Here is a 57,671-nt window from a genome sequence, read left to right as displayed (position 1 = left end):
TCGCCAGGAGCAGGACGATCTTCTGGACGATGTCGCCGGGCAGCGCGGTGGTCGCCAACGCGACGGCGGCGTCGGCGGGCACGGATCGCGGCAGCGTGCTGCCGAGCCCGAGGGCGTCCGGCACGAAGTACTGCCTGGGCGCGAACACCATGTCGTAGCCGAGGGTGAACCCGCGGCGCAGCAAGGGCGCGCAGACGGCGAACGCGAGCACGGCGGACCACGCGGGGAGCGCGAACCGCTTGCCCGGTGCGTCCACGGCCCTTCCTTTCCGGTGCGCGCGAGGTTATGGTCCCTGCTCATTACTCGCCGGTAATGGGAGCCCGCCGTTGAGCGTAGCCACCGAAGACCCGGCCCGGACCGGCAACCGGGTCGCGGCGATCCTCGTCTCGCTCGCGCTCGCGGGCAACAACGCGGCGAGTTACGTGCTGAGCCTGGCGGCCGCGCGGATCCTCGCGCCCGGCGCGTTCGGCGAGCTGAGCTCCCTGCTGGCGGTGCTGGTGATCGGCGTCGTCCCGGCGATGGGACTGCAGACGGTCGTCGCCTTGCGGGTGGCGCGTTCGTCGTCGCCGGCGCGGGGTCCGTTGTTCGCGCTCGGGCTGATGACGAGCGGGATCGTCGCGACGGCGGCGTTGACGCTCAGCCCGTTGCTGGTGCTCCTGCTGCACCTGGGCTCGCTGACGCCGGCGCTGCTGGTGACGGCCGCGCTCGGGCCGTTGACGCTGCTGGGGTTGTTCCACGGTCTGCTCCAGGGCGCGCACCGGTTCGCGAGGCTGGCCGGGCTGATCGCGCTGGAGGGGTGCGGCAAGGTCGGCGGTTCCCTGCTCGGCCTGCTCCTGACGGGTTCGACGACCGGCGCGCTGGCGGGAACCGCGTTCGGGTCGGTCGTGGTCGTGGTGGTGGCTTGGCAGCTCTGCGGCCGTCCCCGGCCCCGCTGGGCCGATCGCCACGGTGGCGAAGTACTCCATACGGCGCAAGCGATGCTGGCGCTGGTGCTCCTGGTGAACCTGGACCTGGTGCTGGCGCGGCACACGCTGCCGGCGGGTTCGGCGGGCGAGTACGCGCTGGGGGCGATCGTCACGAAGATCGCGTACTGGCTGCCACAGGCGGTGGGCGTGCTGGTGCTGCCGCGGTTCGCGCTGTCCGCGGGACGGCGGCGCGTGCTGCCGGTGGCGCTGGCGGTGTGCGCCTGCCTGGACGCCGTGGTGCTGCTGGTTTCGGTGGCGGTTGGGCCGTCGTTGCTGGGGCTGATCGGCGGTTCCCGTTACGCCGGCAGCGTGATGCCGGTGTGGCCGTTCGCGCTGGCGGGGTCGATGCTGGCGCTGGTGCAGATCCTGCTGTACGCCCGGCTGGCGGACGGCGACCGGCGGGTGACGGTGCTGATGTGGACGGCGGTGGCCGCGGAGGCGGCGTTGATCTTGTTGTGGTTGCACGGCTCGGCGACGCAGGTGGTCACGGCGGCGGCGTGTTGCGCGGGTGGCCTGGCGGTGGCGGGGGCGATGCTGGAGTTGCGGGCACGCCGAACGCCGTGAATGACTCATTCCTGTCGTCCGACGACAGGAATGAGTCATTCACTACATCCCGGAGCCGGCGGGCCGCGTGAACCAGTCCACGCACGTCGACACCATCGCCGCCGCGGCCAGCAACAGGGCGGCCTGCGTCACCGGGCCGTACGCCCACTCCTGGCCGTGGCCGAGGACCCGGCCCACCACCGACACCGCCGCCGCCACGGCCATGCCGCCGAACGCCAGGTACCGCGGTGCCCGCTCCGAGAACTGGCGGGCCAGCAGGCACGCGATCAGCAGCACCACCGGCAGCATCCCGCCCAGCGCCACCAGCAGCCCGATCAGCACCACCGGTACCGCGGCACCGCCCGCGACGACCGGGAACGGCCGCCGCCGGGCCGGCCACGCCACCGCGATCAGCGTCAGCAGCACCGCCGCCGCGCCGGTCAGCAATCCCGCGCGGTACGCGGAATCCGGCGTGAACGACAGCGAAACCACCCCGCCCGCGCCGGCCGGGACGAGCCACGCCTGCTGCCAGCCGTCGACGCGGGTGCGGGCCAGCTCGCGACCATCCACTGTGGCCACCCAGCCCGCGTTCGCGTTCTCCGGGATCGCCAGCACCGCCTCCTCGCCCGGCCCGACCGTCACCGTGCGGGCCGTCGCGTCCCACGTCCCCACCTGCACCGTCCGGTGCCCCGGCGGCGTGGCCGGCGCCTTCACCGGACGCAGCCACAGGTCCTGGACCACAAAGGACTCCGACCGGTCCGTCCGCAGTTCGTGCCCGCCCGCCGGCAACGCGACGCCGCCCTCGGAATCGCGGCACATCCGCAGCTCCAGTGCGCGGTGGGCGATGATGTCCGCCAGCGTCCCCTGCACCGACGTCCGGTAGTCGAGGCCGTCCAGGTGGATGTTCGGCCCCGACCCGCACGGCACCGTGAACGCCGGGTCCGGGCCGGGCAGCAGCCCGGCCGTCCCCGACAGCTCCAGGCTGCCGATCCCGGCCACCGCGCGGGCCGTGGGATCGTCGTCGTCGCCCGGCAGCACGATCTGCAGCTGGTCGGTGTCCAGCGGTTCGAACGACGCCGACCCGCTCGCGTCCAGCTCGACCGTCCGCGTGCCCGACCGGCCGACCAGCTCCACCTGCCGCGGCACCCGGGCCCCGCTCGACGGCGAAACCCCGATGTGCAGCCCGGAAATCCGCTTCGGCGAGGTCCAGCCCAGGGTCAGCGCCGGCCGCAGGTCCGTGACGTCGGGGCGCCACGTCGTGCCCGCGTCGCCGTCCACCGCCGCGAACCCCGCCGCGGCCGGGTCGCCGGCGAGCTGGGACGTCGAGGCGACCGTCACCCCCGGCAGCTGCACCGGGTTGCGGCCGCCGCCCGACGGCAGCACCGAGCCGCCGACCAGGTACGTCTCTTCGGCCGGGGTGCTGAACAGGCGCCGGATCCCGTCGGGTTCCTCGCCGTCGCGCGCGGCCGAAGCGTCGCACCGGACGGCGTCGCCGACCGGCAGGCACGCGTACCGCGGCGCCGCGCCGCGTGTGAACGAGAAGCCGGGCGCCGGGCCGACCGGCAGGTCCGCGGGCACCTCCAGCGTGCGCTGCGGCTCGGTGCCGGGGATCTTCAGCTCCGCGATCCCGACGTTGCCGTCCTGCCGCCCGACCACCAGCGACAGCAACGTGATCCGCACCTTGCGTGTGACCCCGCCCGCGACGCTGTAGCTGTGCGCGCCCGCACCGCGGATCACCTGCTGGTCGACCGAACCGTTGTCGGTGGTGATCCGGATCCGGGTCGGCGGCCAGCCGACGCGGATGTCGTCCACCAGCTGCAGGTCGATCGCGTTCACCAGCCGCGGGGTGTCCAGCTCCACCTCGAGCCACTGGCCGATCGGCCCGGTGAACGACGACGAGTGCCACGCCGTGCGGGGATCGCCGTCGATCGCGGCGAACGGCTGGTGGCCCGGGTCGGACCCGCCGAACGCGTCCGCGAAGGATGCCGCCGTGGACGCCGTCACCGCGCGGATCCCCCGGTAGGCGGCCACGGTCTGGTGCTCCGGCCCGGGGAACGGCAGCACGTCGCCCGCCGCGCGCTGCTGGCGGTAGGCCTCACCCGCGGTCAGCGTCTGGCTGAGGTTGTCCCGGACGCCGCCGACGTTCCGCTCGGCGCGCCGCAGGCCGTCGGTCACCAGCCGCGGCCCGCCGGGTGAGCCCCCGTCCCCGGTGAGCACGGTCGGTGTCGACGGGTCGAGCTGGCCGGAATCGAGCAGCGGCAGCAGGTTTTCCGGCCCGCCGCTCACCGTCGGTACGTCCTTTGTGGACGTCGCGGTGGCGAGCGGCACCGGCCGCCGCACCTCGTAGACCTCCAGCGGGCCGAACGCCGCCGCCTTGGCGATGCCCGGCGAGCCGGCCAGCCCGGCGCGCAGGGTCGCAATGGGCGGCGCGTTGGTCCGCTCGCGTTCGATGTCGTTGCGCAGCAACAGGAACCGGTAGCCGGACCGCGCGAGCAGCGCGGCGAGCCCGGGATCGCCGCGGCCGTCGGCGAGCGCCGCGTCCACGGAGTCCATCAGCCGGGTGTTCCCTTCGGACCCCAGCGGGACCTGGTTGCGCACCGCCCACGGGCTCTTCGCGATCGCCTGCGCGGGCTCGTCGACCGTGCGGCCCCACTCGTACTCGCCGAACCCGGTGGCCGGCAGCAGCAGCGTCCGGGCGTTCGGGTCGGCCTTCGCGACGTAACCCATGGCGTCGTACCAGTAGCCGGGAACCTCGTCCCAGCCCGGCCCGGACCGCAGGTTCAGCAGCCACGCGGGCGCGGCCATCACCAGCACCAGCAGCAGTCCCAGCGCGGGCCGCAGGAACCGGCGCGCGGACTTCACCCGGGCCGGGCTCGAGATGCCGTGCACGAACGCGAGCACCAGCGGCAACCGCAGCACCGGTTCGAACTTGTGGACGTTGCGCAGCGGCGCGAGCGGCCCGTCGAGCAGGTGCCGGACCTGCTCGGCGACCGGGCTGTCGAGCGTGCCGACGTAGCCGATGGTCAGCAGGGTCAACCCGGTGAGCACGCCGAAGACGAGGAACCGCCGCTCCGGAAGGCCGCGCCGGGTCAGCCCGAACAGGCCGACGCCGGCGACGAGCCCGGTGGCCAGCATCAGCACCGGGTTGTCGATCAGCGACCAGCCGCCCGGCCACCACGGCGTGCCCTGCACGACGTAGGCGACCCACTGGTTGGTCCCGCGCAGCACCTCGAACAGCGACATCGGCGCGGTCGTGTTCGTCGCGGACTCGATGTAGTCCAGGAACGGCAGGCTGTATTCGCCGAGCAGCAGCAGCGGCAGGATCCACCACAGCGTCACGCCGGCGACGAAGGCGAACCACCACAGGACCAGCCTGACGTGCTCGCGCGTCCACTTGCGCGTCAGCAGCCAGAGTCCGGGCAGGACGAGCGCCATCACGACCATCGCGCCGTTGACGCCGCCCATGCACAGCACGGCCAGCGCGGACAGCCCGGCCGCGCGCCGCGGCGAGCCGATCTTCCCGGCCCGCACCAGCGGCACCAGCACCCACGGCAGGAGCACCGCGGGCAGCATTTCCGCGGAGAGACCACCGATTTCGGTCAGCATGCGCGGCGCGAGCGCGTAGCCGAGCGCGCCGATCAGCCGCGTGCGCTCGGTGCCGATCTTCATCGCGCGCGCCAGCAGCAGCGCCCCGCCGAACGCGGCCGACAGCAGGATCGCGCCCCACAGCCGTTGCGCGATCCACGCGGGCACGCCCACCGCCTGGCACAGCGCGAAGAACGGGCCCATCGGGAAGAGGTAGCCGTACGCCTGGTTCTGCAGCTCCCCCGCCGTGGCCTGGGGGTTCCACAGGTGCAGGGCGCGGCCGAGGAAGGCGAGCGGGTCGACGGCGAGGTCGAGCTTGGTGTCGAACGTCGTCTTCCCCGGCATCTGCAGGAACGACAACGTGGTCAGCGCCAGCACGATCCAGGTGCTCGGCCGCCGGAAGAACGCGCCCTTCCGGACGCGCCCGGAAGGCGGGGCGTCGTCCCGGGTTCGTTCGCGGGTGCCGGTTACCATCCGGTAGATACTAGGCGGAAACCTGGCTACCATGTGCCGACGATCCTCCCGAATTCAGGCAGGTGCGCCATCTCGTTCGAAGATGCCTGGGCCTTGGCCGAGCCGGTCAAGGGCTGGATGACGCGCGCGCAGGGCCGAGCGCTGTGGGACGCCGCGTGCCGGCTGGAAAAGGGCGATGTCATCCTGGAAATCGGCAGTCACCAGGGCCGATCCACGATCGTCCTCGGCGCGGCGGCCCGCACGGCCGGGGCCACGGTGATCGCGGTCGACCCCTTCGTGGACGGCCGGCTCTTCGGCGGATCCCCGACGCGGCAACTGTTCGAGCGCAACATCCGCCGTGCCGGCCTGGACGACGTCGTCGAGCTCGTCGCCGGTTACAGCACGGAACTGCGTCCTCACTGGGACCGGCCCCTACAGCTGCTTTACATCGACGGCAAGCACGACTACTGGACCTACACCGACGACCTGCGCTGGTCGGCGCACCTGCCGCAAGGAGCCGAGATCCTGGTCCACGACTGCTTTTCCTCGATCGGCGTCACCCTCGGCACGATCGCGAAGGTCCTCTTCGGACGCCGGTACACCTATGTGGACCGGGCGACGTCGCTGGCGCGGTTCCGGCTGGCCCCACCGTCCGCTTCGGACCGCGTCCGTGTGCTGGCGCAGCTGCCGTGGTTCCTGCGCAACGTGGTCGTCAAGGTGCTGCTGCGCCTGCGCCTCCGCCCGCTCGCACGCCTGCTCGGCCACGACAGCCCGTACGACCCCTACTGACCTCGTGAGTGTTTAGTCGGGTTAGAACCCGACTAAACACTCACGAGGTGACTGGCGTGCCCACCTCGGCTTTCGCGACGCACACCGGCGCGCCCGGGCTCGACAGGCGGACGGCGACGCTGTCGAAGAGGCCGTCCACCGGCAGGTAGAGCGAGTGCAGCCCGGCCTGGAACCAGACCGGCGTGCGGTCCACCAGGCCTTCGCCACCGTCCGAAGTGTAGTAATCGAGCTTGAGCAGATGCCGTCCCAGCACCGGTTTGTCCAGCGCGACGCGCACCGGGGTCTCGCCGATCGCGTAGCCGCAGTTCGGGACCGGGCCGGGGACACCGCGGGAAATCGGGTCCACGCCGGTGATCTTGTGCGGCGTGCCGGTGGCGTCGAGCAGGTGCATCCGGCTCGTCGGCTGGTCGAAGCGCGTGCCGGGCAGCAGGCCGACCACCCGGGACGCGCGCGAGTCCGCGCCGAACCATTCGTGCACCACGTCCGACGGCACGAAGGTGTCGTAGAAGACCAGCTCCGAATCCTCGCCGACGGCGGCGCGCACGTTCGCGACGTACTGCCCCGAATGCTCGAACCGCAACGCCGGGGAAAGCCGGGAAAACCCGACGGCGGAACTGGCGAGCAAAAGCACGCACAGCGCTACCGCGATCGGCCGCTCACGCTTTCCACCGGACGGCGCAACTTCGCCGGGCGGCAGGAAAGCGAACGCTCCACAAAGGGCGGCCACCAGCGCCAGATCGGCGACATACCGGGGATCGTCACCGGCCGACGGGCCCACTTCGCGCAGCCGGGTCAGCGCGAGCAGCGCGACGTCCACGGCGAACACCGCCGCGAGCAGCGCCCAGGCACCCCACGCCCGCCGTCCGCCGCGCCTGCCACCGGCGAGCACCACCGCCAACGCGGCCAGTACCAGCACGACGACCACGACGAACGGCGTCGGCGCCCAGGTCGCACCCGGCCCCGGCCCGGACCACGGTCCACCGGCCAGGCCCGGCAGCAACGTGTCGCCGAGCATCCGGGCGGTCAGGTCGGCGACCGTGCCTGCCGACAGCGGCGACGCGCCCGTGCCGACCTGGCTCGACGTCAGCGCGAAGAAGACCACCACGAACGCCACCAGCAGCGCGGCCTGGCCGAGCCAGTAGCGGGCGTGCTCGCGGAAGGACCGTCCGAGCAGGACGGTCACCGCGGCCAGCAGCACCGGGATCACCACGGCCTTTTCGTAGAACGCGAGACCGAACAACGTCCAGGCGAAGGTCCCCAGCCACCACCGGCCACCGCCGTCCAGGTACCGGACGTGCGCGTGCAACGCCCCGGCGGTGGCCAGCACGACCGGCAGCACCTGGACGCCGAACGACCACCACAGCGTCGGGACCAGCAGCAGCGTCGACGCCGTGAAGACCGTGAACGGCACCAGGATCGCCCACCGGCGGCCGAAACACCGCACGAGCAGGCACCAGAAGTACACCGTCGCGAGCGCTTTCACGAGCAGCAGCGGCAATGCGAACACCGGGAAGTTCAGCGGCGCCCACCAGGTGAGCACGGCGGCGAGGAAGAACCCGCCGGGCTGCAGGTGACCGTGGTAGTCCTGGAAGAGGAAGCCGGGGTCGAACGGCCCGGCCGCGGCCGCCTGCCAGGTGACCACGAAGTCGTCTTGCGCGAAACTCCCGTGCAGCACCGCCCAGGCGTGCAGCGCCAACGGCACCAGTCCCGCGACGAACGCGGCGACGACCACAGTGGACGGTCTTCGGATCGCCCGTGCCGCGGGCTTTTCGGTCAGCTCGACCACGGGTTCCTCACTTCTTGCACGCGGGCGGCTGGCACATGAGCTTGCTCAGCGCTTGGTAGAAGACGTCGGAGATCTTGCGCGGGTCCGGCGTGGTGAAGGACTCGCCGCCGGTCGCGGCGGAGACCTGCCGCAGCTCGCTCGCGTCGATGTCCGGGCCGATGCCGATCCCGATGACGGGCAGCGGTTTCCGCGGGTCCTGCAGCCGGTTCAGCTCGGCCAGCAGGCCGGGCAGCCCGATCGAGTCGCTGTCCTCGTTGCGGCCGTCGGTGAGCACGACGACGACGTTGATCCGGCCGAGCTGCCAGTTCTGGCGGGCGTTCTGGTACGCGGCGAGGATCGAGTCGTACAGGCCGGTCGCGCCGCCGGGCTTCGGCTTGACCGCCTGCAGCGTCGCCACCCCGCCCGCGCCGAGCTGCTGCGAGATCGACCGCATCGGCAGCAGTTCCTTGAAGTCCTTGTCGCCGTCGAGCTTGGTGGAGAACAACCACAGGCCGATTTCGGTGGTCGGCTTGAACAAGCCGAGGCCCTGCGTCGCGGCTTCGAGGGTGAGGGCCATCCGGCTCCGGCCGGTGCCGGGAACGGTGGCGGCCATCGAGCCGGACACGTCGAGCAGCACCTGGACGCGGGCGCTGAGGTTCGCCCCCGCCCACGCTTGGAGCACGGCGTACACCGCCTCCGGCGGCGGTGGGCCGCCCGGGCGCGGCGCGGCGTTCGTCCGCGTGTCACGCGGCCGGTCGCCGAGCAGCTGGCCCGACGGCGTCCGGAACCCACTGTCCGCGAACGCCTTGGTGGCGGTCTGGTCGAGCAGCAGCCGCAGGAAGCGTTCGGCCGCCGACCGCGAGGCCTCCGACGCGCGCGGCAGCACGACGTACGGGTAGTCGAAACCCGGCACGCCGGCGGCCGGGTACGCGGCGACGAGCCGGCGGGCCAGCACCGACTGCTCCGACGCCGGAGACGCGGGGTACGGCTCCTTCACGGCCGACAGCTCGCGGATCTTCTCGGTGAACGCCGCGGCCGGATCGGGCGCGTCCTTGGTGAGCTGCTGCAACCCGATCAACGCGGCGATCGCCGCGGGATCGCGGCCGGGATCGGGGAGCCCGACGGGGTTCGCGGCGAGGACGTCCGACCAGGACGGCGACTTCCCCGGCCAGCCCGCCTGCTTCGCGACTTCGTCGGTGAGCGCCAGCACCACAGGCGAGCTCGCCACCGACTGGCCGGTCTCGGGCAGGTTCCACGCGCCGCCGTCGCGGGCCTGCAGTAGCCACGTGCTCGACTCCGGCACCCAGACGTCCGGGCCGGTCGCGCCGTTGGCTTCGAGGGCGGCGGCGGTGGCCGGCGACGCGCTCGACGTGACTTCGACGCGGTAGCAGTCGCGCTGCGGCACGGTCCCGGCGAGCGCGGTGAGCACCGTCGCGATGTCCGGCGCCGCCGTGACACGCACCGGCGTCGTCGAGTCGCAGCCGCCGCCGGCCAGCCGGTCCTTGAGGTAGTCGACACCGGCCCAGGCGAGCAGGGCGACCACGAGCAGCGCGCTCAGGACGACGACCCGCGCGTCGATCCGCCGGGCCCGCGCCGGGTGTGCCGCCATGCACGTCCTTCCGTGGTGAAGTGCTGGCAGCTTGCCAGCCGGGTGAGCGGGAAGCCAGTACCGGCAGCGGACCGTGACCATCGCCGCGTGAAACCGTGGTGAAGGAATTGCGCCGTGCGGCCGTTTTGGTGATTGACAAGGACTGCGTAACGTTTCCCGCTTGACGCCCGTCCCACTTGGGTAACATCACCATGGCGAATCGCGGAGACGATTTCGCCGTCCCCGAAACGGCGATGAGGCACCGAACGGAGACGCAACCCGTGCGCACGATGTACGACGCGGTGACGGCCGCGAACATCCCCGGCGACGCCAGGATGGTCGCGGGGTACATCGACAAGATCAAAATCGAACCCTGGTCGGCTGCCGACTGGGCGCGCTTTCCCCAGGCCGTGAAGGTCACGATCGTCAAGAAAGCGTCCACCAACGACGGCCACGTCCTGGACGTCGAACCCGGCGACGCCACCCCCGGCGAAGCACCGGGCTGGGTCCGGATGCGCCGCGCGGCGGGCGCGGACCCGACCATCTACTGCAGCCTGTCGACCTGGCCGTCGGTGCGCTCGGCGTTTTCCTCCGCCGGCGTCGCCGAGCCGTACTACTGGATCGCGCACTACAACGGCGATCCCACCATCCCCGCCGGCGCGGTCGCCAAGCAGTACGCCGGCAACGTCGCCCCGGGCTACGACATTTCGTCGGTCGTCGACTTCTGGCCCGGAGTGGACGGAACCGCACCCGCCTCGACTGGAGTGGAGATCATGGAGCGCATCACCGTCACCCCGCCGAACGGCGAGCAGCACGCCGTCCGCGTCTTCCTGTCCGGCAGCCCCGGCTCGGCGGTCGTGATCCGCCCCCGCCTCGGCGGCGACGGTTTCTCGAAGCCGATGTGGATCGGCGACATCTTCGCGTGGGGCAACGACCACCAGGGCGTCGGCCACAACCCGACGCAGACACCGGGCTACAACAACAAGCTGACGTCCCACCGCCGCTACGACCTGCCGGGCGCGGTGTGGGCGGACATCAACTACAGCTCGGCGGACCCCTTCGAGATCGACATCGTCGGGTAGCGCGCCGCGAGCTCCGGCTTGGGTTGCCGTTGCCCATGCCCGGCGGCGGCGAGGTCGCGAATGACTCATTCGGGACGCCAGAGGTCCCCAATGACTCATTCGCGACGTCCCCCGCCGCGGGAATCGGGACCGGGCGCGGCCGGACTGTCAGGCGGGCAGCGCACGGCGCGGGCCAGGGCTCGGATGCGCGTGAAGGAGTCGGCGGGCGTAGCGGCGCGCGACCGGGCACCGGCTGACGCTGCCCGGCGGCGAGGTCGCGAATGACTCATTCGGGACGCCAGAGGTCCCCAATGACTCATTCGCGACGTCCCAGCCGCGCCGGGGTAGCGCTCAGGTGGGTGGCAGCGCTCGGCACAACGCGTCGAGCGCTGCCGCGTAAGCGTGCTCCGGCGGCGTCGCGTACCCCACCACCAAGCCGTCCATTGTGGACATCCTCGCCGCCGGGTGGCGGAACGTGGACAGCCCGTCCAGCGCGAGTCCCTGCCACACCGCGGCTTTCACCGCCGACGCCTCCGTCCCCGGCGGCAACCGCAGCACCGCGTGCAAGCCCGCCGCGATGCCGGTCGGCACTACATGCGGAGCCCGCTCGGCCAACGTCGCCACCAGCAGGTCGCGACGGCGGCGGTAGCGCTGCCTCATGCGGCGGATGTGCCGGTCGTACGAACCCGAAGCCAGGAACTCCGCCAGCGTCAACTGGTCCAGCACGCCCGCCCACGCCTCGCGCTCGCCCTTCGCCGCGAGCACCGGGTCGACGAGGTGCGCGGGCAGCACCAGCCAGCCCAGTCGCAGCGCCGGGGACAGGCTCTTGCTGACCGAACCGACGTACACCACGTGGTCCGGGTCCAGGCCCTGGACCGCGCCGACCGGTTTGCGGTCGTAGCGGAACTCGCCGTCGTAGTCGTCCTCGATCAGCACGCCGCCGGTCGTGCGGATGTGGCCGAGGACCGTGGTGCGGCGGTCGTGGTGCAGGGGGCCGCCGGTCGGGAACTGGTGGGCCGGGGTCAGCAGCACCGTCGGGACGTCGAGGTCGTCGACACGCGCGCCGTGCTCGTCCAGGTCCAGGGGGACGGTCGGCACCGAAGCCGCGGTGAAGATCGTGCGGTGGAACGCGAGGCCGTAGGACTCGACGGCGAGCGGGCCGGGCAGCACCGCGGGGAACAGCAGGCGCAGGGCGTGCGCGAAACCCGAGCACACCACGATCCGCTCCGGCGACGTCCGCACGCCGCGGGCCCGGGCCAGGTACTGGGCGAGCGCTTCCCGCAGTTCACGGCGGCCGCGCGGGTCGCCGGGGCCGAAAGCGTCGTGCGGGGCCACGTTCAGCGCGCGGCGCGCCGCGGCGAGCCATTCGGTGCGGGGGAACGACGTCGCGTCCGGCTGGCCCTGGCGCAGGTTGTACCGCGGGGCCGGCGCGGACGGCGCTTTCCGCGGCACCCGCACCGGTTCGAGCGGCTCGGCCCGCTCGGCGACGCGGGTGCCGGAGCCCTGGACGGCGGTGAGCCAGCCCTCGGCGACCAGCTCGGCGTAGGCGTCGGCGACGGTGTTGCGCGCCAGGCCGAGGTCCGCGGCCAGTGACCGGTACGGCGGCAGCCGGGTGCCCGGGGCGAGCCGTCCGGCGCGGACGGCGTCCCGCAGCGCGGTGATCAGCGCGGTCCGCTTGCCGCCGGTGCCCGGCAGCTCCAAGTGCAGGTCGGCGCCCAGCCGCTCCCCCGAATTGACCCACGAATCCACCACGGAAATGCACCCTACACACAGGTCAAACAAGCCATAGATTTCTGGTCATGACGAACCGAGTGAACTTCGCGAAGACCGCCCCGAAGGCCTTCAAGGCCCTGATCGGCTTCGACGCCGCCGCCCGCGCCGGGCTCGACCCCGCGCTGGTGGAGCTGGTCCAGATCCGCGCGTCGCAGCTCAACCGCTGCGCCTACTGCCTGCACATGCACACCTCCGACGCCCGCAAGGCCGGCGAGAGCGAGGAGCGCCTACACCTGGTGCAGGTGTGGCCCGAGGCCACGAACTTCTTCAGCGAGAAGGAACAAGCCGCGCTGGCGCTGACCGAAGCCGTCACGCTCGTCCAGGGCGGCGTCCCCGACGACGTCTACGCCCGCGCCGCCGGCCAGTTCGGCGAAGAAGAACTGGCCCAGCTGCTCGCGCTGATCTTCACCATCAACACGTGGAACCGCATCGCCATCTCCACGGCGAAGGTGCCCGGCACGGACGAACGCGTGGCCCGCTGAGGCGTCAGCGCAGCGTCTCGTTGAGCACTTCGCGGTGCGTCCGCTTCGCCGCGAGGTAGCGCTCGCGGCCGGCGTCGGTGATCGTCACGAAGATGCCGCGCCGGTCCACTTCGCACAGTGCGCGCTCGACCAGGCCTTCCTTCTCCAGCCGGGCGACCAGGCGGGACGTGGCGCTCTGGCTCAAGTGGATGGCGCCGGTGAGGTCGGCCGAGCGGCACTTGAAGTCGCAGGTCGCGAGGCGCTCGAGGGCCTCGAACTCGTTCGCGCCGATCCCGTGGCGCTCCTGCAGGCGGCACTCGAGCGTGCTGAACACGGCCGAATAGCGCGCCAGCAGCTCGTGCCACTCCTGCACCAGGCCTTGCTCAGCGACGTCGCTCACGGCGACCAACTTAGCATGCACGCACATCAGATGCAAACTCATTAAATGCTTAGACATTAGATGCGTGTGCATGTACTGTCGCCGCCATGAGCTCTTCCGTGTCTTTGTCCACCACCTCCACGCGGTGGGACGCACGTCTCTGGGGTGTCCTGCTCACCGTTTCGATCGTCATCGGCCTCGACGCGCTCGACGTGTCGATGGTCGGTGTCGCGCTGCCGGCCATCCAGGCCGACCTCGGCCTGTCCACGAACGCGCTGCAATGGGTCGTCAGCGGGTACGTGCTCGGCTACGGCGGGCTGCTGCTGCTCGGCGGCCGCACCGCCGACCTGCTCGGCCGCCGCCGGGTGTTCCTCGTCGCCGTCGCCGTGTTCGCGCTGGCCTCGCTGCTCGGCGGGCTCGTCGACGACGGCGCGCTGCTCATCGCCAGCCGGTTCATCAAGGGCCTGGCCGCCGCGTTCACGGCGCCGGCCGCGCTGTCCATCATCACCACGACGTTCCAGGAGGGCCCGGCCCGCAACAAGGCGATCAGCATCTTCGCCGTGTTCGGCGCGAGCGGGTACTCCGCCGGGCTGGTGTTCTCCGGACTGCTGACCGAGGTCGGCTGGCGCTGGACGTTCCTGCTCCCGGCGCCGATCGCGCTGGTCGCGTTCGTCGCCGCGTGGAAGCTGATCCCGACTTACCAGCGTGAAGAAGGCCGCGGCTACGACTTCCCGGGCGCCATCACCGGCGCCGCCGGCTCGCTGCTGCTGGTGTTCGGCGTCGTCGAGGCGCCGGAGATCGGCTGGGCCGCGCCGCGCACGCTCATCACGTTCGTGGTCGCGCTGGCCCTGCTGGTGACGTTCGTGGTCATCGAAAAGCGCAGCGCGCACCCGTTGCTGCGGCTGGGCATCCTGCGCTCGGGCCCACTGGCCCGCGCCAACCTCGGCGGCGCGCTGTTCTTCGGCGCGTACATCGGGTTCCAGTTCGTCGTGATGCTCTACCTGCAGCGGGTGCTGGGCTGGTCCGCGCTGCAGACGGCGCTGGGCTTCCTGCCCGCCGCCCTGATCGTGGCGTTCGGCTCGCCGCGCATCGAGCCGCTGATCGACCGCGTCGGTACCCCGCGCACGATCTTCGCGGGCGTGGTCGCGCACGTCCTCGGCTACGCGCTGTTCCTGCGCGTCGACGAACACTCGGGTTACGCGGGCTTCGTCCTGCCCAGCATGATCCTGCTCGGCATCGGCTTCACGCTGGCGTTCTCGTCGCTCAACATCCAGGCCACGAACGGCGTCGCCGACAACGAGCAGGGTCTGGCCGGCGGTCTGCTGAACACGTCCCTGCAGGTGGGCGGCGCGATCGGCCTGGCGGTGGTGACGGCGGTCCTGACCGCCAACGGCGGCCGCGAGGCCTCCCCGGCCGCGCTCCTGACCGGGCTGACCCCGGCGTTGAGCGTGGTCACCGGCATCGCGGTGCTGGGCCTGCTGATCGCGATCAGCGGCCTCGCCGCCCGCAAGCGCCCGGCGCCCGAGCCGGTCCCCGAAGGTGATCTGCTGGCCCTCGCCGACTGACCGCGTGTAGTGAATGACTCATTCCTGTCGTCCGACGACAGGAATGAGTCATTCACTACGTTCGGGGCGGGGTGAGGCCCTCCGCTAACCGACCGGGCCTTCGATCGCCTTGACCGGTACCTGACGCTGCGCGCCGCCGGCGTTGGTCACCGTCAGGGTCAGCTGGTCGCCCGGGTGGTGGGTGTCCATCACGCTGGTCAACGTCGTCGCCGAGTCGACCGGCTTGCCGTCGATGGCCGTGATGACGTCACCCGCCACGAGCCCCGCCTTCTGCGCCGGGCCGCGCGGGACCACCTGGCGGACCTGGGCGCCGCCCTGTCCGTCGGTGACCGAGACGCCGATGAACGCCGTCTTGCCGATGTGGACCGTGTCCGACGCGGTGCCCGCGACGATCTGGTGGGCGATGTCGATCGCCTTGTTGATCGGGATGGCGAAGCCCTGGCCGGCGCCGCCGCTGCGGCGGCCGTTGAGCTGGTAGCCGGTGGACGCGGCCGTGTCGACGCCGATGACCTGCGCGTCCGCGTTGACCAGCGGGCCGCCGGAGTCACCCGACTCGATGTTCGCCCGGACCTGGATCAGGCCCTTGAGCTGCTCGGACGAGCCGCTGGACTCGTCGGACGCGGTGATCGACTGGTCCAGCGCGGTCACCGTGCCGGGCGCGGGCACCGGGTCGCCGCCCTTGCCGCCCGCGTTGCCGAGGCCGAGGATCTGGTCGCCGACCGCGACCTTCGACGAGTCGCCGATGACGGCGGTGGGCAGGCCGGACGCCTTCCGCAGCTGCAGGACCGCCACGTCTTCGCTGCGGTTGTAGCCGACGACGTCCGCGGTGTAGGTGTCGCCGGTGCCGATGCTGGTCGCCTTGATGCTGGTCGCCCCGGCGACGACGTGGTTGTTGGTGAGCACCTCCCCGTCGGGGGTCAGCACGATGCCCGTGCCCGCCGCGGCCGCGCCCTGCAGGCCGAGCTCGGTCTCGATGTTCACGATGGCCGGGTTGACCTTGGCCGACACGGCGTCGACGTCGAGCACCGTCTGTGCCGCGCTGGGCTGGCCGGAGAAGCCGAAGTTCTGGTTGCCGCCCGCGGTGGGGCTGGTCGTGCCGGCGATCAGGTGCCCGATACCGAGCCCGGCGACCACGGCCAGCGCGATCGCGACCACCGCGACGGTGAGCGCCCGGAGCGGGTGCCGCTTGCGCGGCGGCACCGGTGGGGGCGGCGGATAGGCGGGGAACTGCTGCGCGTACGGGCGGCCCCACTGGTCACGGGGCTGGTCGTAGTACTGCTGCTGCCCGTAGTACTCCGGCCCGTAGTACTGCTGGTGAGGCGGGTATTCGCCGCCACCCTGCGGTCCTCGGTCGTACTCGCTCATGCACAGCTCCAGCCCTCGACTACGCCTCCGGCCCTTCCATGGAACGCCCGTTTCCTGAGAATTTCCTGGCGCGCGTCCATGGACTCGCTGTGGATTTACCCGGCTCCCCCGGCCGGTAACCACCCCTTCACGCTCACCGCCGGATCCGGTCCATGCCGGGATCGACCAGTGGCTCGGCGGCCACGGTGGCCGCGACCCGGCGGCCGAAGTACTCGATCTCCACACTGTCGCCGACGTCCACCGACGGCGGGAGCCACGCGTAGGCGATCGGCCGCCCCACGGTGTACCCGTAAGCCGCGCTCGTGACGTAGCCCGAAGCCACGCCGTCGACGAACACCGGTTCCTTGCCCAGCACCACCGTGCGGCCGTCGTCGATCGTCAGGCACCGCAGCCGCCGCGCCGGGGTCCGCCCTTCCAGCGCGTCCCGGCCCAGGAACTCCCCCTTCGCCGGGCGCACCGCGAAGTCGACACCGGCCTCGGCCGGGTCGTGCTCGGTCGTCATGTCGGTGCCCCACAGCCGGTAGCCCTTCTCCAGCCGCAGGCTGTTGAACGCCGCGCGCCCGGCCGCGATGACGCCGAGGGGCTGCCCGGCCGCCCACAGCGCGTCCCACAGCCGCAGCCCGTTGTCCGCGCTGGTGTAGATCTCCCAGCCGAGTTCGCCCACATAGGACAGTCGCATGGCGACCACCGGCACCCCGGCGATCCGCGCCCGGCGCGCCCGGAAGTACTTCAACCCGGCGTGCGAGAAGTCTTCCCGGCTCAACGGCTGCACGAGATCCCGCGCCAGCGGGCCCCAGACGCCGACGCAGCACGTGCCGCCGGTGGTGTCCCGGACCTGGACACCGGCGGGCGCGTGCTTGACGAAGTGGTCGACGTCGATGTTCCCGTTGATCCCGACCTGGAACAGCTCCGGACCGAGCCGCGCCACCGTGACGTCGCTGCGGATCCCGCCGGCCGCGTCGAGCATCAGCGTGTAGGTCACCGAGCCCACCGACTTGGCGAGCTGGTTGGTGGTCAGCGACTGCAGGAACTCCAGCGAGCCCGGCCCGCTGATCTCCACGCGCTTCAACGGCGTCATGTCGTAGAGCGCGACACCGTTGCGCGTCTGCCACGCTTCGGCCGCCGCGATCGGCGAGTGGAACTGGGCCGACCACGCGTCCCGCGCCGGCGGGAGCGCGTCGTGCGGCAGCTTCTTCAGCAGCGGCGCGTTGGCCTCGAACCAGTGCGGCCGCTCCCAGCCGCCCGCTTCCAGGAACACCGCGCCCAGTTCGCGCTGCCGCGCGTGGAACGGCGTCACGCGCAGTTCGCGCGGGGAAAGCTTGGGCTGCAACGGGTGCAGGACGTCGTAGACCTCCACGAAGCTCTGCTGCGCGGTCTCGTGCACGTACGAGGGCGCGACCTGGACTTCCTCGAAGCGGTGGACGTCGATCTCGTGTACGTCCACTTCGGCGTGGCCGTCGACGAGCAGCTCGGCGACCGCCTTCGCGATGCCCGCGGAGTGCGTCACCCAGATCGCCTCGGCCAGCCAGAACCCGCGGACGTCGGCGGACTCGCCGACCAGCGACTGGCCGTCCGGGGTGAAGGAGAAGATGCCGTTGAAGCCCTCTTCGACCTTGGTGCCGCCCAGCGCGGGCAGCAGCAGCTTGCTCTGCTCCCACGACGACGCGAAGTCGTCCTCGGTGAACGGCAGCATCGACGGCATCGCCGTATCCGTCACCGAGTGGTCCAATGTGGACTCTTCGACCGGCATCGGCCGGTGCGCGTAGGAGCCGATGCCGATCCGATCGACGTGCTCGCGGAAGTACAGGTCCTGGTCCTGGTGCCGCAGGATCGGCAGGCTCGCCTCGACCGCTTCGGTATTGCGGCCGGCCAGCTCGTCGACCCGCCCGGTCTTGACGTACTGGTGCGCCAGCGGCAGCAGCGGGACGTCCATGCCCACCATCGCGCCGATTTCCCGGCCCCAGAACCCGGCGCACGAAACCACGACGTCGGCCGCGAAGTCGCCGTGGCCGGTCCGGACCCCGGTGACGCGCCCGTTCTCCTGGAGGACCTCGGTCACCGTCGTGGACCCGATGAACCGGGCGCCCCGCGCGGTCGCCCGCTCGGCGAGCACTTCGACGGCCTTCGCGGCCCGCGCCAGCCCGTCGGTCGGGGTGTGCAGCGCGCCGAAGACCTGCGACCCGTCCAGCAGTGGCCAGCGGTGCACGCACTCGCCGGCGTCGATCAGCGAGCCCGGCACGCCCCACGACGTCGCCCAGCCGTGCTTGCGCTTGAGGTCCTCCCAGCGGGCCGGCGTCGTCGCGACCTCCATGCCGCCGACCTGGAGGAAGCAGTCCAGCTCCAGGAACTTCTCGACGGTGTACTTCGCGAAGTCCGTCATCGCCTTGGACGCGTTGGTCTGGAACACCAGGCCGGGCGCGTGCGACGTCGACCCGCCGGTGCGCGGCAGCGGCCCGCGGTCGAGCACGGTGACGTCGGTCCAGCCCCGGGCGGTCAGCTCGTCGGCGAGGTTCGCGCCGACGATGCCGGCGCCGATGATCACGACTTTCGGTGCGGTCATGGCGATCTCCTAACGGAATACCACAGTGCTGTTGCCGTTGAGCAGGACCCGGCGTTCGCAGTGCCAGCGCACCGCGCGGGAAAGGGCGAGGGCTTCGGCGTCGCGGCCGACGGTCACGAGCTCGCGCGGCGAGTACGTGTGGTCGACGCGCTGCACCTCCTGCTCGATGATCGGGCCCTCGTCGAGGTCGGGCGTGACGTAGTGCGCGGTCGCGCCGACGTACTTGACGCCCCGGTCGTAGGCCTGGTGGTAGGGCTTGGCGCCCTTGAACCCGGGCAGGAACGAGTGGTGGATGTTGATCGCGCGGCCCTCGAGCTTCCGGCAGAGCGCGTCGGACAGCACCTGCATGTACCGGGCCAGGACGATCAAGTCCACTTCGTACTCCCCGACCAGGTCGAGCAGCCGCTGCTCGGCTTCCGGCTTGGTACCGGCTGTGACGGGGACGTGCACGAACGGGACGCCTGCCGCCTCGGCCATCGGCCGCAGGTCTTCGTGGTTGGACACGACCACGGCGATCTCCGCGCCGAGCCCGCCGGCGCGCCAGCGGAAGAGCAGGTCGTTGAGGCAGTGCCCGAACTTCGACACCATGACCAGGATCCGCGGCGGCGTGCCGTCGGAGAAGCCGAACTCCATGTCGAAGTCCCCGGCCACCGGTGCGAACGCCCGCGTGAGATCGTCCACCGTGGTCTCCCCGGCGCACGTGAACGACGTGCGCAGGAACAGCGAGCCGCGGACGTCGTCGTCGAACTGCTGGTGCTCGACGATGTCGCAGCCCTGCCCGACGAGGAACGTCGTCACGGCGTGCACGAGGCCCGAGCGTTCGGGGCACCTGAGCGTCAAGGTGAAGGTCATGAGACGTACTCCGAGCTCGCGTCGGCCAGCCACGCCTTGAAGTAGTCCGAAAAGGACTGGCGCACGAGGATGGTGAAGCCTTCTTCCCGGACCATCAGCACGATCCCGGTGCGCGCCAGCAGCGTCTGCACACAGGTCCCCGGCGGCGCCGCCTCGAGGTCGATCGAGCACCCGTGCGCCAGCACCTCAGCCGCGTCCGGCCCGGTCAGCCGCACGACGTTGCGCTGCGCCGAGACGTCCACGACGGCCGCACTTTCACGTGAAAGTGCGGCTTCCAGCTCGGCTTGGCGGCCGGGTTCGGCGAGGACGAGGTACTCGTCGGGGCCCATCCAGAGGACGTCGACGCCGTTGCTGCTGGTGTACGTGCAGGGCTCGGGCAGGGCGACGCCGAGCAGGGAGTGCCCGTCGCGGAGGCGGACGGTGAGCTGGGTGCGGAACGGTTCGTCGACCGCGTCAACCGTCACGGCGGGCTCCTTCCTTGTCGAACAGCACGGACTCGGTGACGGTCACCGGCACGACCTGGTCCCCGACCGGGACGTACAGCGTTTCGCCGATCCGCTCCCGGCCCGAGCGCACCAAAGCGAGGGCGAAGGTGCGGCCGAGGGCGGCGCTGTCGTAGCTGGAGGTGACGTGGCCGAGCATCCGCACCGGGGGTTCGGGCACGGTCTCCGATTCGATGATCTGCGCCCCTTCGGGCAGCAGCACCGACGGATCCACGGGGAGCAAACCGACGAACTGCTTGCGGTCGGGCCGGTTGTTCTCCGCGCGGGCGAAGGACCGCTTGCCGAGGAAGTCGGCCTTCTTCTTCGACACCGCCCAGGACAGGCCGAGGTCCTGCGGGGTGACCGTGCCGTCGGTGTCCTGCCCGATGATCGGGTAGCCCTTCTCGGCGCGCAGGACGTGCATGGTCTCCGTGCCGTACGGCGTGGCGCCCTGGTCCACTATGGACTGCCACAGCGCGGGCCCGTGCCACGACGGGACGTTGATCTCGTAGGCCAGCTCGCCGGAAAAGCTGATCCGGCAGACGCGAGCCTGGAGACCGGCGACCTCGGCGTCCTGCCAGGTCATGAACCCGAAGGCTTCGTTGGAGACGTCGAGGTCCGGCGCCAGGCGGCCCAGCACCTCGCGGGAGCGCGGGCCGACCAGCGGGATGGTGGCCCAGTGCTCGGTGACCGACGTCGCGAAGACCCGCAGGTGCGGCCATTCGGTCTGCAGCCACTCTTCCATCCACTCGAGGACCATCGCCGCGTTGCCGGTCGTGGTGGTGACGAGGAAGCGCTCCTCGCCGACGCGGATGACCGTGCCGTCGTCGATCACCATGCCGTCGACGCCGCACATCACGCCGTAGCGGATGCGGCCGACCTTGAGGGTGCTCATCATGTTCGTGTAGAGCATGTCGAGGAACCAGCCGGCGTCCGGGCCTTGGACGTCGATCTTGCCCAAGGTGGACCCGTCCATCAGCGCGACGTCGTTCCGCGCGGCCCGGCATTCGCGGCGGACGGCGTCGTGCATCGACTCACCGGGCCGGGGGTAGTACCACGGCCGTTTCCACTGCCCGACGTTCTCGAACTCGGCGCCGTGCTCGACGTGCCACGGGTGGATCGTGGTGACGCGCACGGGGTCGTGCAGCTCGCCGCGGTTCCGCCCGGCCAGCGCGGCGAACGAGACCGGCGTGTACGGCGGCCGGAACGTCGTCGGGCGGCGGTCGGCGAGGTCGACGCCGAGCGCCTCGGCCGTGATGCCCGCGGCGAGCATGCCGGACGTCTTGCCCTGGTCGTGCGCGGTGCCGATGGTGGTGTACCGCTTGACGTGCTCCAGCGAGGTGAGCCCGGCGCCCGTGGCGCGCAGGACGTCGGACACCGTGGCGTCGCGCTGCTGGTCCACGAACCGGGTGTCCACTTCGGACGCCGGTGCGGGCACCTGCCAGAGCACCTTCGTCTCCGGGAGGCCTTCGCCGGCCGCGGCACCCACGACGCTCACGTTCGGCAGGTCACCGGCCGGGACGTAGGCCCCGAGTTCCGGCGAGTAGCGCAGGGTGCCGCGGGCCTGGCTGTAGAGGTGCACGGCCGGGTTCCAGCCGCCGGACACGAGCAGCAGGTCGCACGGCACCCGCTCCCCCTCCAGCGAACCCAGCGGAGCGACGTGCGCGGCGGTGATGTGCACGTCGCCGTCGGTGCCGAGCACGCCGTAGCCCTCGCGGGCATCCACGATCCGCACGATCTCCGCCCCGGCTCGCGCCAGATCGGAGGCAGCCTCGTACGCGGAGTCGTTGGTGGTGAACACGACCACGCGCTGCCCGGCCAGGACGCCGTAGCGGTTCAAGTAGGTACGGGCGGCCGAAGCCAGCATGATGCCGGGGCGGTCGTTGTCCGGGAAGACGATCGGCCGCTCGTGCGCGCCGGTGGCCAGTACGATCTTCCGAGCCCGGATCCGCCAGACCCGCTGCCGCGAAACGCGTTCGGGTGCCGATGGCTCGCCCCGGCGCTGCAAAGCCAGCACGAACCCGTCGTCGTAGACGCCGAACGCCGTGGTGCGCGAAAGGAACCGGACTCCCTCGGGTGCCTCGCCGTCGGGCTGGTCGTCGACCAGCAGGACCCGGCCTTCCGCCGAAGCAGCGGCGGCGCGCCCGGCCGGCCCGGCGCCGATCACCAGGACGTCGCAGTGGGCGTGCTTGGCGTCGTACCGCGCCGGGTCCGGTTCGGTGGCGAGCCGCCCCTGACCGCGCAGGCCACGAGCCACCAGGCCGTCGTACAGCTCGACGGTGGTGGCCGACAGCATCGGCTCCGGGAACGGCGCTTCGATCTGCACCAGTGCGTTCGAGTCCTCGACCCCCGCTCCGAAGATGCCGCGCGGCCGGCCGTACTTGATGCTGGTCGCGACCCGGTGGACGCCGTTGGCCAGCAACGCGGAAGCCAGCGTGTCGCCGAGGAACCCGGTCAGCTCGCGGCCGTCGAAGGTGAACTTGAGCGGGACGCCGGACAAGCGGGTCATGGGATCACCGGCCGGGGTTCGTCGAGGCGGTAGACCGCCTTCAGGTCGTGGGTGCGGGTGTCGCGGACGGCGTTGAACCACCGGCGGCAGCCCGCCGAGTGGCTCCAGCGCTCGGCCAGCGGGCCGCTGGGGTTGGCGCGGAAGAACACGAACTTCGCCCAGTCCTCATCGGACAGTGCCGCCGGGTCTTCCGGGTAGGCGACGTGGGCCTGGCCGCCGTAGTGGAACTCGGCTTCCTCGCGCGGCCCGCACCACGGGCAGGGGATCAGTTGCACAGGAACTCCTAATGCGCGACGGCGGCGGCGCCGTGCTCGTCGACGAGGGCACCGGTCGTGAAGCGGTCCAAAGTGAACGGTTCGGCGTACTCGTGCGGCTTGCCCCGCGCGATGGTGGCCGCGAAGACGTCGCCGACGCCCGGCGTGGCCTTGAAGCCGCCGGTCCCCCAGCCGCAGTTGAGGAACAGGTTCTCCACCGGCGTCAGGCCGATGATCGGCGACGCGTCCGGGCTGACGTCCACGATGCCCGCCCACGTCCGCAGCAGGTGCGCCCGCGCGAACACCGGGAACAGCTCCAGCGCGGCGGCCATCTGCTGCTCGATGATGTGGAACGAACCGCGCTGGCCGTAGCCGTTGTAGCTGTCGATGCCGGCGCCCATCACGAGTTCGCCCTTGTGCGCCTGGGAAACGTAGACGTGCACGGCGTTCGACATGACGACCGTCGGGTGGATCGGCTCGAGCAGCTCGGACACCAGCGCCTGCAAGGGATGCGACACCAGCGGCAGGTCCAGCCCCACCATGCGAGCCAGCACCGACGAGTGCCCGGCGGCGCACAGCGCGACCTTGCCGGCGGCGATCCGGCCCCTCGACGTCTCGACGCCGGTGACCCGCCCGCCGGTCGTGGTGATGCCGGTGACCTCGCAGTTCTGGATCAGGTCGACGCCCAACTGGTGCGCGGCGCGCGCGAAACCCCAAGCCACGTAGTCGTGTTTCGCGATGCCCGCGCGCGGCTGGAAGGTCGCGCCGAGCACCGGGTAGCGGACGTCCGGCGAGGTGTTGACGATCGGGCAGATCTCCTTGACGCCGTCGGCGTCCACCCACTCGGCGTCGATGCCGTTGAGCTTGTTCGCCTCGACGCGGCGGACGCTGTCGCGGACGTCCTGCAGGCTGTGCGCCAGGTTCAGCACCCCGCGCTGGCTGAACAGGATCGGGTAGCCGAGGTCCTCTTCGAGGCCTTCCCACAGCTTGAGGGAGTGCTCGTAGATGCCGGAACTCTCGTCCCAGAGGTAGTTGGAGCGGATGATCGTGGTGTTGCGGGCCATGTTGCCGCCCGCGAGCCAGCCCTTCTCCAGCACGGCGACGTTGGTGATGCCGTGCACCTTGGCCAGGTAGTACGCGGTGGCGAGCCCGTGCCCGCCGCCGCCGACCACGACCACGTCGTAGGCCGGTTTCGGATCCGGGTTGTCCCAGAGGAAGTCCGGGTGCTCCGGCAGGTCGGTCATCGGGCCTCCTCCGACGGGTACAGCGGGAACGCTTCGGTCAGCGCGGTGACGCGGGACCGAAGCTTCTCGACGTCGCAGCTGGGCCGCAGCGCCTCGGCGATGACGTCGGCGGCCTCGCGGAACTCGGCGTCGCCGAAGCCGCGCGTGGCCAGGGCGGGGGTGCCGATCCGCAGGCCGGACGTCACCATCGGCGGCCGCGGGTCGAAGGGGACGGCGTTGCGGTTGACCGTGATGCCGACCTCGTGCAGCCGGTCCTCGGCCTGCTTGCCGTCGAGCTCGGAGTTCCGCAGGTCGGCGAGCACCAGGTGGACGTCGGTGCCACCGGTCAGCACGTCGATCCCGCCGTCCAGGAGCCGCTCGGCCAGGACCTTCGCGCCGCTGAGCGTCCGCTGCTGGCGTTCGGCGAACTCCGGCTCGGCGGCCATCTTGAACGCCACGGCCTTGGCGGCGATGACGTGTTCGAGCGGCCCGCCCTGCTGACCGGGGAACACGGCGGAGTTGACCTTCTTGGCCAGTGCCGCGTCGTTCGTCAGGATCACGCCGCCGCGCGGGCCGCCGAGCGTCTTGTGCGTGGTGGTCGTGGTGACGTGCGCGTGCGGGACCGGCGAGGGGTGCAGCCCCGCGGCGACCAGGCCGGCGAAGTGCGCCATGTCGACCATCAGGTACGCGCCCACCTCGTCGGCGATCTCGCGGAACCGCACGAAGTCGAGCTGCCGCGGGTAAGCCGACCAGCCGGCGATGATCACCTTCGGCCGGTGCTCCTCCGCGAGCCTCGCCACCTCCGCCATGTCGACCCGGTAGTCCTTTTCGGACACTTCGTACGCGGCGACGTCGTAGAGCAGGCCGGAGAAGTTGATCCGCATGCCGTGGGTCAGGTGGCCGCCGTGGGCGAGCGAAAGGCCGAGGATCTTGTCGCCGGGCTTGAGCAGCGCGGCCATCGCGGCCGCGTTGGCCTGGGCGCCCGAGTGCGGCTGGACGTTGGCGAACCCGGCGCCGAACAGCGCCTTGACCCGGTCGATGGCGAGCTGTTCGAGGACGTCGACGTGCTCGCACCCGCCGTAGTACCGCCGGCCGGGGTAGCCCTCGGCGTACTTGTTGGTCAGCACCGAGCCCTGGGCCTGGAGCACGGAGAGCGGGGCGAAGTTCTCGGAAGCGATCATCTCGAGCGTCGACTGCTGCCGGTGCAGCTCCGCGCCGATCGCCTCGGCCACGGCCGGGTCGTAGTCGGCCAAGGAGTGGTTGAGCATCGCGGACCCTTCGTGGTCGACTTCTAATATATCAATCGTCGATGTAGACTAAGTGGCGTGCACCCCCAGGTCAATCCCCCTTCACTGGCCGAACAGGCTTATCTCTTCGTCCGCGACCAGCTCGTCATGCTCGACATCCCGCCGGGCTCGCCCATCGCCGAGGAGGAGCTCGGCACCGCGCTCGGCATGGGCCGCACGCCGATCCGCGAGGCGCTCAAACGCCTGGAGTCCGAGCGGCTGGTCGTCGCCTACCCGCGGCGCGGGACGTTCGCCACCGACGTCAACATCTCCGACCTCGCGCACATCTCCGAGGTCCGGCGCACGCTGGAGCCGATGGCGACGGCCGCCGCGGCCGCGCGCGCGACCGCCGCCGACCGGGCGACGCTGACCGAGCTGCGGGCGGGGCTCGACGCCGGCGTCCCGGACGGCGACAACGCCGAGCTGCTGCGCACCGACCTCGCCCTGCACCGGGCGATCTACCGGTGCGTGCACAACCCGTACCTCGAGGACACGCTGATCCGGTACGACAACCTCGCGACCCGGATCTGGGGCGTGTTCGTACCCCGGCTGTCCGGGATGGCCGGCCACGTCGACGAACACGTCCCGCTCCTCACCGCGATCATCGAGGGCGACGCCGAGAAGGCGGCCGCGCTGACGCTCGAGCACGTCACCGGGTTCGAGGCCGCCATCCGGGCCTTGATCTAGGCGCTCAGCCGGGCGCGGACCCAGTCGTGGAACGCACCGATGTGGTGCTCGCTGGGCACGAGCACCCCGCCGTTGACGTACGAGCGCGAGTCCATCGCCAGCTGGCAGCGTTCGCACGCCTCGAAGTCCTGCAGGTTGACGCGGTGGAACAGCTCGACCGAGCGCGTCAGGTCGCGGCCCGACTCGACCACCTCCGGCAGGTACAGCCAGTCGCAGCGCACCAGCGTCCGGTCCGGGGCCAGCGGGAACATCCGGTGCAGGATCACGTGGTCCGGGACCAGGTTGACGAAGACACCCGGCTTGATGGTGATCGCGTAGTACTTGCGGTCCTGGGCTTCGGTGACGCCGGGCAGCCGGTCGACGCCCTCGCTCCCGTCGATCGTGAAGCCCTTGATCTCGCCGCCGAACTCGGCGCCGTGGCCGACGTAGTACTGCGCGGCGTAACCGTCGGCGAACTCCGGGAGCACCTCGGTGAGCTCCGGGTGGATCGTCGCGCAGTGGTAGCACTCCATGAAGTTCTCGATGATCTGCTTCCAGTTCGCCTTCACGTCGTACTCGATGCGCTTGCCGAGCGCGAGGCCGTCGATGCCGTAGGCGTCGATCTCTTCGGCGCCGCCCAGGCGTTCGGTGACCGCGCCGACGACGGTCTCCTCGAACGACGGCGGCTCGTCGGCCAGGCAGACCCAGGCGTAACCGAGCCATTCGCGCAGGTGAACCTTGGTGAGTCCGAACTCGGTCCGGTCGACGTCGGGCATCCCGGTGAGGTTCGGCGCGGCGACGAGCTTGCCGTCCAGGCCGTACGTCCAGGCGTGGTACGGGCACTGGAAGGCGCGCTTCACGGTGCCGCTCTCGGCCGTGCAGAGCCGGGCGCCGCGGTGGCGGCAGACGTTGAGGAACGCGTTGAGCCCGCCGTCGCGGCCGCGCGAGACGAGGACGCTCTCCTTGCCGACCTGGACGGTCTCGAACGAGCCCGGAGTCGGCAGGTCGGCGCTGCGCACGGCGCAGAACCAGTCGGCCTCGAAGATCTTCGCCTGTTCGAGGGCGAAGACCGCCGGGTCGGTGTAGGAGCTGCCGGGCAGGGTGGCGAGCAGGCTCGGCGGGAGATCGATTGCGGTCACCGGCGTGGTCCTCTCCGCGGATCAGTTCGGGAGTTGCGCAGAACGCGTCTTGTTGCTCACTCCGGAACAGAGTGACTGCCGCCACGCACGGCTGTCAACCCTGTGGACAACCGCCACTTTCACATGAAAGTGCGGCTTGTCCACAGGCAGCCGGGCCGTCGATCGCCCGCCGGAACAGGGTTTCGATCTCCGCCCGGGTCGGGCGGGGGTCGGCCAGGGCCGCCTGCATCAAGAGGCCGCAGAACAACCCGGCCAGGAGCCGGCCGGTGAGCGGGTCCGTGCGGCTGCCGAAGAACGCGATGAGCGCCTCGTCCCAGGCCGCGCTCGCCTTGCGCAGCGCCGGCCGGTGCAGGGCGGCGACGTACAGGTCGTACTCGACGACGGTGTCGCGGTACTGCTCGTTGATGTAGCCCATGACCAGGTCGGCGAGCGCCGCGGCGAAGTCGGCGTCCGACGGGAGCGCGGACTCCCACTCCTTCAGCGCGTGGACGTTCTTCTCGGCGGCCTCGTGCAGGGCGACCTCCAGGAGGTCGTCGAGCGTCGCGAAGTGGTAGGTCGTCGAGCCGAGCGGCACGCCGGCCGCGGCGGCGACCGAGCGGTGCGTGACCCCGTCGATCCCCCGCTGGGCGACCACCTCGATCGCCGCCTTGGCGATCCGCGCCCGCCGTTCGGGGTCGTTCGGACCACGGCGCCGCGTCGCGCCGGGTTCGCTCTTCGCCATCGAGCCCCCTTGTGGACATCTGTACACGCTTCGCGTACAAATGTACGCACTCCAGGCACTGAGCAGCCACTACCGATCCGGGAAGGGCCGCATGACGGACCGCCACCTCGACGTACTCAACCCCGCGACCGGCCAGGTGATCGAGCAGGTCGCCGTAGCCGGGCGCGAGGAGGTCGACGCCGCGGTCACAGCCGCTCGCCGGGCTTTCGACGACGGCCCGTGGCGGCGGACCACCGCCACCGAACGCGGCGCGCTGCTCCGGCGCACCGCCGACCTCCTGGTCCGCGACCGCGAAGAGCTGGCCCGCACCGAGAGCCTCGACACCGGCAAGACGCTGGGCGAAGGCCGCATCGACATCGACGACGTCACCAATGTCTTCCGCTACTACGCCGACCTCGCGGACAAGGACGCCGGACGGCTGGTCGACGCGGGCAGCGCGAGCGTCGTCAGCCGGATCGTGCACGAACCCGTCGGCGTCTGCGCGCTGATCGCGCCGTGGAACTACCCGCTGCTGCAGATGTCCTGGAAGGTCGCGCCCGCCCTCGCCGCGGGCAACACCGTGGTGCTCAAGCCCAGCGAGGTCACCCCGCTGACCACGATCAAGCTCGTCGCCCTGCTCGAAGAAGCGGGCGTGCCGCCCGGCGTGGTCAACCTGCTGCTCGGGCCGGGCCACGTCGGCGCGGCCATGGTCGAGCACCCGGCCGTCGACCTCGTCTCCTTCACCGGCGGCTACGCGACCGGCGAGAAGATCATGACGGCCGCCGCGAAGGGCGTCCGCCGGGTCGCCCTCGAACTCGGCGGCAAGAACCCGAACGTGGTCTTCGCCGACGCCGACTACGACACCGCGCTCGACTACGCGCTGATGGCCGCGTTCGTCCATTCAGGACAGGTCTGCTCGGCGGGCGCGCGGTTGATCGTCCAGGACGAGATCCACGACCGGTTCGTCGCGGACCTCGCGGCGCGCGCCGACCGGATCCGGGTCGGCGACGGTCTCGACCCCGCGACCGAGACCGGCCCGCTGGTTTCGGCGCAGCACCGCGCCAAGGTCGAGGGCTACATCGAAAGCGCTGTCAAGGACGGCGCGACGCTCCGGGCGGGCGGCAAGCGTCCCGAAGGTCCGCAGTACGAAAAGGGTTTCTTCCTGCGCCCCACCGTCTTTTCCGACTGCACCAGAGACATGGCGGTCGTCCGGGAAGAGGTCTTCGGCCCGGTCGTCACCGTGGAACGCTTCGCCGAAGAGGCCGACGCGATCGCGCTGGCCAACGACACCGAGTACGGGCTCGCCGGAGCCGTGTGGACGTCGGACGCGTCCCGCGCCCAGCGCGTCGCCGGGGCCCTGCGCCACGGCACCGTGTGGATCAACGACTACCACCCCTACCTGCCGCAGGCGGAGTGGGGCGGGTTCGGCCGATCCGGCATCGGCCGCGAACTCGGACCGTCCGGGCTCGCGGAGTACCAGGAAAGCAAGCACGTCTACCAGAACATCGATCCCGTTCCGCAGCACTGGTTCAAGGGCTGATCCCCACCACTTAAGGACGCTGCCATGACCACGCAAGAAAAGCCGGCGGGCGGGGGGCCTGCCCCGGACGACAGCTCCGACCTCGAAAAGTTCGGTTACCGGCAGGAACTCGAGCGCTCCCTGGGCTCCTTCTCCAGCTTCGCCGCCGGGTTCTCCTACATCTCGATCATGACCGGCGTGTTCCAGCTGTTCTTCTTCGGCTTCGCCTCGGGCGGCCCGGCGTTCATCTGGACCTGGCCGCTGGTCTTCCTCGGCCAGCTCGCCGTCGCGCTGTGCTTCGCCGAGCTCGCCGGCCAGTTCCCGCTCGCCGGGTCGGTCTACCAGTGGGCCAAGCAGATCGCGAAGCCCGCGACGTCGTGGCTCGCGGGCTGGATCATGATCATCGGCGCCATCGTCACGGCCGGCGCCGTCGCGGTCGCCTACCAGATCATCCTGCCGCAGGTCTCGACCGCGTTCCAGATCGTCGGCAGCGACTCCCACGCCGGGCTGACGTCGACCCCGGGCGGCGCGCAGAACGCCATCATCCTGGCCCTGGTGCTGGTCGTGTTCGCCACGATCGTGAACGTCATCGGCGTCAAGCTGATGGCGAAGATCAACAACTTCGGCGTCGCGGTGGAGCTGTCCGCGGTCATCCTGCTGATCATCGCGCTGGCCATCCACATCAAGCGCGGCCCGCAGGTCGTCTTCGAGACGCACGCCACGGGTGACGGTCACTCGCTCGGGTACCTCGGGGCGTTCCTGGTGGCGTCGCTGATGAGCGCGTACGTCTTCTACGGCTTCGACACCGCGGGCTCGCTCGCGGAAGAGACCACCCAGCCGCGCAAGCACGCCCCGCGCGCGATCCTGCGGGCGATCACGGCGTCGTTCATCGTCGGCGGCCTGGTGATGCTGGTCGGGATGATGGCGGTCGGCGACATCAACGCCGAGGAGCTGAGCACGTCCGGCATGCCGTACCTGTTGAAGAGCACGCTCGGCGAAGGGCTCGGGGACGCGTTCCTGATCTGCTCGGCGATCGCGATCACCGTGTGCTGCCTGGCCGTGCAGACGGCGGCGATCCGGATGGCGTGGGCGATGGCCCGCGACGGCCGGCTGCCGTTCAGCAAGGCGATGGCGAAGGTGTCGCCGCGGTCGAAGACGCCGATCCTGCCGGCGCTGCTCACCGGCGGCCTCACCGTCGTCGTGCTGCTGATCAACCTGGGCAACCAGCGGGCGTTCTTCATCCTGACCTCGACCGCGATCATCCTGTTCTACATCCCCTACCTGATGGTCACCGGCCCGATGCTGCTGCGCCGCCTGCGCGGGCAGTGGCCGCGCCCGGAGCACGGCCCGTACTTCAAGCTGGGCCGCTGGGGCACGCTGGTGAACGCGGTCGCGGTGCTCTACGGCGCCGGGATGACGATCAACCTGATCTGGCCGCGCGCCGAGGTCTACGGCGACGACCACTGGTACTTCCAGTGGGGCGCGGTGATCGTCACCGGGCTGATCGTGATCATCGGTGCGATCATGCTGTACGTCCGGCGCGGCACTTGGGGTTCCTCGCACACGAGCCCCGAGCACATGCCGGACACCACCCCGGACACCTTGCCCGGCTGAGGAGGCCCCATGAGTTCCGATACCTACGACTTCGTCATCGTCGGCGGTGGCTCGGCGGGCTGCGCGCTGGCGAACCGGCTGTCGGCCGACCCGTCGAACAAGGTCCTGGTCCTGGAGGCGGGGCGGTCCGACTACAAGTGGGACGTCTTCATCCACATGCCGGCCGCGCTGACCTTCCCGATCGGGTCGAAGTTCTACGACTGGGGCTACCGCAGCGAACCCGAGCCGTACATGAACCGCCGTCGCGTCTACCACGCGCGCGGCAAGGTGCTCGGCGGGTCGTCCAGCATCAACGGGATGATCTTCCAGCGCGGCAACCCGATGGACTACGAGCGCTGGGGCGCCGACCCCGGGATGTCCACTTGGGACTACGCGCACTGCCTGCCGTACTTCAACCGCATGGAAAACTGCCTCGCGGACGCCCCGGACGGCCAGTGGCGCGGCCACGACGGGCCCCTCGAGCTCGAACGCGGACCGGCGTCGAACCCGTTGTTCCAAGCCTTCTTCGACGCCGCCGAGCAAGCGGGCTACCCGCGCACCGACGACGTCAACGGCTACCGGCAAGAGGGCTTCGCGGCGTTCGACCGCAACGTCCGGAAAGGACGGCGATTGTCCGCGGCGGGCGCGTACCTGCACCCGGTCATGAACCGCCCGAACCTGACGGTGAAGACGCACGCGTTCGTGTCGCAGATCCTCTTCGACGGCACACGCGCGATCGGCGTCGAGTACGCCGAAGGCCGCAAAGCGCCGGGCGAGGTGTACGGCAAGGAGATCATCCTCTGCGGCGGCGCGATCAACAGCCCGCAGCTGCTGCAGCTCTCCGGCGTCGGCAACGCCGCGGACCTGGAGAAGCTCGGCATCGACGTCGTCAAGGACCTGCCGGGCGTCGGCGAGAACCTCCAGGACCACCTGGAGGTGTACATCCAGTACGCCTGCAAGCAGCCGGTGTCGATGCAGCCGTCGCTCGCCAAGTGGAAGCGGCCCTACATCGGCGCGCAGTGGCTGTTCCTGCGGTCCGGGCCGGCCGCGACCAACCACTTCGAGGGCGGCGGGTTCGTCCGGTCCAACGACGAGGTGAAGTACCCGAACCTGATGTTCCACTTCCTGCCGGTGGCGATCCGCTACGACGGCTCGTCGCCGACCGGGGGCCACGGCTACCAGGTGCACGTCGGCCCGATGTACGCCGACACCCGCGGCTCGGTGAAGCTCACCTCGACCGACCCGCGGCAGCACCCGGCGATCAAGTTCAACTACCTGTCCACCGAGAACGACCGGCGCGAATGGGTCGAAGCGGTGCGGGTGGCGCGGAAGATCCTCAACCAGTCCGCGCTGGACCCGTTCAACGACGGGGAGATCTCGCCGGGGCCGTCGGTCGAGACGGACGAGGAGATCCTCGACTGGGTCGCCAAGGACGCCGAGACCGCGCTGCACCCGTCGTGCACGGCCAAGATGGGCGTGGACGAGAAGTCCGTCGTCGACCCGCAGACCATGCGGGTGCACGGCACCGAGGGCCTGCGCGTGGTCGACGCGTCGGTGATGCCCTACATCACCAACGGCAACATCTACGCGCCGGTGATGATGACCGCCGAGAAGGCCGCCGACCTGATCCTCGGCAACACCCCGCTCGCCCCGGTCAAGCTGCCGTTCTACCGGCACGGGGACAACTAGCCCGGACGTCGTAGCGCCCGTACCGCCATCCTCGGTACGGGCCTTCGGCGTACCCGGGAAGTGTGTTGCCCGCTAACGAAAACTACCGGGGCGTACCCCCTTGACGACGTCCTTCCCGGGATTCAGACTTTGTTGCGGATCACAGTCGATGTTCCCCAATGCGCAACAGTCTCGGAGGACTCATGATTCGCGCGTGCACCGTCGACGAGCTGCCTCCGGGTGAGTCCGTCCGCATCCCCGGGTCGCCCGCCATCGCGGTGTTCCACACCGAGGACGGCGAGCTGTACGCCATCGACGACACGTGCACCCACCAGGACGCTTCCCTGGCCGACGGCTGGCTCGAAGGCTGCTTCGTCGAGTGCCCGCTGCACGCGGCGATGTTCGACCTGCGCACGGGCGTGCCGACCTGCCTGCCGGCGAAGGAGCCCGTGCGCACGTACTCGGTCGTCGTCGACGACGGCGTCGTCTACGTCGAGGGTGTGGCCCGCGAGGACGCCGCGTGAGGCGCATCGCGGTCGTCGGCGCGTCGCTCGCCGGGGTCCGCGCCGCGCAGGAGCTGCGTGCGCAGGGGTACGACGGCGGGATCGTGCTGATCGGCTCCGAAGCCCACTTGCCGTACGACCGGCCGCCGCTGTCGAAGGGCTTCCTGGCCGGGACGGCTTCCGCCGCGTCGCTGGAGCTGCTCGACGCCGGAGACCTCGCTTCCCTGGCGCTGGACTTCCGGCTCGGTGTCAGCGCGACGGCGCTGGAGCCCTCGGACCGCCGCGTCCGGCTGTCGGACGGCAGCTCGGTCCACGCGGACGGCGTCGTCATCGCGACCGGCGGCCGGGCCCGCACGCTGCCGGGGTTCGAGGGCGCTTTCGTGTTGCGGACCCTCGACGACGCGGTGGCGTTGCGGGCCGCCCTGGTGCCCGGGGTCCGGGTGGCGATCGTGGGGGCCGGGTTCATCGGGGCCGAGGTGGCCTCGACGTGCCGGTCCCTCGGCCTGGACGTGGTCGTCCTGGAGGCGCTGGCCGCCCCGCTGGCGCCGGTGCTGGGTGCTTCGCTGGCCGCGGTGTGCGCCCGCCTGCACCGCGACCACGGCACGGACCTGCGCTGCGGCGTCCAGGTCACGGGCCTGTCCCCGGCCGGCGTCGAGCTGGCCGACGGCTCCCTGGTCCCGGCCGACGTGGTCGTGACGGGCGTCGGCATGACCCCGGCAACGGACTGGCTGGCGGGCTCCGGGGTGCCGGTCGGCAACGGCGTCCACACGGACGCGGGCCTGGTGACCCCGCTGCCTCAGGTGGTGGCGGTGGGCGATGTGGCCCGCTACGGGGGCCGGCGGCACGAGCACTGGACGAACGCGTCGGAGCAGGCCCCGGTCGCGGTGGCCAACCTGCTGGCCGGCCGGACCGCGCGGACGTACGAGCCGAGCGGGTACGTGTGGTCGGACCAGTACGGGGGAAGGCTGCAGCTGGCGGGCCACCCACGCCCGGACGACACGCTGTCGTTCGTCGAGGGCGACCCGGACTCGTCGTCGTTCGTGGCGACGTTCCAGCGCGACGGGGAGACGGTGGGGGTGTTCGCGCTGAACAACGCGAAGCTGTTCACCCGCCTGCGCCGACAGACCCTCCGGCGCCCGGCCGCGGTGTGACCAGGCCGCGCTCTACGGCCAACCTCACCAGGCCCGCGCGGCGGCGCTCGCCGGTCTTGTCGCGGATTCGCTCGAGGTAGTGGCGCACCGTGCGCAGGCTCAGTGCGAGGCGGTCGGAGATCTCTTCGTCGGTGAGGCCGTCCGCCACCGCCTGCAGCACCCGCAGCTCCTGCGGGCTGAACTGCTGCGACCCGGCCGCTCGGCGTTCCGCCACGATCGACGGCACCGCGGCGAACTCGGCGGGTACCGCGACCTCCCCGCGGGTCACGGTTGCGATCGCGCGCAGGATCTCGGCGGCGTCCGCGTCCTTGCTCAGGACCCCCTGCACGCCCGCCCGCAGCGCCTCGACGGTCAGTTCGGCGGTCGCCCACGCGGTGACGATCAGCACCCGGATCGCCGGGTCGGCCGACCGGATCCGCGCGGCCGCGTCGATGCCCGTCATCCCGCGCATGCCGTGGTCCATCAGGACGACGTCGGGCCGGGTGTCCAGGGCCAGTGAGACGGCCTCCTCGCCGCTGCTCGACGTGCCCACGATCGTGTGCCCGGCGGCGCGCATCGCCTGCACGATCGCTTCCCGGTAGAGCGGGTGATCTTCGACGACCACCAGCCGCACCGGGGAAACCGCGCCGGCCACCGGCTCGGCGACCGGCTCGGCCGCCGGCGTCCCCTCCGGTCGCCGGGCCTCGGCCCAGAGCGTGCGGAACCGGCCGATGTCCCCGTCGAGCGCCGTCACCACGGCTTCGAGTGCCGGCCAGGTCGGCAGGGCGGCGCTCGCCAGCACCCGGTGGGCGGTGTCGCGGCTGACTCCCCCGCGTTGCGCGAGCACGCGCACCCCGGGCGCTCCCGCCCGCAGGTACACCTCGTGGAGTGCGTCGACGAGCCGCCGGTGCGCCCCCGAGGGCACTTCCGGCTTGCCGACCACCGCCACGGCCACCTCCTCGCCCAGCGTCAGACTACGTCAGATCCTGCTGCCCACCGCTCATCCCGTATCGAGCGACGTGTGACAGAAGTGGGAAATTTCGTCCGACTTCGTCAGAAACTATGGCAAGTATGACGGTCCATCGGCGAAGATGGCAAGGTCACTCCGTCCGGACACCTGGAGCCGGTGATGGGCTTGGACCCCGCCCTCGCGGCCGCCATCGCCGGTGGTTCCGGCCTCCCCGTACTCGTCTACGGCATCGCGCGGATCGCCGACCGGGTGGTGTTCCTGGTCGGCCTGCGCATGTTGCTGCGCCGGGCGAAACCCCGGGCGAGCGACACGGTCCTGTCCGACTACATCACGCACCACGCCCCGCGCACCCGGCGGCGCCCGCCGTAGCGGGAAAGTCTCAACCGGGGTTTCAAAGATACGCTTCACCCACATGGAGCTGACCCTCGACGAACTCCGCGCGTTGACCGGCTGGGCCGCGGCCTGCGCGGCGCGGGTGCTGCCGCTGTACGAGACCCGCGTCCCCGACGACCCCCGCCCCCGGTCGGCGATCTCGGCGGCGAAGGCGTTCGCGGCCGGAGAGCCGCGGACGAAAGCCTTGCGCACCAAGGCATGGGCCGCCCTCGCGGCGGCCGGCGAGACCACCGACCCGGCGGCATCGGCGGCCGCACGGGCAGCGGTGGCCGCGGCGGGAGCGGCTTACCTGCACCCACTGGAGTCACCGCACCAGGTGAAGCACATCGTCGGCCCGGCCCAGCAGGCCGCGTCGGCGCGCGAGCTCGCGGGCGGTGACGCGGAGGCGGAGATCGAGTGGGCGTTGTCGCAGGCCCCGCCGGAGGTGCCTGCCCTCCTCCGCCGCTTCCCACCCGGCAAGCCGGGCCGCACCCGCCTGGGCGAGCTGCACCGGCGGCTGGAGACCGCTCTGCGCGTCACCGGCTGAGCGCGGTCACAGCCGGGCTTTCTTGTCCCGCAGCATGTTCCGGACCGCGCGGACGACGTTGCGGTGGCGCAGAACCAGCCGAACGGACGAACGCGCTACAACGCCAGGTCGTCGAGGTCCGACTCCAGGCGGGCGCGCCACGTCCACCGCCGCTCGGTCGTGTCCGCGCTCTCAGGCGCCGGGGGCCCCAGGGGCAGCGCCGGGTCGGTGATCTTGAACGTCACCCGGTACGCCAGCACCGAAGCCGCCGTGCGGAGCCACGTGTCTCCCGTTGTTCCCGTCGGTGGGGCGACACCCAGCGCGTGGCCGAACCACGTCGGGAGCAGGGCGTTCGAGCCCAAAGCGTCCGTGATGCGCGTGCGTAGCCGGACCTGCAGGTCGTGCCACGCCCGCTCGGCGCGTTCCAGCTGAGGCACCACCCGCGCCTCCACCGCGTCCGCCTCGCGCAAGGCCAGGCGAGCCTGCTCCGCCGACTGCTCCGCGGCCGGGATCTCCTCGTCCAGCAGCGTGCGGCGCCGGGTCGTCAGCGCGCGCAGGCGGGACTCCGCGTCGCCGCGGGGTCGGGAGCCGCGGTCGGTCGAGGCCAGGATGCCGATGACGTCGAGCAAGTCCGCGTCGCAGCGGGCATGGGCCTCGTGCACCGAGGACAGCCGCGAGATCTCCTCCGCGTATCGCGCGCGCTGCTCCTTCGTGACGAGCTCCTTGTGCAGGTCGTCCCACCGCGCCGCCTCGGCGGCCAGCGCGCGTGTCTCCGCGCCGACGTCGTCGAGGTCGGCGCGCGGGACGCCGTCGGACACGCGGACCGCGCGCTCCAGGGCGTGGACCTGCTGCTGCAGCCGCTCCAGGCGGCGGCCGAGCAGGTCGATCCGGTCCTCCTGGCGGGTCGCGCCGCCGGTCTCGAGCCGCTCGCTCAGGTCGGCGACGTCCTGGCGCAGGCGATCGTCGGTCTCCTCGACGGCGGCCCGCAGCCCGTCGACCGCCGCGAACAGCTCGTCCAGGTCACGCCGGGTCGGGTCGACGGGCTCGACGTACTCCTGCTCGAACTCGGGGTCGTCGCCGTAGGTCGCGTAGCCGTGGCTCACGGGATCCGGCTTTCGCGCCACAGCAGCCCGGCCGTGGCCGCGGCCCCGAGCGCCGCCAGGACCGTGGCGGCGACGGCCGCCGGCCACGGGATCAGCGCGCACACCAGCAGTACGGCCGTGGCGCTGCCCGCCCACGCCGCGCGCGTCCGCTCGCGGATGACGTCGCCGACCCGGCGGACCGGCGCGAAGCCGATCCACAGGCCCGCGGCGAACAGCGGCACCAGCACGAGCAGCCACAGCGGCGAGAGCACCTCGAACAGCACGAGCGCCCCGGCGACCAGCGGCACCAGCACCGGCGCGGCCGCGAACCACACGACCGCGCGCTGCGTCGCCGCGTGCCGCGCCTCGAGCTCGGCGTTGGCGAGCCGGTGCTTGGCCTCGTCGAACGCCAGCTCGGCGTCGAGCAGCCGGTGGGCGCTCGCGACGAGCCCGTCCATCGCTTCGACGTCGCCGGGCGGGGTCGCCAGCCCGTCGCGCAGGTCCTGCTTGAGCCGGGTCACCCGGCTTTCCGCCAGGTCGCGGTCGTGCTGGGCTGGAGTCGTCACGCGGACACTTTAAGTGCCGTCGCCGTCACCACCGGCCAACTCCGCCGGTGCGTCTACAAATCACCGAGGGCGGTGACGGGTGACTCCACGCAGTCGGCGACGAACCGCAGGAACCCGCCGGCCGTGCCGCCGTCGCAGACCCGGTGGTCGAAGGCCAGCGTCAGCTCGCAGACCTTCCGCACGCCCAGCGCGCCGTCGACGACCCACGGCCGGTCGATGATCCGGCCGATGCCGAGGATCGCGGCCTCGGGGTGGTTGATGATCGCGGCCGAGCCGTCGACGCCGAAGATGCCGTAGTTGTTGACGGTGAACGTGCCGCCGGTGAGGTCCGCGGGCGCCGGCTTGCCGTCCCGCGCGGTGCGGGCCCGGTCGCCGATCGCCGCCGAAAGGTCCCGCGTGGACAGCGCCCCGGCGTCCCGCACCACCGGCACGACCAGCCCGCGGTCGGTCTGCGCGGCGAACCCGAGGTGGATCTCGTCCAGCAGGACGATCTCGTCGCCCTCGACGCGCGAGTTCAGCTCCGGGTACTTCTTCAGCCCCGCGACGGCGAACCGCGCGATCAGGCCGAGCAGGCTGACCGGCCGGTCGGTCTTGGCGTTCAGCGCCGCGCGCGCGGCGACCAGTTCCGAAGCGTCGACGTCCACCCAGACCGTGGCCTCGGGGATCTCGCGCCGGGACGTGGTGAGCTTGTCCGCGACGGCCTTGCGCACGCCGGTCAGCGGGATCCGCTTCCCCTTCCCCGTCGCGGCGGGCTTCTTCAGCGCCGCCTCGACGTCGGCGCGGCGGATGATGCCGTCCGCGCCGGTGGCGGTCACCTTCGCGAGGTCGATCCCGTTGTCCGCGGCCAGTTTCCGGACGAACGGCGAGATCACGCCGGGTGCCTTGGCCTTCGGCGCGGGCGCCTCGGGACGCCGCGCGCGCTTGCGCCGAGTGGTGGGCGCGGTGCCGTAGCCGATGAGGACGTTGCCGCTTCCCGCCGACGTCGTGACGCCGGGCTCGGCGAACCCGCCGACGCTCAGCAGCGGCGCGCCGACCGGCAGCAGCTGCCCCGGCGTGCCGTGCAGCGCGGACACCACGCCGGCGAACGGCACCGGCACCTCGACCGCGGCCTTCGCCGTCTCGACCTCGACGACGATCTGGTCGACGGTCACCGTGTCGCCGACCTGCACGCGCCAGTCGAGGATCGCCGCCTCGGTCAGGCCTTCGCCGAGGTCCGGCAGCAGGAAGTCAGGCACCGGCCACCACCGGGGTGTCGGCCCACTGCAGGCGCGCGATGGTGTCGAGGATCCGGTCGACGTCCGGCAGCGTGTGCCGCTCCAGCTTCGGCGCCGGGTACGGGATGTCGAGCCCGGTCACCCGCAGCACGGGCGCGTGCAGCTGGTGGAAGCACTGCTCGGTGACGCGCGCGACGACCTCGGCGCCGTAGCCGCCGAACCCGGCGGCCTCGTGCACGACCACCGCGCGGCCGGTGCGGCGCACCGACGCCGTCACGGTCTCGTCGTCGAACGGGCTCAGCGAACGCAGGTCCACGACCTCGACGTCCCAGCCTTCGTCCTTCGCGGCCTCGGCGGTTTCCAGCGCGGTGGCGACCATCGGGCCGTACGCGATCAGCGTGACGTCCTTGCCCTCGCGCCGGACCACGGCCTTGTCCATGGCCGGGCCCTTCCGCGCGAACGAAACCTCTTCGCCGGACCAGTAGCGCGCCTTGGGTTCGAGGAAGACCACCGGGTCCGGCGACTCGATGGCGTCGCGGAGCAGGTCGTAGGCGTCCTGCGCGGTGCCCGGCGTGACGACGCGCAGGCCCGGCGTGTGCGTGTAGTACGCCTCGCTGGAGTCGCAGTGGTGCTCGACCCCGCCGATGCCGCCGGCGTAGGGGATGCGGATGACCATCGGCAGCGAAAGCGCGCCACGCGTGCGGTTGCGCAGCTTCGCCACGTGCGAGGTGATCTGCTCGAACGCGGGGTAGGCGAAGGCGTCGAACTGCATCTCGACGACCGGGCGGAACCCGCCCATGGCCATCCCGACGGCGAACCCGACGATGCCGGCCTCGGCCAGCGGCGTGTCGAAGCAACGGCTCTCGCCGAAGTCGGCGGTGATCCCGTCGGTGACCCGGAAGACCCCGCCGAGCGCGCCGACGTCCTCGCCGAACACGAGCACCCGGTCGTCGTCCTTGAGCGCGTCCCGCAGTGCGGCGTTGAGCGCCTGCGCCATCGTGGTCGTCATCAGGCCTCCAACTCGGCTTTGAGGGCCGCCCGCTGGGCTTCGAGCTGGCGGGTCGGCTCGGCGTAGACGTGGTCGAACAGGGACATCGGGTCCAGCTCGGGCTCGGCGTTCAGGGTGTCGCGGACGGTCTGGGCGAACGCCTCGGCGTCGGCCTGGAACTGCTCGATCTCGGTGTCCCGCAGGGTGTTCCGGCTCTTGAGGTAGGTCTCGAGCCGCTGCAGCGGGTCCGCTTCACGCCACTTCGCGACTTCTTCGGCCTCGCGGTAGCGGGTGGCGTCGTCGGCGTTGGTGTGGGCGTCGATGCGGTAGGTGTGGGCCTCGACGAGGACCGGGCCACGGCCTTCGCGGGCGTGCTTCACGGCGTCGTCGAGGACGGCGAGGACCGCGACGGCGTCGTTGCCGTCGACCTGCTCCGAGCGCATGCCGTAGCCGACGCCCTTGTACGCGAGCGCGGCGGCGGCGCTCTGCTTCTCGAAGGGGACGGAGATGGCGTAGCGATTGTTCTGCACGAAGAACACCGCGGGCGCCTTGAAGACGGCGGCGAAGTTGAGCGCCTCGTGGAAGTCGCCTTCGCTGGTGGCGCCGTCCCCGATGAGCGCGAGCGCGACGGCGTCCTCGCCCCGCCGCTGCATGGCGTGGGCGAGCCCGGCGGCGTGCAGCGTCTGCGTGGCGAGCGGAGTGCACTGCGGCGCCACGCGCGTCTCGGCCGGGTCGTAGCCGCAATGCGCGTCACCGCGGAGCAGCGTCAGGACTTCGCCGGGCTTGAGGCCGCGCGCGATGAGGGCGACCGAGTCGCGGTAGGTGGGGAAGAGCCAGTCCGGCTCACCCAGGGTGAGCGCGGCGGCGACCTGGCAGGCCTCCTGGCCGGCGCTGGAGGGGTAGACGGCGAGCCGGCCCTGCTTGGTGAGCGCGGTCGCCTGGACGTCGAAGCGGCGGCCCAGGACCATCAGCCGGTAGGCCTCTTTCAGGCGGTCTTCGGCGGGCTCGACGTACCCGTGGTGCCGGTCGACGGGCGTCCCGTCTTCGGCGAGGAACCGCACCGGGGTCGCGGACGGCAGCAGGGCTTCCACGGACACCACCTCTCGCAGACATATGATGCTCGAATGGTGGTTCTCGGCGGTGTTGTGTTCAAGGGTTCGGCGAAATGAGCGACAAACAGTCTTCCCAGGGGTCTTCCGGAGACCAAACGTCCATCGGTGTCCTGGCTCACGGCGCCCTGCCGGGACGAACGGCTCCGGCCCTGGACGAGGTCGACCGCGCGATGCTGGCGGAGCTGTCCGCGGACGGCCGCCTGGCGGTGCGCGCGCTGGCGGAGAAACTGCACATTTCGCGCACGAACGCGTACGCCCGGTTGGAGCGCCTGATGGCGGAGGGGGTGATCACGGGCTTCGGCGCCCGCATCGACCCGCGGCGGGCGGGCCTGGGGACGTCGGCGTACATCATGGTGACGGTCGAGCAGACGTCCTGGCGCACGATGGCGACCGACCTGCACGAGATCCCGTACGTCGACCACGTGGCGCTGGTGGGTGGCGACTTCGACATCCTGCTGCTGGTGCGGACGCCGGACAACCAGACGTTGCGGGATGTGGTGCTGGAGCGGCTGCAGGCGCTGGAGGGGGTGCGGGGGACGCGGACTTGGCTGATCTTCGAGGAACTGCCGGGCTCGGTGCTGAGCTGAGCCACCGGCCCGCCACCCGGAGCCGGACCCACGCCGCTCGGGACGGCCGGGCAAAACCCTTGCCCCCGAACACCCTTGCACTTCACCGCCGCACCGACTAGATGTGATCCCGTCGCCGGGCGACTCTTATTTTATGTCGAGAAATAACCAGCCCGAAACCTATTGACGTCGCTCCCCTCACCCGGTGAGGATCGGCCGGTCCGCCGTTCATCGCAGAATGGACCAGACCATGGCCAGAAGATCCCGCGCGTGGGTCCGTGCGCGCCGAAGTTCGCTCGTCACCCTGATGAGCCTGAGTCTGCTGGGCGGGATCGCCCAGGCGACGCCGGCCCAAGCAGACGCACCCGCCCAGCCCGTGATCGGCCAGCCGGCCAAGGACAAGAACGGCTGCGCCAAGATCGAGAAGACCCTGCCCACCCTCGCGGACTGGCCGAAGGTCGACAGCCGGTTCAAGGGCAAGGCCGACGACGAGGCGCGCATCGCCAAGATCCTCGCGGGCATGACCCTCGAGGAAAAGGTCGGGCAGATGACGCAGCCCGAGATCACCTCGATCACCCCCGACGAGGTCAAGCAGTACGCCATCGGCTCCGTCCTCAACGGCGGCGGCGCGTGGCCCGGCGGCAACAAGCACGCCACCCAGCAGGACTGGCTGAACCTCGCCGACGCCTACTGGAACGCCTCCAAGACCAGCCGCACCAAGATCCCCGTCATCTGGGGCATCGACGCCGTGCACGGCAACAACAACGTCTACGGCGCCACCGTCTTCCCGCACAACATCGGCCTCGGCGCCGCGCACGACCCGTGCCTGGTGCGTGACATCGCCGGCGCCACCGCGCGGCAGATCCGCGCCACCGGCCAGGACTGGGCCTTCTCGCCCACCCTCGCCGTCGTCCAGGACGACCGCTGGGGCCGCACCTACGAGGGCTTCTCCGAAGACCCGCGCATCACGCGCTCCTACGGCTTCGAGGCCATCGACGGCCTCCAGGACGGCGCCACCAAGCGCATCGGCTACAACGGCGTCATCGCCACCGCCAAGCACTTCATCGGCGACGGCGGCACGCTCAAGGGCCAGGACCAGGGCGTCAACCCGTCGTCCGAAGCCGACATGATCAACATCCACGGCCAGGGCTACTACGGCGCGCTCGCCGCCGGCACCCAGACCGTCATGGTGTCGTTCAACAGCTGGACCAACACCGACCTCGGCATCGACGAGGGCAAGCTGCACGGCAGCGACAAGGCGCTGAACCAGATCCTCAAGGGCAAGATGGGCTTCGACGGCCTGGTCGTGTCCGACTGGAACGGCATCGGCCAGGTCACCGGCTGCACGAACTCCTCGTGCCCGCAGGCGATCAACGCCGGCGTCGACATCGTGATGGTGCCCGCCGACTGGAAGGCGTTCATCACCAACACCGTCGCCCAGGTGCAGAGCGGCGCGATCCCGATGGCGCGCATCGACGACGCCGTCACCCGCATCCTGCGCGTCAAGATCCGCGACGGCCTGTTCGAGTCGCAGAAGCCGTCCGACCGCTCCTACGCGAACTCCGACGAGGCGCTCAAGGACAACTGGCTGGCCCGTGACGCGGCCCGCGCGTCGCAGACGCTGCTGAAGAACAACGGCAACGTGCTGCCGCTCAAGCCGTCGTCGAAGGTGCTGGTGGTCGGCAAGAGCGCCGACAACATCCAGAACCAGACCGGTGGCTGGACGCTGAGCTGGCAGGGCACCGGCAACACCAACGCCGACTTCCCGAACGCCACCTCGATCCTGACCGGCATCAAGCAGAACCTCGGCGACGCGAACGTCACCTTCGACGCCACCGGCAGCGTGGACCCGAAGGGCTACGACGCCGTCATCGCCGTCATCGGTGAGACGCCGTACGCCGAGGGCGTGGGCGACCTGACCCGCAAGACCCTCGAGGCGTCGAAGCTCTACCCCGAGGACCTGGCCGTGCTGGACAAGGTCAGCGGCAAGGGCACCCCGGTCGTCACCGTCTACGTCGGCGGCCGCCCGCTGTACATGAACAAGGAGATCAACCGCTCCGACGCGTTCGTGGCGGCCTGGCTGCCCGGCACCGAGGGCGGCGGCGTCGCCGACATGCTGGTCAAGGGCAAGGACGGCACGGGCTACCAGGGCACGCTGTCGTACTCGTGGCCGAAGAGCGCGTGCCAGTCGCCGCTCAACCCGTGGTCGCCGGACTACGACCCGCTGTTCAAGCTGGGCTACGGCCTGAAGAGCGGCCAGCGCGTCACGATCGGCCAGCTGGACGAGACCCCGGGCCCCGCGGCCTGCGGCTCCACCGGCGGCGGCGGGACGGCGACCGAGGACCTGTCGATCTACGACCGCACCGACGTCGCGCCGTACACCAGCCAGATCGGCTCGGCTTCGAACTGGGGCGGCACCGCGATCGGCCCGGACGGCGCGGCCGACCACCCCGAGATCAACACGGTCCCGACCGACGTCAACGTGCAGGGCGACGGCCTGAAGGCGACCTGGACGGGTGCCGGCGCGGCTCAGCTCTACATGCAGAACACGGCGGGCACGAACGACCTGCGCAGCTACCTGAACGCAGACGGGGCGCTGGAGTTCGACACGACCGTGCAGCAGGCGCCGGTCAACCGGACGGTGATCAGCATGCACTGCGTCTACCCGTGCTTCTCGGAGGTGAACGCGACGAAGCTGTTCACCGACCTGGCGGGCGGTCCGAAGACCACGGTCAAGATCCCGTTGTCCTGCTTCAACAACGGGCTGGACTTCGAGCACATCAACACGCCGTTCCTGGTCTACACCGACGCCGCGTTCCAGGCGTCGTTCGCGAACGTGCGGTGGGTCCCCAACGGGGCGAAGGATCCTGATGCGAGACCTTGTTCGAGTTTGACCTAGGTACCGGACCGGGCCGGGAGCGCGAAGCTCCCGGCCCGGTTTCGTTTCAGTGCTGCATGCCGTAGGACTTCTGGCACGGGTAGCCGTCGTTGGTCGCCGACCAGCTCGCCGGGTAGCCGTTCTGGGCCCAGGCCGCGTAGGCCTGCGCGTAGCTGTACCCCCTGGCGTGCAGCCATTGGCACGGCGTCTGCCCCGCCGCCGGGGTGATGGCGATCCACGGCTGGGCGGTGATCCAGCTCGGCTGGGCGTACCACTGGCTCGACGCGGCGACGCCCACCGGGGCAGCGGTCACGGTCTGCGGCGGCGGCACGAAGACGGTCTGCGGCACCGGTGCCGTCACGGTCGGCGTGCTCGGCGCGGTCACCGTCGCGGTCGAAACCGTTGCCTGGGAAGCGTTTCCGGCGATCGTGCGCGGCAACCCGCACGACGCCAGTGCGAGCACGGCGGAAAGCGCCGCGACGGTCCGAAGAGTACGCATGGCGGTCCTCATCTCGTCCTGGTCATGTGGCTGCCGACGATGACGCCGCCGGAAACGGTGTACGTGCCGGAAAAAGTCCGGGTGGTGCCGTCCGTCTGGGCCGCCGACAACACGACGTAGACCGTGCTGCCGCGGACGTCGGTGACCGTCAGCGTGTCCCACGACGTCGTCGCGAAACCGTTGACGTACTTGGCGTACCCGCCGCCGCCCGCGATGCGGCTGCCGCCGAGTGACCACGCGGTGGCGAAATCACGGCGGTTGAGCGCGTCGTAATAAGCGATCACCGTGCTCGCTTCCGCGGTTTCCCGTGGTGGCACCGAAACCGGGGGCTGGACGTACACCGGTGCGGGCACCGCGACCGTCGCGGTGCTGGTGACCGGCGCCTGCGGCACCACCGTGACCGGCACCGCCACCCCGGCCACCGGGATCCCGCACGCGGCCGCGCCCAGCAGCACCAGGGCGGCCACGGCGATTCTGGTCGCGTTCACGGCCATCACCTTCTTCCGTGTCCGCCCCCTGGAATCGGGCGGCCGGCGGGATCCGCAACGGATCCGGGGAACCGCGACGCAGTCGTTATCCCGTTGGGTCCTGCCCCGAGATGTCGTACGCGGTCATCGCGGCGGCCAGGTGACGGGCGTCCGCGGGCCGCGTCGCGTCGTAGCCGGTGATCAGCTGGACGCGCCCGAGCCGGTAGGTGAGCGTGTTGCGGTGGATGTTCAACGCCGTCGCCGCTTCGCCGCGGTTGTAGCCCGAAGTCACGAACGCGCGCAGGGCGTCGATCAGGTGCGGGTGCTCCGCCAGCGGCGCCAGGACCGCGGCGAGGGCTTCCCGCGCCGGGCTCGGGCGGGCCAGCTGGTACTCGATCGCCAGGTCCGCCAAGCGGTACAGCCGGGGCGGCCGGCGCAGGCTCTCCGCCAGCCCGAGCACTTCGCCGGCTTCGGCGTGCGCGGCCGAGATGTCCGCGAGCGTCCGCGCCAGGGCGGCCGCGGCGGTGCACGGACGCCCGCAGACGCGGTCGACCCGGGCCGCGACGGCGCCGGCCGCGACCCCGGCGGGTACCAGGAGCACCCCGCCGTCGCCCTTGAACGTCACCAGCACGCCCGGCTGGGTGTCCAAATCGGACCGGACCGCGCGGAAGAGGTCCGTCGCCGCACGGGAACCCGCCGAGGCGGGCAGCGACGGCAGGTGGAACACCACGACGTCGTAGCTCTCCGCCAGCTCGCGCCGCCGCACCGGGCGGCCCGCGAGCAGGTTGGCCGCCAGGTTCTGGCGGTCCTCACGGCGCTCCCAGTCGAGGTCGTCGCGCTCCTTCAGGTACGCCTCCGCCACCCGCGGCATCACCTCGCCGAGGAAGTCGAGCATCCGCGCGCCGAGCACCGCGCGATCGCCCGCCGCCAGGTCCCACGCGACGCTCGCGGCGAGCGGGTAGATCTTCAGCACGGCGTCCAGCGGCAGGCCGTCGCGGGCCCGCTCGGCGCCCCACGCGATCGGCAGCGCCAGCTCCTGCGCGGTCGGCCGCCGGTCCTCGGCGACGGTCGTCAGGAACAGCTCGAACACCGCCCGCGCGTTGGCGACCAGGTCGCCCTCCAGCACGCTCGCCGGCAGCAGCCGGTAGGCCGGGATCTCGGCGGCGCACCGGGCGATCATCGCGGCCGCGATCTCCTCGGCCCGCGGGAACAGCGCGTCGACGGCGTCCATGCCCGACATTGTCGCCGTGCACAAACGGCCACGGCAAGTTTCTGCGCGTTTTGCCAGCAGACAGCGTTGATCAAGGAGCGCATGCTGTGCATGACAACCAGACGAAGGGACTTCGCAATGGCGCGGGGAACGAAACGATGGCTGGCCGCGATCGGCTTGGCGGGGGCACTGGTCATGAGCGCGGCGGTGCCGGCCCAGGCGGCGGCCGGCGGGAACAACGACTTCGCGTGCCGCCCGAGCGCCGCCCACCCGAACCCGGTCGTGCTGCTCCACGGCACCTTCGCCACCTACTACGAGGACCTGAACTTCCTCCAGGCCGACCTGGCCGCCCGCGGCTACTGCACGTTCTCCCTGACCTACGGCGCCTACCCGCAGTTCCCGTTCGTGGGCGGCCTCAAGCCGGTCGCGGAGTCGTCGCTGGAGATCAAGGCCTTCGTCGAGCAGGTCCGCGCGGCCACCGGCGCGGCGAAGGTCGACGTCGTCGGCCACTCCGAAGGCGGCCTCCAGTCGATCTACCTGGCCAAGATGCAGGGCATCCAGAGCGAGATCGGCAAGGTCGTCGCGATTGCCCCGCCGACGCACGGCGCCAACGCCTCCGGCCTCCTGACGCTGGCCTACACGCTGCTGGGCAAGAGCACGTGGGACACGATCGTGAAGACGATCGGCCTGCCGATCTTCGCCGACGAACTGGACGGCGGCGCGGCGATCGTCGCCCTCAACACCGGCCCGGTCGCCCAGCCCGGCATCGACTACACGATCATCACCTCCCGCTACGACGAGCTGGTGACCCCGACGGAGACGTCGTTCATCCGCGAGCCCGGCGTCCACAACCGCTACGTCCAGGACTCGTGCCCGTTCGACCCGGTCGGCCACATCGGCGAGGCGTACGACCTGAACGTCTGGCACCTGGTCCGCAACGCCCTCGACCCGGCGAACGCCACCCCGATCAAGGTCTGCGCGGTCGGCTCCCCCGGCTGAGGTCGTGAGTGTTTAGGACGGTTCTAACCGTCCTAAACACTCACGAGCCGTCAGGCGAGGCCGAGTGCGAAGACGTGCAGGTCGGCGTCCGAAGGCAGGGTCACCGAGGCGATCGTCTTGCCGGCCGGGGCGTCGAACGGCGCCGTCGCGTACACCGACGCCCCGCCGCCCTGGCCGCCCGGCTGGTTGCGGTGGTCCGTGCGGGCCACCAGCGTGTTGCCGAACACCGGGTCCGTGCCGCCGCCCGGGAAGACCCAGTCGCCGAAGGACAGGTCCGCCGGGGAAGTCGTCCCGTCGGTGAACGTGACCGTCGCCGACGCCCGGTGGTCGCCGTTCGAGGCCGTGCCGATGAACGACAGGCGCGTCCCGGAGACCGCGAGCGTCTGCCCGGCCGCGACCGCGTTGTCGGGACGCCCGGCCGGCGCCGCGGGCCAGGTGAACGTCGTGCCGGACACCGACGCCGTCTTGCCGCCGGTCAGCCCGGCCGCGGCGAGGGCCTGCCGCGAGAGGCTGTTCCCGGCGCCGTCGATGTCCGCCGAACCGGCGTCGCCGTCGTCGGAGATGCCCACGTTCGAGTACGCCGCCGCCAGGCCGCCCGGCGGGGCGACCAGCACGATCACCGAGGTCCGGTCGCCGCCCACGGTCACCGGCACCTGGTAGTAGCCCTCGGGCGTCCCGGCGGCCACCGACACCGTCAGCTTCGCGGTGCCGCTGCCGGTGCGGTCGTCGAGCCGCAGCTGCCGCGGGCCGGTCACCGAAATCCCGGACGGCGCCTGCGTGGTCACGTCCAGCCCCCGGTCATGCCCGCCGAGCCGCTGCCCGCTCACGATGGCTTCGCCGGACGTCCCGGGCGCGACGGCGACCTGGTTGGTCACCGACGTCAGGAACGGCTTCTCACCGTCCCGGTAGGACGGTGGCACCGAGTCGGCCGCCCACCGCTTGTCCGGAGTGGACACCAGCGAGAAGTCCAGCCGGCCGCCGTCCCGCGCGGTGTTCACGGGCAGCGACGTCCGGTTCCAGTCGCGGCCGTTCAGCGACAGCGAATGGACGTACGTCGACGGCGCCTTCGGGGCCCGGATGTCGAGCGTCCGCCCGGACGGCAGTGACAGCACCGCGCGCTCGAACAGCGGGCTGTGCACGACCAGGTCCGGCGTCCCCGGCGTGGCCGGGTAGATGCCGAGCGCGGCCCAGACGTACCACGACGACTGCGCGCCGAGGTCGTCGTTGCCCGGCTCGCCGTCGGGGGTCGCGCTGAACAGGGTCGTCGCGATCTCGCGGACCACCTGCTGGGTCTTCCACGGCTGCCCGACGTGGTTGTACAGCCACGGGACGCCGAAGTCGGGCTCGTTGCCCGCCCACATGTACGGCTCGTTCGGGCCGACGTTCAGCTTCTGGAAGAAGGTGTCCAACCGGGACGCGACCGCCGAGGGGCCGCCCATCGCCGTCACGAGCCCGGCCGGGTCCTGCGGCACCAGCCACGTGTACTGCGCCGCGTTGCCCTCGTCGAAGCCGTCCTGGCCGAACTTGCCGGGCGGCGGCGGGACGTACGCCGGGCCGTCCGGGAAGCGCCCGTCCTGCGCGCGCGGCTGCAGGTAGCCGGTCAGCGGGTTGAACAGGTTCTGCCAGTTCTGCCCGCGTTTCGTGAACTCGCGGGCGACGTCGCGGTCGCCGATGCCCTGCGCGAACCGCGCGATGGCGAAGTCGTCGATCGCCCACTCCAGCGTGATCGACGCGCCGACGCGGGCGTGGTCGCCGCGGGAAGCGTCGTTGTTCGGCAGGTACCCGCGGGTCACGTAGTCCGCGATGCCCCGCCGTTCCTGGTACGCCCCGGGCGTTTCGTCGACCGACGTCGCGCCCTTGACCAGGTACTTCAGCGCCGTCTTGACGTCGAAGTCCCGCGCCCCGAACGCGTACAGGTTCGAGATCAGCGCGACCGAGCTGTCCCCGGTCATCTGCCCGGTGTAGTCGTTCGCCATCGGCCAGCGCGGCCACCAGCCACCCTGCACGGCGTCGTTCGTCAGCGACTGCGCCATGTCGCTGGCTTCCTTCGGGAAGAGCATGGCGTGCAGCGGCGCGAGCGAGCGGTAGGTGTCCCAGTCCGAGAAGTTCGCGTACTGGTGGCGCCCCTTCGGCAGGGTCCGGACCTGGTCGTCGAAGCCGATGTACCGCCCGTCGGCGTCGTCGAACGTGTTGGGGTGCAGCAGCGAGTGGTACAGCGAGGTGTAGAACGTCTTGAGCTGCGCGGTATCGCGGCCCGCGACGCGGATCTTGCCCAGCGCCTGCGCCCACTGGTCCCGAGTGGACTTCCGGACCGCGCCGAAGTCCCAGCCCGGGACTTCCGCCGCCGCGTTGGCCTTCGCGCCGTCGACACCCACGTAGGACATCGACACCTTGGCGTGCACGGTGCCCGAACCGAAAGTCAGGTACGCGCCCGCTTTCGGCGAGTCGACGCTGTCGGTGCCCGGCTTGACCGAAGCGCCGTCCCAGGTGCCGTGCGCGGTGAACGGCTGGTCGAAGGTGATGTCGTAGAACACCGTGTACTTGTTGGGCTTGCCGCAGAAGTTGCCGGTGGTGGCCGAGCCGCTGACTTCGCGGTCACCGGTGATCTTCAAGGTGGCGGCGGAGTTCCCGGCGAGGCTGGCGCCGCCCTTGACGAGCACCTGCGGGGTCGAGCCGGCCGGGTAGGTGAACGTCGCGAGCCCGGTGCGGGTCGTCGCGGTCAGCTCGGCCCGGACGTTCGAGTCGGCGAGCGTCACGGCGTAGTACCCGGGCTCGGCCTGCTCCCCGTCGTGGCCGAAGTGCTCGGTCCGGTCCCAGGGCGCGCTGCCGACGTCGCCGGTGACCGGCAGGATCGGCACGTCGCCGAACGCGTTGCAGCCGACCGAGGCGTGGTCGAGGCTGAAACCCCGGATCTGGTCGGAGTGGTACTGGTAGCCGGCGTACGCGCCCTGGGTGTCCGGCGAGAACTGCATCATCCCGAACGGCGCCGCCGGGCCGGGGAAGTTGTTGATTTCGCCGACCGAGCTCCCGCCGCGGCCGGTGCCGATCAGCGGGTCGACGTAGGCCGCCGGGTCCCCGACCAGGGGTGACAACGTTGTCGGCGCCGCCGAAGCGACGGTGGGGACCCCGATCACCGCCGTCGCGGCCAGCGCCGCCATGAACCTGTACCGCACCCGGTGCCTCCCAGAGCTGACAGCCTTGTCATCCGACCTTTGCCTGCGCCCGGCCTCCGGGTCAACACTTCGACAAAGACCTGTCTCGTGCCCTCAAGGTGTGAAGATCCGGTCAGGATCGGGTGGTGGCCGTGTCAGGACGCCTAACCTCGACCCCGTGTGCGCACGTGTACTGGTCGCCGAGGACGACGAAAAGCAGGCCGAGGTCCTCCGGCTCTACCTCGAGAGCGAGGGCCACACCGTCGTGCTGGCCCCGGACGGCCGGGCGGCCCTCGACGAAGCCCGCCGCACCCGCCCCGACCTGCTGGTCCTCGACGTGATGATGCCGAACGTCGACGGCCTCGACGTCTGCCGGATCCTGCGGCGGGAGTCCGACGTGGCGGTGCTGATGCTCACCGCCCGCGCCACCGAGGACGACCTGCTGCTCGGGCTCGACCTCGGCGCGGACGACTACCTGACCAAGCCGTACAGCCCGCGGGAGCTGATGGCCCGGGTCCGGACGCTGCTGCGGCGGACCGCCGGCCGGCGTGAACCCCCGGACCCGGCGTTGCGCGCGGGTGCGCTGCGGCTCGACCCAGTCCGGCACGAGGTGTCGGTCAGCGGCCGCCCGGTCGAGACCACTCCGGGTGAGTTCCAGCTGCTGGAAACGCTGATCCGGCAGCCGGGCCGGGTCTTCACCCGGCGGCAGCTGCTGGAGCTGACCCGCGGCGACGACCGGTTCGTCAGCACCCGGATCATCGACGTCCACGTGCTCAACCTGCGCAAGAAGCTCGAGCCGGACCCGCAGAAGCCGGTCTACCTGCGGACCGTGTTCGGCGTGGGCTACAAGCTGACGGCGGAAAATGACACCTAGCTTCCCGCGGCGGCGCAGTCTCGTCGTCCGGCTCACCGCCGTCTCGCTGCTGATCGCGCTCGCCTCGATCGCCGCGACCGCGTGGCTCGCGGTGCAGACCACCACGCGCGCGATCCAGCAGGAGCAGGGCCAGGCGCTTTCCGGCGACGCGACGATCTACACCGAACTGCTCGGCTACGCGGCGGCCAACCACACGTGGAGCCAGGCCGGGCCCCGGCTGAAAGCGCTCTCGGAGCAGACCGGCCGCCGGATCGTGCTGACCACCCTCGACCGGCACGTCCTCGGCGACTCCGGCGGCACGCCGGTCACGCTGCCGGTCAAGGCGACCGCGTCGGTCGACCCGCTGCACGTCGACCCGGTGCTGCTGCCCCAGGCCGGGACGAGCGGGATCGACCCGCGCGCGGCCGGCCCGTTCCGGCTGCCGCCGTCCGAACGCGACGGTCTCACGTCGCTGGCCACGAAGACCGCCGCCTGCCTCGCGACGGTCGGTCTCCCCAGCCAGGTGCGCGAGTCGCCGAGCGGACGGCCGCAGCTCGCCGGGCTCGACCCCCTGTCCGCGCGCTACTTCGCGTCGAAGTGCGGCCTCTACGAGCTGGCCGAGCCGACGCCGACCGAGCAGGGAGCGCTCGACAGCCTCAACGAAGCCGTCAACCGCTGCCTGCAGGCGCAGGGTGCGGAGTCGGTGAAGCTGGGCCTCGACCTCGAAGTCCTCGGCGTCACCGACCAGCGGCCGACCCAGGGCTGCCTCGACGCGGCCCGCCGCGAGCAGCTGACGCCGTTCGTCGCGCCGCCCGCGTTGCTCTTCACGCTGGGGCCGGGCGGGTCGCAGCTGCCGACGTTCACGCTGTCCCGGGCGAACCTGACGCGGATCCTCGCGGTGACCGGCGGCGTGCTGGTGCTGGCCGTCGCGCTCACGGTGCTGGTCGCGACCCGGCTGTCCCGCCCGCTGCGGGCGCTCACCGAAGCGGCGGAACAGGATCGCCCGGCGCCGGTGAAGTCCCGCGACGAAGTGGGCTACCTCGCCGCCGCGTTCAACGACCTCACCGCGCGGCGGGAGCGCATCGAGGAGCTGCGCAAGGCGATGGTCAGCGACATCGCGCACGAGCTGCGCAACCCGCTCAACGTCATCCGCGGCCGGCTGGAGGCCGCCGAGGACGGCCACTTGCCGTTCGACCACGCGCTGAGCGCGTCGCTCCTCGAAGAAACCGTGCTGCTGCAGCACATCGTCGACGACCTGCAGGACCTCGCCGCCGCCGACGCCGGGCAGCTGCGGCTGCACCCCGAGCTCCTCGACGCGGCCGAGCTGGCCGGCCACGTCGCCGTCGCGCAGGCCGACCGGGCGGCCGCGGCCGGCGTCGGGCTCACCGTCGAAGCCGTCGGGGAAACCGCGCTCACCGCCGATCCGGTGCGGCTGCGCCAGGTCGTCGGCAACCTGGTGACGAACGCGATCCGGCACACCCCCGCGGGCGGCCGGGTGGTGATCCGCGTGTCGTCCACAGTGGATGAGCTGACCCTCGCGGTGGCGGACACCGGCACCGGGATCGCCGCCGCCGACCTGCCGCACGTGTTCGACCGGTTCTGGCGGGCCGAGAAGTCCCGCAGCCGCCAGACCGGCGGCAGCGGGCTCGGCCTCGCCATCGTCCGGCACCTCGTGCACGCCCACGGCGGGACGGTCACCGTCGAGTCCGAAGTGGACGAAGGCTCGACGTTCACCGTCCACTTCCCCCGGGCGTAGCTTTCACGTGAAAGCTACGCGCCTAGCCCTTGAGGCCGCTCTGGGCGAGCCCTTCGACGAACTGGCGTTGCGCGACGATGAACACGACCAGCACCGGCACGACCGTCGTGGTCGCGGCGGCGAGCTGGACGTTCCAGAGGTGCCCGCCGTAGACGTCGACGTACTGCGTCAGCGCCACCGGCAGCGTGAACCTGCTCTTGTCGGTCAGGTAGACCAGCGGTTCCAGGAAGAAGTTCCACGTGTTCAGGAAGGTGAAGATCGCGACCGCGGCCAGCGCGGGCTTCGCGATCGGCAGGGCGACGCGCCGGTAGAGCCCGAACCGCGAGAGGCCGTCGAGCCGGCCCGCTTCTTCGAGCTCGCCCGGGATCGTGAGGAAGAACTGCCGCATCACGAACGTCGCCAGCACGCTCGGCGCCCCGAAGATCGGGACGACGATCAGCGGCCAGTGCGTGTTGGTCAGGCCGAGGTCGTCGACCACCCGGAACAGCGGGATGATCGTGACCTCGCTCGGCACCATCAGTCCGATGAGGATCAGCGCGAAGAGCTTTTCGCCGCGGAACCGGATGCGCGCGAACGCGTACCCGGCGAGCGAGGAGAAGAACATCGTGCCGAGCGTGACGAGCACCGCGATGTAGAGGCTGTTGAAGTACTGCTGCGCCAACGGGAAGTCGGTGAACGCCGTCCGGTAGTTCTCCCACTGCGGCTGGGTCGGGAACAGCTTCGGCGGGTACGCGAGCACCTCGTTGGCCGGCAGCAGCGACGCCGTGATCATCCACCAGGTGGGGAACACGAACGGCACGGCCAGCACGACCATCACCGCGTAGCAGGCGATCTTCGCCCTACGACTCATGGAACACCCACCGCCTCCGCATCCGCCACTGCAGCAGGGTCAGCACGAGGATGACGAGGAACAGCACGACGGCCAGCGCGGAGCCGTAGCCGAGGTCGTGGTTGGCGAAGGCCTGCTGGTAGAAGTAGAACACCAGCACGTTGGTGCTGTCGGCGGGCCCGCCGAGGGTCAGCACCTGGATCTGCGCGAACACCTGCAGCGCGCCGGCCACCGTGATGATCGCGGTGAGCAGCGTGGTCGGGCTGATCATCGGCAGGATCACCGAACGGAACCGCCGCCACGGCCCGGCACCGTCCAGTTGCGACGCTTCCATGATGGACGAGGGGATCCCCTGCAGGGCGGCGAGGAACAGCACCATGTTGAGCCCGACGTTCTTCAGCACCTGCACCACGATCACCGACAGCATCGCGGTCCCGTTGCCGCGCAGCCAGTTCGGCCCCTCGACGCCGATCGTCTGCAGCAGCGCGTTGATCCCGCCGTTGTCCTGCAGGAGGAAGTTCCACACGATCGTCCAGGCGACGAGCGTGACGACCACCGGCGAGAAGAAGACCGTGCGGAACACCGTGGTACCGCGCAGCTTGAGGTTGAGCAGCAACGCCAGCGACAGCGCGAGCGCCAGGTTCAGCACGACCAGGCCGACGCAGAAGATCGCCGTCGCGCGGGCGACCTTCGGCGCGGTCGGGTCGTCGAAGAGCTTCGCGTAGTTGCCCGCGCCCGCGAACTCCGAGGTCCCGGCCAGCAGGTTGACGTCCTGGAAGCTGTACCAGACCACCGCGACCAGCGGCGCCACCACGAAAGCGAGGAAGCCGAGTGCCTGCGGGGCGATGAACAGCCATCCCGTCAGCTCCTCGCGCTTCTTCGACGTCCAGGTCATTGGTTCAGCGCCGGTTCGATGGCCTGGCAGACCCCGGCCAGCGCGGCGGGCACGTTCGCGTCCGGCTTCCACATCGGGTCCAACGCGGACTGCACGAGCGACGCGATCCGCGCGCTGCCGGTGTGCGACGGCAGCACCGCGCCGGTCTTGATCCCGTTCACCACGACGTTCTGCAGCTGCTCCTGGCTGAACAGCGGGTTCGCCTTGGCCAGGGTGGCCGCGTTGAGCAGGCTGTCGCGGGCCGGCGGGAAGTACTGGCCGAGCTTCGCCGAGTTGGCCGGGTTGGTGAAGAACGCGAGGAAGTCGGCGGCGGCCTTGGCGTGCTTGCCCTTCACCGGGACGCCGATCCCGGCCTGGCCGACGACCTGCGCGTTCGCCTTCGGCCCGGCGGGCAGCGGGACGATGCCCCACTCGAACGGCTTGGCCTTGAGCAGCCCGGCGCGGCTGATCTGCGCGATCGTCAAGCCGCTTTCCCCGGCGAAGAAGTCCGCCGTCGTGCCCGGGCCGGGCAGCGCCTTGTCGGTGAAGATCGCCTGGTGCAGGAAGGTCATCGCGGACGTCATCTCCGGGGAGGTGAACCCGCAGGTCTTGCCGTCCGGGCCCCAGGCGTCGGCGCCGAAGCCGCGCCACACCGAGGCGAGCAGCACCCACTGCTTGTACTCGAACTCGCGGATGACCAGGCCCGCCTTGCCGGTGACGCGCGCGGCGACCTGGGCGGCGATCCGCCTGGCCGCGTCCCAGGTCCACTGTCCACTCGCGACCAGCCGGTCGGGTGTCTCGGTGATGCCGGCCTGGGTGAGCAGGTTCTTGTTGTAGAACATGCCGAACGGCGAGGTCGAGAACGGGTAGGCGTACAGGCCGTCGTCCTTGGTCCACAGCTTCGTCGCGGACGGGACCAGCTCGGCGGCGTTGTACCCCGCGGTGGAGTCCAGAGTGGACTTGAGGTTGGTGAGGGCACCGGACTGGACGAAGTCCGGGGCGTCGCGTTCGAGGATCCACGCGAGGTCCGGCGGGTTGCCGCCGGAGAGCTGGGTGGTGAGCGCGGCCGAGTAGGCGCTCGTGTCGCCCGGGACGACGTCGAACTTGACCGACGCGACTTCCGGGTGGGCCTTGCGGTACTCGGCGGCGATGGAGTCGAAGAGGGCGAGCTGGTTCTTGTCCGTCGTCCAGACGGTCATGCGCAGTGCGATGTTCTTGTCATCGCCGTCACCGCCTGAGCACGCCGTCGAAGCCAGTGCGACGGCGGACAGGGCCGCGGCGAGCAGCCGGATTCTCCGGTAGGCCACGATGCCTCCTGGTTATTCGAATTATCAGGGACGGTAAGCGCCGCCCCCTGCAGTGTCAACCGGCCGTTCGGCCTCAGCGGGAGTCTGTTGTGGAGGGTCCGGCCGCGGTGGCGCCCTCGTGGATCCGGCACGGCAGGAGCAGCTGGCGCGACCGGGGTTTCCGCAACAGCTCGACGAGCACGCGCACGGCGTGCACGCCCATTTCGTGGCGCGGGATGCGGAACATCGACCAGTCGGTCGCGGTGCTCGGCACGGCGTGCGCGTGCGGCTGCTGCGAAGGGTCGGCGTCGCCCAGCACGACGAGCGAAAGGTCCTCGGGCACGGTCAGCCCCAGGTCGTGTGCGCACGCCAGGATGCCGTCGGCCATCGCCGAGCTCTCGACGAGCAACGCCGTGACACCTTCGTCGCGCGCCTGCCGCAGCGCGATCGCCGGGTCTTCGGCGAGGAACACCAGCGGCGGGAGGCGGTGCTTGCGCGCGGCGGCCTCGTACCCGGCGCGGCGGTCGAGCGTCGGCTCGTTCTCCTCGGTGACGCTGAGCAGCCCGATCCGGCGGTGCCCGAGGCCCCACAGCCACTCGTGGACCTCACGGGTGGCGGCGACGTAGTCGGCGCCGACGTAGCTGATCGGCCCGGTCGGCGACTCGCGGCGGCCGATGAACACGAACGGGAACTGCTCCTCGACCAGCTGCGCGAGCTCCTGCGGGTCGTTGTGCCTGCCGAGCAGGATCGAGCCGTCGGCGATGCGCAGCCGGTTCGTGCCCGCCTCGTAGATCCGGCGGCGCCCGTCGCGGCGGCCACCGCTGGTGAACAGCAGCAGGTCGAAGCCCTGCTGCTCGGCTTCCTCCTCGATGCCAAGCAGGAACGGCCGGTAGAAGTCGGCCACCCCGGACGGGAACACCGACTCGTAGGTGAACACGCCGAGGATCTGGTTGGACTTCCCGCGCAGCCGTCGGCCCATGATGTCCACGGTGTAGCCGGTTTCGCGCAGCACCTGCTGCACGCGGTCGCGGGTCTCGGTGGTGATGCGCAGGCTGTCGGAACCGTTGAGCACCATGGACACGACGGCCTGTGAGAC

The 57,671-nt window shown here is 71.1% G+C and carries 48 protein-coding genes (2 of these 48 only partly in view); 18 read left to right on the top strand and 30 right to left on the bottom strand.

Annotated features, from left to right (window positions below):
- A protein-coding gene (locus SD460_RS15855; protein WP_318306294.1) for an MmpA family trehalose lipid delivery protein crosses the window boundary here: on the bottom strand, positions 1-256 show its beginning. The gene continues 1,427 nt to the left of window position 1, outside the view; the window shows 256 of its 1,683 coding nt (coding positions 1-256); the start codon lies at positions 254-256; its stop codon lies beyond the left edge, outside the window.
- A gap of 70 nt (positions 257-326) precedes the next feature.
- Here SD460_RS15855 and SD460_RS15850 point away from each other — a divergent pair, with 70 nt between their 5' ends.
- Positions 327-1,529 carry a polysaccharide biosynthesis protein gene (locus tag SD460_RS15850; RefSeq protein WP_290058199.1) on the top strand — a complete coding sequence of 401 codons (1,203 nt, stop codon included), beginning with the start codon at positions 327-329 and terminating at the stop codon, positions 1,527-1,529.
- A 42-nt stretch (positions 1,530-1,571) separates the two neighbouring features.
- Here SD460_RS15850 and SD460_RS15845 read toward each other — a convergent pair whose 3' ends face one another.
- Positions 1,572-5,567 (bottom strand): alpha-(1->3)-arabinofuranosyltransferase domain-containing protein, encoded by a 3,996-nt coding sequence (locus SD460_RS15845; RefSeq protein WP_318306293.1) that lies wholly within the window; start codon positions 5,565-5,567, stop codon positions 1,572-1,574.
- A 93-nt stretch (positions 5,568-5,660) separates the two neighbouring features.
- Here SD460_RS15845 and SD460_RS15840 point away from each other — a divergent pair, with 93 nt between their 5' ends.
- Entirely contained in the window at positions 5,661-6,335 is a 675-nt protein-coding gene (locus SD460_RS15840) for a class I SAM-dependent methyltransferase (protein WP_290058197.1), read from the top strand.
- A gap of 40 nt (positions 6,336-6,375) precedes the next feature.
- Here SD460_RS15840 and SD460_RS15835 read toward each other — a convergent pair whose 3' ends face one another.
- A complete protein-coding gene (locus tag SD460_RS15835) occupies positions 6,376-8,121 on the bottom strand; it encodes a glycosyltransferase family protein (protein ID WP_290058196.1) in 1,746 nt (581 codons plus the stop codon).
- A 7-nt stretch (positions 8,122-8,128) separates the two neighbouring features.
- The gene (locus tag SD460_RS15830) at positions 8,129-9,709 is read right to left on the bottom strand and encodes a substrate-binding domain-containing protein (RefSeq protein ID WP_318306292.1); all 1,581 of its coding nucleotides are present in this window, start codon (positions 9,707-9,709) and stop codon (positions 8,129-8,131) included.
- A gap of 260 nt (positions 9,710-9,969) precedes the next feature.
- On the opposite strand from SD460_RS15830, the gene SD460_RS15825 reads away from it, so the two are divergent.
- The gene (locus SD460_RS15825) at positions 9,970-10,770 is read left to right on the top strand and encodes a glycoside hydrolase family 25 domain-containing protein (protein ID WP_290058194.1); all 801 of its coding nucleotides are present in this window, start codon (positions 9,970-9,972) and stop codon (positions 10,768-10,770) included.
- Positions 10,771-11,100: 330 nt separating this feature from the next.
- Here SD460_RS15825 and pdxR read toward each other — a convergent pair whose 3' ends face one another.
- Positions 11,101-12,501, bottom strand: a complete 1,401-nt coding sequence (gene pdxR, locus SD460_RS15820; RefSeq protein ID WP_290058193.1) for a MocR-like pyridoxine biosynthesis transcription factor PdxR — start codon at positions 12,499-12,501, stop codon at positions 11,101-11,103.
- Between the two features lie 47 nt (positions 12,502-12,548).
- Between pdxR and SD460_RS15815 the strand changes: the two genes are divergently transcribed.
- On the top strand, positions 12,549-13,004 hold the full coding sequence (locus tag SD460_RS15815; protein ID WP_290058192.1) for a carboxymuconolactone decarboxylase family protein: 456 nt from the start codon (positions 12,549-12,551) through the stop codon (positions 13,002-13,004).
- 4 nt (positions 13,005-13,008) lie between these two features.
- Here SD460_RS15815 and SD460_RS15810 read toward each other — a convergent pair whose 3' ends face one another.
- Positions 13,009-13,383, bottom strand: a complete 375-nt coding sequence (locus tag SD460_RS15810) for a MarR family winged helix-turn-helix transcriptional regulator (RefSeq protein WP_290058191.1) — start codon at positions 13,381-13,383, stop codon at positions 13,009-13,011.
- Positions 13,384-13,469: 86 nt separating this feature from the next.
- On the opposite strand from SD460_RS15810, the gene SD460_RS15805 reads away from it, so the two are divergent.
- Complete coding sequence (locus SD460_RS15805) at positions 13,470-14,927, top strand: MFS transporter (RefSeq protein ID WP_290058190.1); 1,458 nt, start codon at positions 13,470-13,472, stop codon at positions 14,925-14,927.
- 84 nt (positions 14,928-15,011) lie between these two features.
- Here SD460_RS15805 and SD460_RS15800 read toward each other — a convergent pair whose 3' ends face one another.
- The 8 genes from SD460_RS15800 to glyA all read right to left on the bottom strand — a co-directional run bounded on the left by SD460_RS15800 (position 15,012) and on the right by glyA (position 25,440).
- Entirely contained in the window at positions 15,012-16,292 is a 1,281-nt protein-coding gene (locus SD460_RS15800) for a S1C family serine protease (protein ID WP_290061610.1), read from the bottom strand.
- A 133-nt stretch (positions 16,293-16,425) separates the two neighbouring features.
- Complete coding sequence (locus SD460_RS15795; RefSeq protein WP_290061611.1) at positions 16,426-18,852, bottom strand: GcvT family protein; 2,427 nt, start codon at positions 18,850-18,852, stop codon at positions 16,426-16,428.
- Positions 18,853-18,861: 9 nt separating this feature from the next.
- Complete coding sequence (purU, locus tag SD460_RS15790; protein WP_290061612.1) at positions 18,862-19,704, bottom strand: formyltetrahydrofolate deformylase; 843 nt, start codon at positions 19,702-19,704, stop codon at positions 18,862-18,864.
- Positions 19,701-20,168, bottom strand: a complete 468-nt coding sequence (locus SD460_RS15785; RefSeq protein ID WP_318306291.1) for a sarcosine oxidase subunit gamma — start codon at positions 20,166-20,168, stop codon at positions 19,701-19,703. Before SD460_RS15785 ends, purU begins: the two co-directional genes overlap by 4 nt.
- Positions 20,158-22,695: a 2Fe-2S iron-sulfur cluster-binding protein gene (locus SD460_RS15780; RefSeq protein WP_290058122.1), complete on the bottom strand. Its 2,538-nt coding sequence runs from the start codon at positions 22,693-22,695 to the stop codon at positions 20,158-20,160. The genes SD460_RS15785 and SD460_RS15780 overlap by 11 nt, the downstream gene beginning before the upstream one ends.
- Complete coding sequence (locus SD460_RS15775; RefSeq protein ID WP_155541494.1) at positions 22,692-22,970, bottom strand: sarcosine oxidase subunit delta; 279 nt, start codon at positions 22,968-22,970, stop codon at positions 22,692-22,694. Before SD460_RS15775 ends, SD460_RS15780 begins: the two co-directional genes overlap by 4 nt.
- A gap of 8 nt (positions 22,971-22,978) precedes the next feature.
- Entirely contained in the window at positions 22,979-24,193 is a 1,215-nt protein-coding gene (locus SD460_RS15770; RefSeq protein WP_290058121.1) for a sarcosine oxidase subunit beta family protein, read from the bottom strand.
- Complete coding sequence (gene glyA / locus SD460_RS15765) at positions 24,190-25,440, bottom strand: serine hydroxymethyltransferase (protein WP_290058120.1); 1,251 nt, start codon at positions 25,438-25,440, stop codon at positions 24,190-24,192. The genes SD460_RS15770 and glyA overlap by 4 nt, the downstream gene beginning before the upstream one ends.
- 57 nt (positions 25,441-25,497) lie before the next feature.
- On the opposite strand from glyA, the gene SD460_RS15760 reads away from it, so the two are divergent.
- Complete coding sequence (locus SD460_RS15760; RefSeq protein WP_290058119.1) at positions 25,498-26,145, top strand: GntR family transcriptional regulator; 648 nt, start codon at positions 25,498-25,500, stop codon at positions 26,143-26,145.
- On the opposite strand, the gene SD460_RS15755 is transcribed toward SD460_RS15760, so the two are convergent.
- Positions 26,142-27,263, bottom strand: a complete 1,122-nt coding sequence (locus SD460_RS15755) for an aromatic ring-hydroxylating oxygenase subunit alpha (protein ID WP_290058118.1) — start codon at positions 27,261-27,263, stop codon at positions 26,142-26,144. The genes SD460_RS15760 and SD460_RS15755 overlap by 4 nt on opposite strands.
- 94 nt (positions 27,264-27,357) lie before the next feature.
- Positions 27,358-27,984 carry a TetR/AcrR family transcriptional regulator gene (locus tag SD460_RS15750; RefSeq protein ID WP_290058117.1) on the bottom strand — a complete coding sequence of 209 codons (627 nt, stop codon included), beginning with the start codon at positions 27,982-27,984 and terminating at the stop codon, positions 27,358-27,360.
- Positions 27,985-28,075: 91 nt separating this feature from the next.
- Between SD460_RS15750 and SD460_RS15745 the strand changes: the two genes are divergently transcribed.
- From SD460_RS15745 to SD460_RS15725, 5 genes are all read left to right on the top strand, one after another.
- Positions 28,076-29,503: an aldehyde dehydrogenase family protein gene (locus tag SD460_RS15745; protein WP_318306290.1), complete on the top strand. Its 1,428-nt coding sequence runs from the start codon at positions 28,076-28,078 to the stop codon at positions 29,501-29,503.
- 24 nt (positions 29,504-29,527) lie between these two features.
- On the top strand, positions 29,528-31,096 hold the full coding sequence (locus SD460_RS15740) for an amino acid permease (RefSeq protein ID WP_290058115.1): 1,569 nt from the start codon (positions 29,528-29,530) through the stop codon (positions 31,094-31,096).
- A 9-nt stretch (positions 31,097-31,105) separates the two neighbouring features.
- Positions 31,106-32,764 carry a choline dehydrogenase gene (gene betA / locus SD460_RS15735; protein WP_290058114.1) on the top strand — a complete coding sequence of 553 codons (1,659 nt, stop codon included), beginning with the start codon at positions 31,106-31,108 and terminating at the stop codon, positions 32,762-32,764.
- 182 nt (positions 32,765-32,946) lie between these two features.
- Positions 32,947-33,267 (top strand): bifunctional 3-phenylpropionate/cinnamic acid dioxygenase ferredoxin subunit, encoded by a 321-nt coding sequence (locus tag SD460_RS15730; RefSeq protein ID WP_290058113.1) that lies wholly within the window; start codon positions 32,947-32,949, stop codon positions 33,265-33,267.
- Entirely contained in the window at positions 33,264-34,397 is a 1,134-nt protein-coding gene (locus SD460_RS15725) for an NAD(P)/FAD-dependent oxidoreductase (RefSeq protein WP_290058112.1), read from the top strand. Before SD460_RS15730 ends, SD460_RS15725 begins: the two co-directional genes overlap by 4 nt.
- On the opposite strand, the gene SD460_RS15720 is transcribed toward SD460_RS15725, so the two are convergent.
- Positions 34,351-35,325: a response regulator transcription factor gene (locus tag SD460_RS15720; protein ID WP_290058111.1), complete on the bottom strand. Its 975-nt coding sequence runs from the start codon at positions 35,323-35,325 to the stop codon at positions 34,351-34,353. The two genes, SD460_RS15725 and SD460_RS15720, sit on opposite strands and share 47 nt — an antisense overlap.
- Positions 35,326-35,505: 180 nt before the next feature.
- Between SD460_RS15720 and SD460_RS15715 the strand changes: the two genes are divergently transcribed.
- Both SD460_RS15715 and SD460_RS15710 read left to right on the top strand, forming a co-directional pair.
- Complete coding sequence (locus SD460_RS15715) at positions 35,506-35,715, top strand: hypothetical protein (RefSeq protein WP_290058110.1); 210 nt, start codon at positions 35,506-35,508, stop codon at positions 35,713-35,715.
- Between the two features lie 43 nt (positions 35,716-35,758).
- Positions 35,759-36,265 carry a putative immunity protein gene (locus tag SD460_RS15710; protein ID WP_290058109.1) on the top strand — a complete coding sequence of 169 codons (507 nt, stop codon included), beginning with the start codon at positions 35,759-35,761 and terminating at the stop codon, positions 36,263-36,265.
- Between the two features lie 95 nt (positions 36,266-36,360).
- Here the strand turns inward: SD460_RS15710 and SD460_RS15705 are convergent, their stop codons facing one another.
- Genes SD460_RS15705 through pdhA form a run of 5 tightly spaced genes read right to left on the bottom strand, consistent with a single transcriptional unit; the run spans position 36,361 to position 41,191 of the window.
- A complete protein-coding gene (locus tag SD460_RS15705; RefSeq protein WP_290058108.1) occupies positions 36,361-37,347 on the bottom strand; it encodes a coiled-coil domain-containing protein in 987 nt (328 codons plus the stop codon).
- Positions 37,344-37,892, bottom strand: a complete 549-nt coding sequence (locus tag SD460_RS15700) for a hypothetical protein (RefSeq protein ID WP_290058107.1) — start codon at positions 37,890-37,892, stop codon at positions 37,344-37,346. The genes SD460_RS15705 and SD460_RS15700 overlap by 4 nt, the downstream gene beginning before the upstream one ends.
- A 53-nt stretch (positions 37,893-37,945) precedes the next feature.
- Entirely contained in the window at positions 37,946-39,127 is a 1,182-nt protein-coding gene (locus SD460_RS15695) for a dihydrolipoamide acetyltransferase family protein (RefSeq protein WP_318306289.1), read from the bottom strand.
- The gene (locus tag SD460_RS15690; protein WP_290058105.1) at positions 39,120-40,115 is read right to left on the bottom strand and encodes an alpha-ketoacid dehydrogenase subunit beta; all 996 of its coding nucleotides are present in this window, start codon (positions 40,113-40,115) and stop codon (positions 39,120-39,122) included. Before SD460_RS15690 ends, SD460_RS15695 begins: the two co-directional genes overlap by 8 nt.
- Entirely contained in the window at positions 40,115-41,191 is a 1,077-nt protein-coding gene (gene pdhA / locus SD460_RS15685; protein WP_290058104.1) for a pyruvate dehydrogenase (acetyl-transferring) E1 component subunit alpha, read from the bottom strand. The genes SD460_RS15690 and pdhA overlap by 1 nt, the downstream gene beginning before the upstream one ends.
- A 125-nt stretch (positions 41,192-41,316) precedes the next feature.
- On the opposite strand from pdhA, the gene SD460_RS15680 reads away from it, so the two are divergent.
- Together SD460_RS15680 and SD460_RS15675 are read left to right on the top strand one after the other, a co-directional pair.
- Positions 41,317-41,793 carry an Lrp/AsnC family transcriptional regulator gene (locus tag SD460_RS15680; protein ID WP_318306565.1) on the top strand — a complete coding sequence of 159 codons (477 nt, stop codon included), beginning with the start codon at positions 41,317-41,319 and terminating at the stop codon, positions 41,791-41,793.
- Between the two features lie 286 nt (positions 41,794-42,079).
- Positions 42,080-44,671 (top strand): glycoside hydrolase family 3 protein, encoded by a 2,592-nt coding sequence (locus SD460_RS15675; protein WP_290058102.1) that lies wholly within the window; start codon positions 42,080-42,082, stop codon positions 44,669-44,671.
- A gap of 46 nt (positions 44,672-44,717) precedes the next feature.
- Here the strand turns inward: SD460_RS15675 and SD460_RS15670 are convergent, their stop codons facing one another.
- From SD460_RS15670 to SD460_RS15660, 3 genes are all read right to left on the bottom strand, one after another.
- On the bottom strand, positions 44,718-45,149 hold the full coding sequence (locus SD460_RS15670) for a hypothetical protein (RefSeq protein ID WP_290056623.1): 432 nt from the start codon (positions 45,147-45,149) through the stop codon (positions 44,718-44,720).
- An 8-nt stretch (positions 45,150-45,157) separates the two neighbouring features.
- Complete coding sequence (locus SD460_RS15665) at positions 45,158-45,643, bottom strand: hypothetical protein (RefSeq protein ID WP_290056624.1); 486 nt, start codon at positions 45,641-45,643, stop codon at positions 45,158-45,160.
- 79 nt (positions 45,644-45,722) lie between these two features.
- Positions 45,723-46,847: a PucR family transcriptional regulator gene (locus SD460_RS15660; protein WP_290056625.1), complete on the bottom strand. Its 1,125-nt coding sequence runs from the start codon at positions 46,845-46,847 to the stop codon at positions 45,723-45,725.
- Positions 46,848-46,964: 117 nt separating this feature from the next.
- Between SD460_RS15660 and SD460_RS15655 the strand changes: the two genes are divergently transcribed.
- Positions 46,965-47,825 (top strand): esterase/lipase family protein, encoded by an 861-nt coding sequence (locus SD460_RS15655; RefSeq protein ID WP_290056626.1) that lies wholly within the window; start codon positions 46,965-46,967, stop codon positions 47,823-47,825.
- A 50-nt stretch (positions 47,826-47,875) separates the two neighbouring features.
- Here the strand turns inward: SD460_RS15655 and SD460_RS15650 are convergent, their stop codons facing one another.
- The gene (locus tag SD460_RS15650) at positions 47,876-50,998 is read right to left on the bottom strand and encodes a GH92 family glycosyl hydrolase (RefSeq protein ID WP_290056627.1); all 3,123 of its coding nucleotides are present in this window, start codon (positions 50,996-50,998) and stop codon (positions 47,876-47,878) included.
- 157 nt (positions 50,999-51,155) lie between these two features.
- Between SD460_RS15650 and SD460_RS15645 the strand changes: the two genes are divergently transcribed.
- Together SD460_RS15645 and SD460_RS15640 are read left to right on the top strand one after the other, a co-directional pair.
- Positions 51,156-51,851, top strand: coding sequence for a response regulator transcription factor (locus tag SD460_RS15645; RefSeq protein ID WP_290056628.1), 696 nt, complete (start codon positions 51,156-51,158; stop codon positions 51,849-51,851).
- Positions 51,841-53,586 carry a sensor histidine kinase gene (locus tag SD460_RS15640; protein ID WP_290056629.1) on the top strand — a complete coding sequence of 582 codons (1,746 nt, stop codon included), beginning with the start codon at positions 51,841-51,843 and terminating at the stop codon, positions 53,584-53,586. The genes SD460_RS15645 and SD460_RS15640 overlap by 11 nt, the downstream gene beginning before the upstream one ends.
- Before the next feature lie 22 nt (positions 53,587-53,608).
- On the opposite strand, the gene SD460_RS15635 is transcribed toward SD460_RS15640, so the two are convergent.
- From SD460_RS15635 to SD460_RS15620, 4 genes are all read right to left on the bottom strand, one after another.
- On the bottom strand, positions 53,609-54,436 hold the full coding sequence (locus SD460_RS15635; protein ID WP_290056630.1) for a carbohydrate ABC transporter permease: 828 nt from the start codon (positions 54,434-54,436) through the stop codon (positions 53,609-53,611).
- Positions 54,426-55,310, bottom strand: coding sequence for a carbohydrate ABC transporter permease (locus SD460_RS15630; RefSeq protein ID WP_290056631.1), 885 nt, complete (start codon positions 55,308-55,310; stop codon positions 54,426-54,428). Before SD460_RS15630 ends, SD460_RS15635 begins: the two co-directional genes overlap by 11 nt.
- On the bottom strand, positions 55,307-56,596 hold the full coding sequence (locus SD460_RS15625; protein WP_290056632.1) for an ABC transporter substrate-binding protein: 1,290 nt from the start codon (positions 56,594-56,596) through the stop codon (positions 55,307-55,309). The genes SD460_RS15630 and SD460_RS15625 overlap by 4 nt, the downstream gene beginning before the upstream one ends.
- A gap of 73 nt (positions 56,597-56,669) precedes the next feature.
- A protein-coding gene (locus SD460_RS15620; protein WP_290056633.1) for a LacI family DNA-binding transcriptional regulator crosses the window boundary here: on the bottom strand, positions 56,670-57,671 show its 3' portion. It continues 54 nt past the right edge of the window; the window shows 1,002 of its 1,056 coding nt (coding positions 55-1,056); its start codon lies beyond the right edge, outside the window; it ends in the stop codon at positions 56,670-56,672.

It is taken from the genome of Amycolatopsis solani (assembly GCF_033441515.1).
GTDB classification, from domain to species: domain Bacteria; phylum Actinomycetota; class Actinomycetes; order Mycobacteriales; family Pseudonocardiaceae; genus Amycolatopsis; species Amycolatopsis solani.
Note: the sequence above shows the minus strand (reverse complement) of the source record. Positions and strands in the feature narration are given on the sequence as shown.

What these genes read in the sequence shown, in the direction of transcription:
- SD460_RS15670 (WP_290056623.1), bottom strand. Translation starts at nt 45,149, where the DNA reads ATGCGTACTCTTCGGACCGTCGCGGCGCTTTCCGCCGTGCTCGCACTG.
- SD460_RS15830 (WP_318306292.1), bottom strand. Translation starts at nt 9,709, where the DNA reads ATGGCGGCACACCCGGCGCGGGCCCGGCGGATCGACGCGCGGGTCGTC.
- SD460_RS15770 (WP_290058121.1), bottom strand. Translation starts at nt 24,193, where the DNA reads ATGACCGACCTGCCGGAGCACCCGGACTTCCTCTGGGACAACCCGGAT.
- SD460_RS15730 (WP_290058113.1), top strand. Translation starts at nt 32,947, where the DNA reads ATGATTCGCGCGTGCACCGTCGACGAGCTGCCTCCGGGTGAGTCCGTC.
- SD460_RS15630 (WP_290056631.1), bottom strand. Translation starts at nt 55,310, where the DNA reads ATGACCTGGACGTCGAAGAAGCGCGAGGAGCTGACGGGATGGCTGTTC.
- SD460_RS15665 (WP_290056624.1), bottom strand. Translation starts at nt 45,643, where the DNA reads ATGGCCGTGAACGCGACCAGAATCGCCGTGGCCGCCCTGGTGCTGCTG.
- SD460_RS15715 (WP_290058110.1), top strand. Translation starts at nt 35,506, where the DNA reads ATGGGCTTGGACCCCGCCCTCGCGGCCGCCATCGCCGGTGGTTCCGGC.
- SD460_RS15710 (WP_290058109.1), top strand. Translation starts at nt 35,759, where the DNA reads ATGGAGCTGACCCTCGACGAACTCCGCGCGTTGACCGGCTGGGCCGCG.
- SD460_RS15635 (WP_290056630.1), bottom strand. Translation starts at nt 54,436, where the DNA reads ATGAGTCGTAGGGCGAAGATCGCCTGCTACGCGGTGATGGTCGTGCTG.
- SD460_RS15740 (WP_290058115.1), top strand. Translation starts at nt 29,528, where the DNA reads ATGACCACGCAAGAAAAGCCGGCGGGCGGGGGGCCTGCCCCGGACGAC.
- SD460_RS15655 (WP_290056626.1), top strand. Translation starts at nt 46,965, where the DNA reads ATGGCGCGGGGAACGAAACGATGGCTGGCCGCGATCGGCTTGGCGGGG.
- SD460_RS15780 (WP_290058122.1), bottom strand. Translation starts at nt 22,695, where the DNA reads ATGACCCGCTTGTCCGGCGTCCCGCTCAAGTTCACCTTCGACGGCCGC.
- purU (WP_290061612.1), bottom strand. Translation starts at nt 19,704, where the DNA reads ATGACCTTCACCTTGACGCTCAGGTGCCCCGAACGCTCGGGCCTCGTG.
- glyA (WP_290058120.1), bottom strand. Translation starts at nt 25,440, where the DNA reads ATGCTCAACCACTCCTTGGCCGACTACGACCCGGCCGTGGCCGAGGCG.
- SD460_RS15795 (WP_290061611.1), bottom strand. Translation starts at nt 18,852, where the DNA reads ATGACCGCACCGAAAGTCGTGATCATCGGCGCCGGCATCGTCGGCGCG.
- SD460_RS15845 (WP_318306293.1), bottom strand. Translation starts at nt 5,567, where the DNA reads ATGGTAACCGGCACCCGCGAACGAACCCGGGACGACGCCCCGCCTTCC.
- SD460_RS15660 (WP_290056625.1), bottom strand. Translation starts at nt 46,847, where the DNA reads ATGGACGCCGTCGACGCGCTGTTCCCGCGGGCCGAGGAGATCGCGGCC.
- SD460_RS15690 (WP_290058105.1), bottom strand. Translation starts at nt 40,115, where the DNA reads ATGACGACCACGATGGCGCAGGCGCTCAACGCCGCACTGCGGGACGCG.
- SD460_RS15800 (WP_290061610.1), bottom strand. Translation starts at nt 16,292, where the DNA reads ATGAGCGAGTACGACCGAGGACCGCAGGGTGGCGGCGAATACCCGCCT.
- SD460_RS15750 (WP_290058117.1), bottom strand. Translation starts at nt 27,984, where the DNA reads ATGGCGAAGAGCGAACCCGGCGCGACGCGGCGCCGTGGTCCGAACGAC.
- SD460_RS15675 (WP_290058102.1), top strand. Translation starts at nt 42,080, where the DNA reads ATGAGCCTGAGTCTGCTGGGCGGGATCGCCCAGGCGACGCCGGCCCAA.
- SD460_RS15805 (WP_290058190.1), top strand. Translation starts at nt 13,470, where the DNA reads ATGAGCTCTTCCGTGTCTTTGTCCACCACCTCCACGCGGTGGGACGCA.
- betA (WP_290058114.1), top strand. Translation starts at nt 31,106, where the DNA reads ATGAGTTCCGATACCTACGACTTCGTCATCGTCGGCGGTGGCTCGGCG.
- SD460_RS15745 (WP_318306290.1), top strand. Translation starts at nt 28,076, where the DNA reads ATGACGGACCGCCACCTCGACGTACTCAACCCCGCGACCGGCCAGGTG.
- SD460_RS15640 (WP_290056629.1), top strand. Translation starts at nt 51,841, where the DNA reads ATGACACCTAGCTTCCCGCGGCGGCGCAGTCTCGTCGTCCGGCTCACC.
- SD460_RS15815 (WP_290058192.1), top strand. Translation starts at nt 12,549, where the DNA reads ATGACGAACCGAGTGAACTTCGCGAAGACCGCCCCGAAGGCCTTCAAG.